This window comes from Paenibacillus sp. 01T47, assembly GCF_056398245.1.
In genome coordinates this window covers 173,014-230,684 of the sequence record NZ_JBFTPA010000009.1, presented here as the reverse complement: position 1 = coordinate 230,684, position 57,671 = coordinate 173,014, and the positions used below count along the sequence as shown (strand labels likewise).

Genomic DNA, 57,671 nt, shown 5'->3' with positions numbered 1-57,671 from the left:
CGAGATGTTAAGACGTTCAGCAAGTTCTTCTACACGCTCGTTGCCTGTTGTAATTAGGCCTTTCATTGTACCGTAGTTACGAAGCTTGCGAGTAAGCATACGTGTATCGATATCGCTGATGCCCGGGATGCCGTATTCTTTAAGAAGTTGTCCTAGTGAATATTGAGCGCGCCAGTTGCTTGGCACTTCTTCATGACGACGAACGACAAAGCCATGAATAAATGGACGCATCGACTCAAAATCATCACGTGTAATGCCGTAGTTGCCGATTAGCGGATAGGTCATCGTTACGATTTGTCCGCAGTAGGACGGATCGGATAAAACTTCTTGATAACCAGTAATTCCAGTATTAAATACAACCTCGCCCATCATTTGTGCTTCTGCACCGAACGAAAGTCCTGTGAACAATGTACCGTCTTCCAATAATAATCTTGCTTGCATCCGTATCACTCCTCAGGTGTTGATTGTCCCCATATATTGGCTTTAGTTAGTAAAAGTTATTTATTCTGACCAAACAACTGCGCCGTCAACGATCGTTGTCACAGGCCAGCCGCTAAGCTTCCAGCCGCCGAATGGCGTGTTGTTGCTTTTGGATGCGAATGTGCTCGGATCAACCGAACGCTCGTTATCCAAATCAACGATTGTAATATCAGCAGGAGCGCCTTGCTCTAAACGCCCCGTTGGAAGCCGGAAAACACGTGCCGGATCCGCAGTCATGCGCTGAAGTAGGAAGCCAAGCGTCCACTTGCCGGTTTGAACAAATTTTGTGTACAAGAGCGGGAAAGCTGTCTCGAAGCCAACGATGCCAAAAGGTGCAAGTTGAACGCCGCGCGCTTTCTCTTCCGCGCTATGCGGTGCATGATCCGTAACGACCATATCGATCGTTCCGTCTTCAATCGCTTCGATAACCGCTTGAACGTCACGCGGCGTACGAAGCGGAGGATTCATTTTCCAATTCGCATCATCAAGGCCCGGAATATCCTCATCAGACAGCAGCAAGTGATGCGGGCAAACCTCAGCAGTAACGCGAACTCCGATTTGCTTAGCTAGGCGAATTAACCGTACCGATTGTTCAGTACTAACGTGGCATACATGATAATGAACGCCCGTCGCTTCCGCCAATAGTACGTCTCTGCCTACATGAATCGCTTCGGATTCATTTGGGATAGCTTTCAAGCCGTGCTTGCGGGAAAACTCGCCTTCCGATGCCCAAGCGCCTTCAACCAATGAATCATCTTCGCAGTGAGCGATGATCGGCATATCCATGGAATGAGCAAGCGCCATCGCGTTTTTCATCATTTGCGCGTTCTGGACACCTACACCATCATCCGTAAAGCCAATTGCACCCGCTTCTTTTAATGAAGCAAAGTCCGTCAACTCACGGCCAAGCTCGTTTTTAGTGATGGATGCGTATGGCAATACTTTGACAACGCCGACTTGAGCCGCCTTGTTCGCAATGTAGCGTACCGTTTCAGCAGTATCCGTTACAGGGCGAGTGTTGGGCATACATGCAATCGTTGTGAATCCGCCTTTTGCAGCAGAGCGTGTGCCTGTTGCGATATCTTCTTTATATTCAAAGCCCGGATCGCGCAAATGAACGTGCATATCGATAAAGCCTGGCGATACCAGCTTGCCCTTTGCATCAACGACTTCTGCGCTTCCTGTATCTACTGATTCGGAACCGTCTATAATAGCTTCGATCTTGTTATTTTCAATCCGAATATGCTTACTTTCTAAGCTGCCCGAAGTTTCATTCCATACGTTACCGTTTATAATCCATAATGACATTGTCGTTTCACCCTCCGGATTTAGATCTATGTTGCTAAAATTAGCTGAGCGCACGCTCTACTACCGCCATGCGGATAGGAACCCCGTTTTCCATTTGCGGGAAAATACGAGATTGTGGATGCTCAACCAGTTCATCGTCTATTTCTACGTTGCGGTTGATTGGAGCAGGATGCATAATGATCGCGTGATTAGCCAGCTTGCTGGCTCTCTCTACCGTCAAGCCGTAATGCTCGCGGTAACTTTCAGCAGAGTTCAGCATTCCGCTTTCATGGCGTTCCAGCTGGACGCGCAGCATCATGACAACATCTGATTTTAATGCTTCATCTATTGAGACATAAGAGACGTCAAGTTCAGAGGCTTGCATATTTGGCGGTGAGCAAAAGTTCACATTAACTCCGAATTTTTGCAAAGCCCATAGATTCGATCTTGCAACGCGGCTATGCAGCACATCTCCAACGATCGAGACCGTCAAGCCTTTGAGTTGTCCAAAATGCTTGCGCATCGTGTACATATCCAGCAGCGCTTGTGTCGGGTGCTCGTTATTGCCATCACCGGCATTGATAAGCGGCACCTTGATCTTCGTTGCTAGTTCTGCAAGAACGCCGATTGGCTTTAAGCGAATGATGCCAACGTCAATTCCCATTGATTCAAGTGTGCGTACAGTATCGTAGATTGACTCGCCCTTTTGTACACTTGAAACCGCAGCGGAGAAATTCAGCACTTCTGTACCTAGTCGTTTCTCTGCTACTTCGAATGAAAAGCGAGTACGCGTGCTGTTCTCGAAAAACATATTGGCTGCAAATCTGCCTTGCATCGTCGTGTGCACTTTGTTTGAATGATTCTCCCAATAAGCAGCACGATCTAGTATCGATTCAATCTCTTCTTGGCTTAAATCTTTTAATCCGAGCAAACTCCGTTGTTTAAGCTGTGTGATGGTCATCCGGCTTGCCCCCTCTGATTAATAATGGTCACTTGGTCGATTTGATCGATTTCGGTAAGAGCCACATCGATTTGCTCTTGCTTAGAGCTTGGGACGTTCTTGCCTACAAAATCTGGTCGAATCGGCAGTTCGCGATGTCCTCTGTCTACAAGGACGGCGAGCTGAATGCTTTGCGGCCTTCCGCAATCCATAAGCGCGTCCATTGCAGCGCGAATCGTGCGGCCCGTGTACAATACGTCATCGAACAAAATAATGCGTTTGTCTTGAACCGTAAAGGGTATGCCGTCGGTATCGCCAATTGCTGCTGCTATTTCCATGTCTGCAGATATGATTGCTTTTCGATCATCACGGTATTGAGTAATATCAAGCTCGCTCACAGGAACAGGCTTTCCTTCAATTTCACCGATGCGCTCTGCAATTCGCCGAGCAAGGTAGATCCCTCTTGTGCGAATGCCTACAATCACACAGTTATCGATTCCCTTGTTCTTCTCCACAATTTCATGAGCAATTCGCGTTAATGCGCGGCGAATCGCCGTTTCATCCATGATGACTAAATGCTCTTCTTCCGTCATTTCCGCTGACTCCTTCCATAACCGTCCAAAACTGCCAGGTTGCGACAAAAAGCTCCTTGCGAATTTCGCAAGGAGCTTGTGATAAGGCTTAAAGAGATAGGTGCAAGCAAGCAGAGCTCTCGTCACAGAAAGCAGTGCATAAAGCTGTCCTATTCCTCTCTTCTATAGACCTGTTATTCACGCTACCTTGCCAGCCTCTCTGGACTGAGTTAAAGGTACTGATGTATATCATAGGAATTATCCCACGTTCGACAAAAGATGTCAAGTAAAAACGATTATTTCCGCTTCAACTTAGTGTGGACCAATCCTGATAAACTATGCAAGGATAGCGATTATTTGTTACAGGCGTAATTTACGAATTCTTTCAACTGCTTTTTGAGTATTCTCAAGGCTTCCGAATGCTGTAAGGCGGAAATAGCCTTGACCGCTTTGACCGAAGCCTACACCTGGCGTTCCAACGATGTTTGCTTCTGTAAGAAGCTTATCGAAGAATGACCATGAATCCATGCCGTTCGGTGTTTTCAGCCAAATATAAGGAGCATTTACTCCGCCAAATACCTCTAGACCGATGGACGCAAGGCCGTCACGGATAATTGCTGCATTTTTCATGTAGTAGTCAACCAAAGATTTGATTTGCGCTTTGCCCTCTTCAGAATAGATAGCAGCTGCTCCACGTTGTGTAACGTATGATACGCCGTTAAACTTCGTCGTATGGCGGCGATTCCACAAATCATTGATCAACACTTCATTTCCTGAAGCGTCAAGACCTTTCAGCTCACGCGGCACAACTGTGTATGCACAGCGAACACCAGTAAAACCTGCTGTTTTGGAGAAGCTGCGGAATTCGATGGCTACTTCACGCGCGCCTTCGATTTCGTAAATGCTGTGCGGAACATCTTCTTCCTGAATAAATGCTTCGTATGCGGAGTCATAAAGAATGATGCAGTTGTTTGCTTTCGCATAGTCAACCCATACTTTAAGCTCTTCTTTCGTAAGCGTCATGCCAGTTGGATTGTTCGGATAGCACAAGTAAATAATGTCTACTTTACGATCAGGAAGGCTAGGCTTGAAATCATTTTCAGCTGTACACTCCAAATACGCAATGTTCTCATAGCGCTTTGTATCTTGATTGTATTTGCCTGAGCGGCCAGCCATGACGTTCGTATCGACGTAGACTGGATAAACCGGATCTTGTACTGCAACGATACTGTTCTCGCTGAAAATTTCTTGTATATTGCCGACATCGCATTTGGAACCATCACTTACAAACACTTCATTTGTTGCAATGTCAATGCCGCGTGCTTTATAGTCATTTTCGATAATTGCATTTATTAGAAAATCGTAGCCCTGCTCAGGTCCGTATCCACGGAATGAACCTGGAGCTGCAAGCTCGTCCACTGCACTGTGCATAGCATTCAGAACCGAATCCGGCAAACCGCGCGTAACATCACCAATTCCTAAGCTGATGATTTCAGCATTTGGATTTTCTTGAATGAATTTAGTACGGCGTTTTGCAATTTCAGAAAACAAGTAGCTGCCTTGCAGCTCCAAGTAATTTTGGTTAATGGAAGTCATTTCACGTCACCTATCCTTATATTCATTTACTTCAGTTGTTATTGATTAGAATAACGTACTTATGTGATTGAAATAATGAATAATGTGGTGAAAAGTTTGCACTATTGCACTATTACCTTGAACGCAAGCTGCTTAATACATATTCGAAGTCTGCCGGCAAAGGCATTTCGAACTCCAGCCGCTCGCCGCTGCGCGGATGTGTAAAGCCAAGCAGCGTAGCATGCAAAGCTTGTCCTTTTAAGGCTACAGTCTTGTTGCGGCCGTAAACCGGATCTCCCGCAAGCGGATGACCGATATATTTCATATGCACACGAATTTGATGGGTACGTCCCGTCTCTAGCTGAAGCTCTACAATCGTGTAATCGCCTAAGCGCTCCAATACGTGAAAATGTGTTACTGCATGTCTGCTATTGTGCTCGGTTACCGTAAACAGCTTCCTGTCATTCAGGTCACGTCCGATAGGCGCATCAATTGTACCTTGGTCATGCGGCAAATTGCCGTGCACAAGTGCGATATATTTCCGCGTTACCGTATGCTCCTTAAGCTGCTCAGCAAGCGAGATATGCGCCAGATCGTTTTTGGCAGCCATCAACAAACCTGTTGTATCCTTATCTATGCGGTGAACAATGCCCGGACGGATCATGCCGTTAATGCCGGACAAGTCCTTGCAGTGATACATCAGCGCATTAACAAGCGTGCCTGAAGAATGACCAGGTGCAGGATGAACGACCATACCGCGCTTTTTATTAATAACAATCAAGTCTGAATCCTCATAGATAACTTCAAGCGGAATGTTCTCAGGGACAATGGCGGCCTCTTCAGGCTCTGGGATAATCAGAACGACACGATTGCCCTCTGCTACCTTCAGATTCGCTTTTGCCACTTTGTCATCGACCTGAACGGCCCCTGCTTTGATCCATTCCTGAACCTGGGTTCGGGATACGCCTTGATCGTCAATACTGTCTGTTACAAACTTGTCTACTCGTTCGCCGGATTGCTCCGCCTCTACGATCCATTCCAACGGTTCTTCATTATACAGGTTGCTGCTCATGATTGTTTTGATCCTTGTCCTCTCCATTTTGCAAACGTTTCTTGTCATCTCTAGCCGATAACAAGGTGTCAATTAGAATTAATGCTACACCACAGACAATCGCTGAATCCGCTACGTTGAATATTGGGAAGCCATAGCTGCCGAAGTTAAACTGCAGAAAGTCAACAACCTCACCATAACGCGCGCGATCGAGAAAGTTGCCAATTGCGCCGCCAAGAACTAGTCCGAGTCCTACTAGCAACCAAGGCTTAGCTGATTTTCTCGATGCCTGTATGTACCAAATGATACCCAAAACAATGATAACGGTAATAATGATAAAAAACAGTCTTTGCTCTTGCAAGATGCCAAATGCAGCACCGCGATTTCGATGCGAAGTGATGAGAAAAAAATTACCGATAATGCTAATTTGATCCCCGATCTCCAATTTTGTCTCAATTAATTTCTTTGTTACAAAATCAAGGACTAACACTAATACCGCTACCCAGTAATAATAAAAACGCATCGAATCACTCCTAATTTTTTGTAAAGCAGCGTTTCCATTCAAAAGCACTTCAGGCTAGATGTGAAAAGCCAGCGCATTTCTGAAAGTTTGCTAATCAATTGTAGCATACGGAGCTAAATAAGAGCCAGCACCCGCCTGCTGTTCTTCCATTGAAGACCATACTGAAAAACCGTATTTCAGCAAAAGCTAATACTGCAATTATGTTCCCTGCTAAGGAGGGTGCTCAAAATGACAAAGCCAAACACTGCTCATATTCAGCTGCTGCAAGCCAGATTGTTGGACGAGCAGCGCGAAATTGAAAGACGTTTCTCAGAAAACGATCATTATGGCTTAGCGAATTCGTTGCGTGACACTACCGGAGAACTATCCACAATCGATAATCATCCAGGTGATGTCGCTACTGAGCTTTATGAACGCGAGAAAGATGTAGCCCTTCATGAACAAGAGGAATTGCATCTGAATCGCATTGAGGCAGCGCTAACCGCGATTGCTGATGGAACATACGGCATTTGTAAAACATGCAATGAACCTATCCCGCTTGAGCGTTTGGATGCCGTACCCGATACGCTTTATTGCATTGAACATGCGCCAAGACAACATTTATCCCTGCGCAGGCCGGTTGAAGAATTATTTCTCGAACCTCCATTTGGTCGAACCAGCATGGATGAGCATGATTCCTACAACGGTTTTGATGGCGAGGATGCTTGGCAAATTGTTGAGCAATGGGGCAATGCGGATTCACCTGCCACATCCGAGAATCGAGATGTTGCCGATTATGAGCATGTAGGCATTGAAGCTTTCGAGAATGACGGCTTCGTTGAATCCATTGAAAGCTTTCTTGCAACCGACATTACAGGGCGTCATGTGTCCGTCATCCGCAACCGAGAGTATAAAAATTACTTGGAGTCAGACGAAGGCGATCATGGATTAGAAGCTGATCTTGAGGATCAACGCTTATAATCAATAAACTTTTCCTTCGAGCTGGATTTGGACAATTCGGACAATGTCTGCAATATAGTCGCCGATTATCGGTAAGTTTAACGCTCCTAATATACGCAGAACATAAAGAATGGTCGCAGCAAAAAAGGTAAAGCCAATCGCGATTCCTACACCTCTGGCTGTACCAGCCAGCAGGTTTTTCCAAATCATTGTCCATGGTCTGTTTAACAGATCAATGTAGTCCGCTATTTGGGTATGTTCCATTTCGGTAGCAATAGTTTGCAGTCGTTTATCAAGCTTGCTTAACGAAGTTTGTAACTCGTTCAAATTTTTCGGCTGTTCCGGGTTATTTGTATTCATACGAGGCATCCCCTTTGTCAAACAATAAAACGAGGCCTGACCTGCCGGACATTGCAAGCATCGCGACCATTCAGTCGTTTGCTGCAGCTGTCGGAAGGCGACGGCCTCGTTTTTTTCGCTTGTTAATTTCCTTTATACTATAACCTTATCCGCGGATGAAAATCCCTATTTCTTTTTCGCCAAGCACAACTTTCTCCATCCCCGGCTCATCACCATAAGTAACGGTTTGAACAAGCACGTTGTCTTGAAGCACTTGTGCGAACGCATCCAGCGCCGCTTTGAGCTCTGCGTCAACATCAAGTACAAGATCGATGCGCTTCTCAATTGGCAGATCGAGCTTTTTGCGTGTATCCTGAACGGCGCGAATCACTTCACGAACCCAGCCCTCTTGCTCAAGCTCAGCTGTGATATCCGTATTCAGCGCTACAGTAACACCGTTGCCAGATGCAGATGCGAAACCTGACTTCGCTTGCTTCTCAACCAACAGCTCATCAACAGTGATCGACAGCTGTTCGCCTTCTGCACTTGTGAAGTGGAAGCTTCCGCCATTTACGATGTTTCGAGTCTGTTCTGCTGATAGTCCTTTTAGCTGACCTTGAATAGGTCCAACGTTTTTACCGTATTTTTTACCGGCAATTTTAAGATTCAGCTTAAGGGTGAAGTCAACAAATCCACTGTCTGAATTTTGTACGGTAATAGCTTTTACATTTATTTCATCCTTCACGATATCCTCGTAGTCTGCTACGTTGAAATCACGATCAAGCGATACGATTAGCTCCGACAAAGGCTGGCGCGTTTTGATTCCCGTTTCGTTCCGAACGTTGCGAGCAAGCTCAACGATTTGTTTTGCACTTTCCATATCGCGCTCCAACGTCTCATCAATAAGTGTTTCATCTGCTTTCGGATAATCAGCCAAATGAACGCTGCCTGCTCCGCCAAGGTTTCCGAATACATCCTCTGCAAGCAAAGGTGCATAAGGAGCGATCAGACGCGAGAGGGTAAGCAATACGCTGCGCAAAGTTTGATAAGCGGCTAATTTATCATCTGTAAGCCCACTTCCCCAGAAACGATCACGTGAACGGCGGATATACCAGTTGCTCAGCTCGTCAACGAAAACCTCAATCGATTTAGCTGGATTTAGGAAATCATTTACTTCAAGACCCTTGTTCACTGTATTAATCAAGCTGTTCAGACGTGAAATGATCCAGCGATCCAGCTTGTTGTCTGATTTGATCTCTTCATGCGCTGTGTAGTCAAAGCCATCGATTGAAGCATATAACGCGAAAAACGCATGTGTATTTACGATGGTATCAATGACTTTCGATTTCGCTTCGCCAACAATGCCGCGTGAGAAGCGTTTGCTGTTCCATGGCGCGCTGTCTGCAAGTAATGCCCAGCGGAATGCGTCCGTTCCATATTCGTTGATGATTTCCCAAGGGTCAATTACATTGCCCTTAGATTTGGACATCTTTTGCCCGTTCTCATCCAAAATATGGCCAGTTGAGATAACCGCTTTATATGGCGCTTTGCCATTATACAGTGTAGAAACTGCAAGCAAGCTGTAGAACCAGCCGCGCGTTTGGTCAATACCCTCACAGATAATGTCTGCTGGATATTGCTCTGCGAATTGCTGCTCATTCTCAAACGGATGATGATGCTGAGCGAACGGCATCGAACCGCTGTCGAACCATACATCGATAACTTCAGGTGTACGCGTCATTTCAGCACCCTCAGCGAAAGGTGATTTCAGTTTAATATCATCCACATACGGTTTATGAAGCTCAATGTCTTCTGGCACATCGCCAATCGCCATCGCACGCAGATCAGCAATACTGCTTGGTGAATACTCTTTGCCTGTTACATCGCAGACCCAAACGTTAAGCGGCGTGCCCCAATAACGGTTGCGGCTGATGTTCCAATCCACCAAATCCTCCAGAAACTTACCAAAGCGTCCTTCACGGATGTGGCCAGGATACCAATCAACGCTGTTGTTGTTGGCGATCAACTGATCCTTAACCGCTGTTGTTTTAATAAACCAGCTTTCCATCGCATAGTAGATGAGCGGCGTTTTGCAGCGCCAGCAGAATGGATAGCTATGCTCGTAGCGCTCCTTCGAGTAAAGAAGACCGCGTTCACTAAGGTTCTTGACGATGTCAATATCAAGCTCAGCGTCTTTCACGAAACGTCCTGCAAAGTCAGTAACCTCTGACGTATAGCGACCAGCCAAATCAACAACACTCAGCATGCTGATTCCGTTGTCGCGTGAAACTCGGTAGTCATCCTCACCATGTGCTGGCGCGATATGAACGATACCCGTACCGCTAGTGTCGCTAACGAAATCGCCTGCAATAACGACGTGGCCTTTTTCTAGGGCAACGTATTGGAATGGCGGCTCGTAGCTAAGACCAACAAGTTCAGCGCCTTTCAATACGGATAGAACTTCATAATCTTCTTTAAGAACGCTCTCCGCTAGATTTTGAGCAACGATATACACTTCACCGTTTTTGGAAGCACGGATATAATCAAGCTCCGGATTTACGGCTAACGCCACATTTGCAGGAAGCGTCCACGGCGTAGTTGTCCAAGCGAGAACGAATTCTCCCGACTCCACTAGCTTAAACTTCGCTGTTGCGCTTAAATCCTTAACATCCTCATAACCTTGAGCAACCTCGTGTGAGCTAAGCGTCGTTTGACAATCCGGACAATAAGGACTTACGCGATGACCGCGGTACAGCAGACCTTTTCCGTGGATTGACGATAAAATATGCCATACACTCTCGATGTACTCGTTTTTAAGCGTGATATATGGATTGTCTAAATCCGTCCAATACGCGATGCCTTCTGTCAGCTCACGCCACTGCTTCTCATATTCAAATACGCTGTCTTTGCATTTTTTCACAAACTTCTCTACACCGTATTCTTCGATTTCCTGCTTGCCGGAGATGCCTAGCTGCTTCTCAACTCCAAGCTCAACCGGTAGACCATGCGTATCCCATCCTGCTTTACGGATAACACGGTATCCTGCCATTGTTTTGTAGCGGCAAATAAAATCTTTAATTACGCGGCCAAGTACATGACCGATATGTGGTGCTCCATTAGCGGTAGGCGGCCCTTCATAAAATACAAAATTCGGCTTGCCTTCCCGGTTTGCTATTGATTTTTTAAACGTTTCATCTGTTTTCCATTGCTCCAGCACTCGCAGCTCACGGGTGCGGGCACGTTCCTTAACGTCTACGCGTTGCATCGCTTCAGCCTCCTAATTTAAACAAAAATAAAGCCTCATCCCTATGAGAAGGGACGAGGCTTAGTCGCGTTACCACCCTTGTTCCGCACTGCTGCTGAAATCCAGCAACAAGTCAATGAGAGCAGACAGCTACGTTCAGCTGTGCTTCATGCGGCACCTTAGTCGCGAACATAATATTCGCGTTCCCTGTAACGGGGGACAGCCGTCAGCACTTACTGCTGCATACGCAGGTTCAGCACCGCTTCTCAGAGAGGATATTCCGCAATAGCTCACACACCGGGCTTTCAGCTGCCGCCGGCTCTCTGAGGAGTGAACTCAAAACGTACTTGTTCTCATCAACGAAGTTTAGATCATCAATTAATTACTATTAGTTATAGCGTAACAACAGGCCAAATGTCAAATGGCATTTCGCCTGTTTATAAAAAAACTAGCCGCGAGTCAATTCATGCTCGGTTTGTCTTACATGCGGCTCCAGCGTATCCCAACCATCTACCGAAAGCAGTTCAAGCTGAGCTTCTACAAGTGTACGGAAACGAGCACGGTATACGGAAGCTTGTTTTTTAAGCTCTTCCACCTCAAGAGAAACCTTGCGAGACTTGGCAAGTGAATCATTGATAATTCGATCAGCGTTTTTCTCTGATTCCTTAATGATCAACTGTGCTTCTTTCTTCGCGTTGTTTCTTACTTCATCGGCTGCTTCTTGTGCAACTATAATCGTTTTGCTAAGCGTTTCTTCGATATTCGTAAAATGATTCAATCTTTCCTGCAAGCCTAATACTTGGTTTTGCATTTCTTTATTTTCACGAATGAGCGATTCATAGTCTTTGATGACCTGATCTAGAAATTCATTAACTTCATCCTCATCGTAGCCACGTAATCTCCGACCAAACTCTTTGTTATGTATGTCCAATGGCGATAACGGCATTGGGGCACCTCCTTATGGTATTTGGAACATTCGTAACCGAAAATACACGATTTGATGAGAATAATTCGACAACTACAGGAAAATTCCTGCAATCATTCAAATAAATTTGCCGATCTTTACTCGAATTCTGCCTTTTTTTGTCACGCCATCCACCTCTAGTACTTTAAATCGGCCAAGTCCTTTGAATGACACAACGTCACCCGCTCGAAGCTGCTCGGATGGGTCTTCTTCCGATTTCCAATTCACCCTGCATCTTCCTGCCCGAATCGGATCAACGATTTTGGATCTGCTTATGCGATAAACATCGCTCGCAATCCCATCCAATCGCATAGAAGCAACTGACAAACTCATTTCCTCCAGCTTAACCAAAGCCGTCTGAAGCTCAGATAGTGGAAGTACGTCTGTCAGCACATTAATCCGATGAACCTGTCTCAGATGGATATTCAAGTAATCCGCAATTTCATCCATAACAATGATATGACAAAAATGCTCATGCACATGTATGTCACCAATTCGGTCACGTTTTATACCAAGTCCAAGCAGTGCTCCTAAAAAATCACCATGATCTAATTCCATCTGGGCTTGTCCCGGTCCATTAACTACAAGAACAGATATGCCAGCATTTTCGTCATCCAAATTTCGATAATCTGGACCTATAATGGCTCGTCTACGCTCAGCTTGATCATAACCGCCGTCAAACCGGACATTAACATCAGGGTTGCGATTTGCCAAAATAGTCAATATTTGTGCTTGTCTTGGGTCTAAAAAATCGGTCCGCTTCAGCTCATGCTGCTGTGCGGACCGCTCTATCCATTCCTCCGCCCGATCTACGAAAGGTTTCTCATCGGGATGGAAATGATCGTATATTCCTTGTTTCATATAAACTCATTCCTTTAATCAAATAAAAAATCCGATTACTGCAATCAGGCCATAAGCTACAAATTGCAAAGCGAACACGGCAAGGATTGGCGAAAGATCCAGCATGCCTCCGATTGGCGGAATAAACTTTCTGAAAATACCTAAGTATGGCTCAACCAGCTTACCTAGAAATACGCCGATAAAGCTTTCACGAGCGTTAGGCAACCAAGATAGCAGCACATAACCAATGATCATAAACGTGTAAATTTTTTGTACCAGCATCACAATACTATAAACTTCATCCATTAACTCAAGGTCACCTCATTTTGTTGTAGTCGTTCTCCTCCGCCAGCATTTCCGTTATAGCACCTTGAATTTCGACTGAATCCGGCGTACAAAGAAAAATATTGGGTCCTAGCTTAGAGATGCTTCCGCCTAAAGCGTACACGGTACCGCTTAGAAAATCAACAATTCGAACAGCAAGATCGCTGCGAACACGTTGAAGATTCACGATTACTGCACGGCGTGAACGCAAATGATCAGCAATTTCTTGCGCTTCATCATAAGACCTTGGCTCGCTAAGTACTACCCGGACATTCTTCTGTGAATGAATGCTGACGACATTATTGCTCTTCGTGTTTTTACGTGCCTCGAAGGGAGAAGTTTCAGCTTCTTGTTCTTCCTGCTGTACAACACGTTCTCTCTCTACAACTTCTTCTTCATCTTGCAAGCCAAGAAAACTCATAAAGCGGTTCATGACGCTCATCCCTATTCCTCCTCTTTCCCTACTAATATCGTACCAAGGCGAATCCATGTCGCTCCTTCTTCGATGGCAACCTCAAAATCATTCGACATGCCCATTGATAACTGGGTGATGGTGTTTGGATGTTCCGAGCGCCGCTCTAATTCATCCCTCAGCTCTCGCAATGCTCTAAAGACGGGTCTCGTTTGCTCTGGTTCGGCTTCATAAGGAGCCATCGTCATCAAACCAATTGGCTTGATCGAATTAAACTTAGCAAGCTGCTCCACAAAGGGAAAGAGCTCGTCTGGATTAATGCCTTGCTTGGAATCTTCCCCAGATACATTTACTTGAATAAAGCAAGGAACGATAATCCCTAGCTGGGAAGCACGCTTATTTATGGCTTCAGCAAGCGATAGCCTGTCCAACGAATGCATGTATGTAAACTTCCCAATGACGTCCTTCACCTTATTCGTTTGCAATGAACCGATAAAATGCCAGATAGGCTGATCCTCTGCTGCTAGATCGTCACTGCCGCTTATCGCTTCCCACTTCGCCTGCGCGTCCTGCCAACGATTTTCACCCAAATGAAGCAAGCCTTGCCCTAGGGCAGCCTTCGTAGTATCTAAAGAAACATATTTCGTAACAGCAATAATTTGAACTTCATCTCTGCTGCGCCCGGCACGCTCGCAGGCTTTCTTAATTCGCTCTTCCACAAGCTCAATTCTATTCTCTAATGTGAATGACATGTTTCACCTCTCCCGAATGCCGATCCAACTGGCCATTCGGCCGGTTAAGCCACCTTCTTTGCGATGAGAAAAAAACAAATCCCGTCTGCATCCAGTGCACCACTCTGTTAATTCGATACGTATCGGCAAAATTCCTGCTTTTATCATAATCTGTCGGTTTATTTCTTTCAAGTCTAAGTTCGCTTTGCCATCCTCGGTTTGCTTAAGCATTGATTCCGCTTCTTCTGGCGTCAAGCTCAGATCAGTCAAAAGCGCCTGTACTTGCTCTATGACTGGACCATCCACCTCATAGCAGCAGCCTCCTATAGAAGGCCCTATCGCTGCCACAAGCGCTTTAGGGTCGGTTCCATATGCTTGCTCCATTGCTCGTACCGTTTCAATAGCGATCTGCTGGACGGTTCCCTTCCAACCGGCATGGGCAAGCGCCACCGCATCATGCTCTGGATCATAGAAATACAAGGGGACACAATCTGCGTAAAAAGAAGTCAGCAGCACCCCAGGGACGTTAGTCATGATAGCATCACAATCCCTCAGCACATCGTCCAGACTATTTCTACCCTTGCCTTTATCTGCTTCAGTCACTTGCCATACCCGGTTCCCATGCACCTGTTCAGCACAAGTCCATGCTTCAAAAGGCCAGCCGATAGCATCGGTCAGCAATCGCCTATTTGATATAACCGCGGCATCTTGATCCTTGACGTGCAAGCCCATGTTTAACGATGAAAAGTGTCCTTCGCTAACCCCGCCTTGACGTCCTGTAAACCCCGCGTTCAAACGATCATAACGTGATTCCCATTCAGACAATAAAAAAAGCGAAGGTCCCTTCGCTGATTGATTATGTTTAAAAGCTTCCATTTGTTCACCTCTATTAAAGGTTTGCGAAGCAAACCTACTTCGTAAGCATAAGCTTAGGTTTGTAGAGCAAACCTACTTCGTAAGCATTTGCTAAGGTTTGCAAAGCAAATCTGCTTTGCTGGTATAGTCACAGTTTAGCGTTTTATGAGCGAGCGTGCAAATCTTCTTCCTCGGAACGAAGCTGTTTCGTGTCATCCATTCGAACGAGCACAACATCTGCCCCAATTTTCACAATATTGCGCCATGGAATAACGACTTCCGTGCCGCCACCGCCAAACATCCCCAAAAACTTAGTATACTGCGGCACCACAATAGAATCGATCCGACCTTGCCGCAGATCAAGCTCCAAATCCGTTATTTGACCCAGCTTTTTTCCGTCCACAATATTAATAACGTCCTTTGTCTGAAAATCAGATATTTTCATTTCCGCTCACCACTTTTCAAGTAGAGTGATCACCCGTTTGTCTCTCCTATAACTATATGTGGAAATCGCCCAAAATGTCCTTCTTATCAAGAAAAGGAGCCTCTTATTTCAAAATTTGATTTTTATGTACGATAGCGTACAATAAAAGAATATCAGAGGATCGAATAAGGAGCATATCATGCCAAAAATCGTCGCAACGGAACTCGATTGGATCAAGCTTGGGCTGCAAAAATTTGCTGAAGGGGGTGTCGAAGCTCTCGTTATCGAACAGCTCGCTAAGCAGTTAAACAGCAGTAAAACCAGCTTTTATTGGTATTTTAAAAATCGTATTTTGTATGTGGATCGTATTATTCATTACTGGCATGAACAAACAACCACATCAATCATCGCTCATATTCAGCAGTATGATTCATTAGAACCAAAGCAAAAGGTATACCAGCTGCTCAGCGTCATGTTCAGCACGATAGAAGGAAAAGATTTTATTTATCATTTCCGAAAATTAGGAACGACATCGCCTGCGTATGCCGAGCTGCTTCAGCAAATTGAGCAGCAGCGCTTGGATTATATGAGCGGTTTGCTCATAGCGTGCGAATTATTAGAAGTTGAGGCAAAGATTACATCTGAACTCTTATACAGTTATTACTTGGGATGGTACGAACGAAATAAACATCGTACTCTCAATCCGGAAGAAACTAAGAAGCAGATTGACCTGCTCATGCCGTTTATTGAAAAAAATCATACATGACACGGAGGGATATGTGATGCAATCGTTATTAGCAGCGCTCATTAGTGCGGTGTTGTTCGTCATCGGCGTAATACATATATATTGGGTGTTTGGCGGTCGGCATGGAATCTCCATTGCTGTCCCGACAAAAAATTACACATCTCAGCCTCTTTTTAAACCTCGTCCGATTGGAACTGCAGCTGTTGCAGTACTTTTCTTTGCGGGCGCCGCATTCATTCTTATGTTTGCTGATATTATCCCTGTCATCGGACCAGCATCGCTGCCCTCCATTGCAGGCTGGGCACTTGCTATTGTTTTTTTGGCTAGAGCAGTTGGTGAGTTTCGTGCAGTCGGGTTATTCAAAACGATTCGAAACACACATTTTGCACGAATGGATACGTATGTTTACTCACCGCTTTGTCTGATCATCAGTTTCTTATCTTTTTGGTTGATGATCATTGGTTAGTCCCCTTCAATAAATCACATAAACAAAAAAACGGTGCCTCTCGGCACCGTTTTTTTATGTTTTTACATGCTTTTGCATTTGCTGAATAGCCGACTTTTCCAAACGAGATACCTGTGCCTGTGAGATGCCGATTTCATCGGCTACCTCCATTTGCGTCTTGCCTTCGAAAAAGCGCATCGACAAAATCATTTTTTCACGGTCGTTCAGCTTATGCATAGCTTCCCGAAGCGCGATTTCCTCGATCCACGATACGTCTTTGTTTCGTTCGTCACTAATTTGGTCCATAACATAAATAGGATCGCCGCCGTCATGGTAGATCGGTTCAAACAATGAAACAGGATCTTGAATGGCGTCCAGTGCGAATACGACATCTTCCTTCGGAACATTTAAAGCTTCCGATATTTCAAAAATCGTCGGTTCGCGTGAATTTTTGTTCGTCAAGCTATCCCTAACTTGAAGCGCCTTGTAGGCAATGTCTCGCAAGCTGCGCGATACGCGTATAGGGTTGTTGTCACGCAAGTAACGGCGTATTTCCCCGATAATCATCGGTACGGCATAGGTGGAAAATTTGACATTTTGGCTAAGGTCGAAATTATCTATCGCCTTCATAAGTCCAATGCATCCGACCTGGAATAAGTCGTCTACAAACTCTCCCCTATTGTTAAACCGTTGTATAACGCTAAGCACTAGCCGCAGATTACCGTTAACTAATTTCTCTCTTGCTGCCCACTCATTACGGGTTTGTAATGCCGTAAACAATTCTCTCATTTCGACATTATTAAGGACAGGCAGTTTCGCGGTATCCACTCCACAGATCTCGACTTTATTTCGGGTCAACGTGATTACCTCCCAAGGAGAAACATTAATGTACATTATCTCCTCAGGAGTCCTTTTTATTCCTATTGCGACATCGTTCGACAACTGCAAGCAGGATGCGGGATCTAAACCATTTTGTTAAATTCTTTACGAAGCCTTTTAATAATTCGCTTCTCAAGGCGTGAAATATAGGACTGTGAAATGCCAAGAAGATCAGCAACATCCTTTTGTGTTTTTTCCTCGCCGTCGGCAAGACCGAAGCGAAGCTCCATAATAATCCGTTCACGCTCTGACAATTTATCAAGCGCTTTGTGAAGCAGCTTGCGATCTACCTGCTCTTCAATGTTACGGTAAATCGTATCATTCTCCGTTCCGAGAACATCCGATAGAAGCAGTTCATTTCCATCCCAGTCGATGTTAAGCGGTTCATCAAAGGACACTTCGGTGCGCGTCTTACTATTGCGGCGCAGGTACATCAATATTTCATTTTCAATACAACGCGAGGCGTAGGTGGCCAGCTTAATCTTTTTCTCAGGATCAAACGTGTTAACCGCCTTAATTAGACCGATCGCGCCGATTGATACGAGATCTTCAATATGAATGCCGGTATTCTCAAACTTACGAGCGATGTATACGACTAGCCTTAAATTACGTTCGATTAGCATTGCGCGAATAGCCGTATCGCCGGTAGGCAGTTTTTCCAGCAAATATTCTTCCTCTTCACGTGTTAGGGGAGGCGGTAATGCCTCACTGCCACCAATATAATAAATTTCTTCACTTTTTAATCCGAATAAAAACATGACACGATAATAATATAACTGAAGGATCAGTTTGTACTTGACGAGCATCTGGCCCATCCCTCCTCGTTTGTATGAGCATACGTTCGTTACTGTTGTACCATAGACGGATGGATAATGGCTCGATATGCCCCATCAGACGTTAACTTACCGCCGTCAAGCCCGATAAGCACCTTCCGCGTTTCAAAAACTTGTCCTTCCCTAGTAATTTCAACCGCATCCGGCTTTATCGCTAGCATGAACTGTGACCCTCGATTGACACCTCTGAATGGTACAAGACGAAGTCGATCTTGCCAAACAAAGGTGTGCTCATCCATTCCCGCTACAAGACGATCCACTTGTGCATCTCGTATGCTATTCAACCACGATTCAGGTAAATCATCTTGCCACAAGGATGCCTCCATTACCATGACCGGTGTCCGTGTAAGTGGATCATAAAGCTGATTGCCGGTGTCGATCAGGCCTATGCAGGTTTGTATACGTTCTCCAATCATAATTTTCACTTCTGCCAAATGAGTTTGCACCAGCTCCCTTTCTCTTTTTTGCGTCAATACGGCACGGTATATATACAATCCGATGCATAACGCAGCAATCAAATAAAACAATCCCATCTTAAGCTCCACACGCATGTTTCCGTTTACGAACATCATCGTTTTCCAAACCTCACGGGACCCTTGCATGAACAAATAATAAAGTCCAAGCACAGCTCCAGCAGCCACAAAGTTAACCGCATAAAACGCTGCAACATTCCTCATATAGTGCTGAATCGAGGCAAAGCCAAAAGCAATCCATAAAATCAATAACGACGTAGCAACCTTAACTGCAAATGTGAATAAAAAAGATAATTGTGGAAAAAGCATTAAAACGACATAACAAGCTCCGACAGCAGAAGCCAATAATACTCGCCAAGGCTTCGGTTTAAGATGACGTGCCCAAGCAGTAGTTAATAGAATAGCACCGTCAACGAGCAGCTCTCGCAAAAACATAACATCAACATAAACAGCCACTTCGGTCACCTTCCTGCAACTGGCGGTAAACGGCCTGCAGCCGGCACCCGGGAGAACGATTGACACTAGTATATTAAAATCCTATTTCAAAGTCTGTCTATTCATGACGGCATGACGTATCTTTTTTTGTCGAGTAGGAGTATAAAAAACGGCAAGTCTTTTATGTTTATTTTTGCAGAGGCTTATATCTTTAGCTCCTCCTATTTTGCTAACAGTTCATTAACCTAGGGCTGCTCCTGTGAGGGATCACTCCTAGGTCAGGCTGAATCTACCTTTTTGTTTCTTTTTGAGGTTCCCGCCATTAATTGTCATTGCTAAAATAATTTTCGACTAATTAATCTGGCCGTTTTTTAAAAAAATACAAAAAAAATTGGAATGGATACTTGTTCCACATTGGCAATTAGATTATCATTCTAAATAGATAGAAGCAGTGAAGCACACCGCTTACTCGGGAGATCTCTCCCGCAGTATGCGGTTTTTTTTATTTTCCGGAGGAGGATGATAAATTTGTCGTTTCAATCGGTATATGATTGTTGGCTGGAACTTCATCTAAAAAAGAGTAATGGAGAAAATAGACGGAGGCTGGAGCAAGGACATGGACATGCTGAAAAATTATTTTTAGAAAAGGTATGGTATCCTGCCTTCCATCAACTTGATGGACTTATTCCAGAGTTTGAGATTGCTGATTTTCGAGATGGTACTCGTTTTTTAGACTTTGCATATTTAAAATCCAGCTTGCGGCTAGCGATCGAAATCGATGGATTTCGCACTCATTCCTCAGAAACCACTCGCTGGCAGTTTTCAGATTCATTAATGCGTCAAAACCACCTTGTGCTCGACGGTTGGAAAATATTGCGTTTTTCCTATGATGACCTAAAAGAAAAACCGCGAATGTGCCAACAGCTTCTCCAGCAATTTATGGGTAGGAGCTTAATTGGCAATAAACAAGATACAAGCGCTGATGCATTCTTGCAGTTGGAAGTATTACGTTATGCTTCTCAACTACAGCATCCTATCCGGCCCACTGACGTAATCGATCTTCTAAAAATCAAAAAACGCGAAGCTCAAAAACTGCTTCACCGTATGGTTCTCAATCAAGCCTTGTTGCCCGCAGGAAATGGCACCCAGAGAATTCGATGCTACAAAGTAAACCAAGAGCAGCTGCATACTCTATTATTCACCTCACTTTAACAGGCACATTAGAGGGTTGTAAGCATTTATAAAATGTAGCTTCTCAACCTTGCTCATTCGCAAATAGTAGGCTGTAAGAACGTATAGGCGCTTATTGGCAGCAAACTAAGGCTTCTTTCATGCTGTAAGAACCTATGTGTTCTTACAGCGGCTTATCTCCCCTTGCTCATTCACCAAGCATTGTTTGTAAGAACATTTATGTGCTTATTGGCAGCTAACCATGGTTTCTTTCATGCTGTAAGAACCTATACGTGCTTACAGAGGCTTATCTACCTTGCTCATTCGCAAATAGTAGGCTGTAAGAACATATAGGTGCTTATTGGCAGCTAAACATGGTTTCTTTCATGCTGTAAGAACTTATATGTGCTTACAGAGGCTTATCTACCTTGCTCACTCGCAAATTGTAGGCTGTAAGAACGTATAGGTGCTTATTGGCAGCTAACCATGGTTTCTTTCATGCTGTAAGAAACTATACGTGCTTACAGAGGCTTATCTACCTTGCTCATTCGCAAGTAGTAGGCTGTAAGAACGTATAGGCGCTTATTGGCAGCTAACCATGGTTTCTTTCATGCTGTAAGAACATATAGGTTCTTACAGCGCCTTATTTACCTTGCTCATTCGCAAATAGTAGGCTGTAAGAACATATAGGTGCTTATTGGCAGCTAACCATGGTTTCTTTCATGCTGTAAGAACCTATATGTTATTACAGCGACTTCTCTAGCTTGCTCATTCGCCAAGCATTGGTTGTAAGAACATATAGGTGCTTATTGGCAGCTAATCATGGTTACTTTCATGCTGTAAATGTATATGCGTGCTTACAGCTGCTTCTCCCCTTTTCTCGATCAACTTACAATCAAACAAATAAAAAAAGCCTCACCATAATGGCGAGGCTTAGTACAAAAAGTTTTAGCGATCGTTGCGAGGGCGATTGCGCAAAAATGCTGGAATTTCAAGCTGATCGCTTGAAGTGTTGTTAGCTCCAAAAGGCTTAACTGCATTGGAGCTGCCCTGTTGCCTTGTATCAACCGCTTCTGGCTGCTGTTGTGGAACACGACGCGCAGCTGGTGACTTGTGCTCGAAGCCCGTTGCTATAACGGTTACTTTAATTTCGTCCTTCAGATCTTCATCGATGATCGCACCAAAGATCATGTTCACATCTGGATCAGATGCTGAAATGACGATTTCAGCTGCTTCATTCACTTCATAGAGTGAGAGGTTGCTGCCGCCAGTAATGTTCATAATTACACCGCGAGCGCCGTCAATTGATGTTTCAAGCAGCGGGCTCATAATCGCTTTTCTCGCCGCTTCAGCAGCACGGTTCTCGCCAGTAGCAATACCGATACCCATCAAAGCGGAGCCGCGTTCAGTCATAATCGTTTTTACGTCTGCAAAGTCAAGGTTGATTAGGCCCGGTACTTGAATAAGGTCCGAGATGCCTTGAACGGCTTGACGGAGCACGTTATCCGCTTCACGGAAAGCTTCCAGCATTGGTGTCTTTTTGTCTACAATCTCAAGCAAACGGTCATTAGGAATGACGATAAGCGTATCTACTTTTTCTTTGAGCGCTTCAATCCCAAGCTCAGCTTGTCCAGCACGCTTGCGTCCTTCAAAGGTAAAAGGCCGAGTAACAACCCCTACAGTGAGTGCGCCGCATTCGCGAGCGATTTCGGCAATAACCGGAGCTGCTCCCGTTCCCGTACCGCCGCCCATTCCTGCTGTCACGAATACCATGTCCGAGCCTTTAAGCTGGTTCATAATAATTTCGCGAGATTCCTCTGCAGCCTTGCTGCCTACATCAGGATTGGCACCCGCACCAAGTCCACGCGTCAGCTTATCGCCGATTTGCAGCTTATGCTCGGATTTAGCCAAATGCAGCGCCTGAGCGTCGGTGTTTACCGTAATAAACTCCACGCCTTTAACACCATTTTCTATCATTCGGTTAACGGCATTGCTACCGCCACCGCCAACACCTATTACTTTTATTTGAGCAAGCTGCTCAAGCTCAAAGTCGAATTCCAACATCTTTCATTTTCCCCCAGTCAAGCGTAAACTGCTGATAACATCTATGAGACGGCACAGCAACGTTTCGCAGTAAAATATAAGTATCGTATATAAGGTGAAACTTATATTATCTTAAATCCTCAAATAAATTCATTAAACATACTTTTAATCCGCTCGAACATACCGGGTTTAGTAGAAGGTGTTGGACTTGCTTTGCGGCTTGCCGTTTTCTTCACTGCTCCAGTTCCGCGAGCTCCCATATATTTTGACACATACTGAATCATGCCAACGCCGCTGCTATACGCCGGGTCTCTTACACCAATATAATCAGGAAGTGCAATTCGGACGGAAGACTCAAGCTCTGCCTGGGCCAAAGCGAGTGTTCCTGGCATCGATACAGTGCCACCGGTCAACACATAACCGTTAACCTTGTCTCCATAACCAAGTCGACGTACCTCTTGACGAACTAAATGGAAAATCTCTTGCATGCGAGGCTCAATAATACTAGCAAGATCAACCTGTGAAAACTCTTTTTCCACATTGCTGCCCATTCGTGCTACTTTAAACTTCACATCTTCAGCTGCATCCAATACATTAGAACAGCCATATTTAAGTTTGATTTTCTCAGCTTGCTCACTTTGTGTGCGCAAGCCATAAGCTATATCATTTGTTACATATTCGCCACCAATTGGAAGCGTTGACGTAGCAGCTAAGCCGCCTTGATCATAAATGGCAATCGTACATGATCCTGCCCCTATGTCAGTAAGAACAGTCCCTATCGATTTCTCATCTTTGGTGAGCGAAACCACGCCTGAAGCGAGTGATAACAAAATGACACCAGAAATACGAAGGCCTGCTTTCTCTACACAACGCATAAGGTTATGTATAGCAGTCTTCGTCCCCGTGACGATCGTCGCCTCAACCTCAAGGCGAACGCCAATCATACCTCGCGGATCGGAAATACCTTCCAAGCCGTCTACTAGATACTGCTTTGGAACCAAGTTAATGATTTCACGCTCTGGAGGGAGCGCCACTACTTTAGCAGCTTGTAATACTCGTTCAATATCTTCTTCACCAATTTCACGGTCCTCATTGGATACTGCAACGACGCCTCTATTGGTTTGCAAAGCAATATGATTGCCTTGAATACCAACATATACGTCTGATATTTGAATGCCTACCATGCGCTCCGCATGCTCTACGGCATTACGGATCGATTGCACAGTCTGGTCAATATCTACTATTGCTCCTTTGCGAATACCCTCTGAGTCGGCTGATCCAACTCCAATAATATTAATGGCTCCATTATTCACTTCACCAATAATAGCACGAACTTTGGATGTACCGATGTCCAAACTGACGATGATGTCGTTGCTGCTCATCTTGCGGCACCTCCGTTTCAAATAATTAATTATTTTACCACATGTTAAGGTCTTCCTACATATTCAACGCTTTTATTATTTTCCCTCTTTTTTCAACAAATTTTTCGATGTTTCTCGCTTTGTGTCGAGCACCGCCCCTTGCGATTCTCTATATTTCCTATGTTTATCCAGCTTCATCGAGTATTAATGCATAAATAAAATTCTACCATTCTTTCAGACTATTGAGTAGTATAATTTTACTCAGAATCTATATTTTCTGGACTCTCACTTACGAAAGGCACATATGTATCCGCCAGAAGCATCGTGATCTTACCTGGCTCTTGGGTCTCGATTACTGCATTCAACGCTTCAATCTTCTCTGGAAGAACCGACACCGCTGTTACCACTTCAAATTTTGTGCGAGTGTACATCAGAATTCGATCGGGATAAGCGGTTGACGGAAATGGTAAAATCTCAGACAGGTCGGAGAGCTGCTTCGTCGATATTTTTGCAAGCTGCTTCGTGAGCTGTGCTTTTACGGGATCTCCATCTGCCCAGCCTGACAATACAGGCTTGTCCACAAGCTGCATTTCATCGCTGTCAGCCTCAACTGTCGTTCCATTTGTCAATAACGCTGTCATTTCCCCTTGCTTGGAAAGCTCGAATGCAACAACAGGAAACTCCTCTACATGAATCTTCACCACACCTGGAAATACCTTCGTAACCTTAGCCCCTTTAATTTGTGGCAATGTGACAATTCTATCTTCTATAGTAGAAGACGAAGTTCGAAAAAAAGCATCGCCAACCAAAATAGCAGCTGCCTTGCCTATTTCTTCTCTCGTTACGAATCTAGTTCCTTCAATTTGGATTTCTGATATTTTGCTAATAGAGGAATTAAAAAATAATACAGCCAAAAGCGCCACAAACAATAATATAAGTATGGTCAACAGCTTCCGACTGCCCATTCTTTTTTTTGGTGGTTCCTTAAGTACTGGCATCTGTGCACTCATAACTTGTCCCTTCTTTCCCCAAAAAACATCCGGTTAACCTCTCCGCGTCAGCCTTCGCTTAGCATCAAAAGGGTACCGGCTGTTTCTATCTTGCAGCTCATGCGCATAGTATTAGTTATTAGGCACTGGCGAATAACGCGAAATCCGCGCACCCAGCCTAGACAGCATCGTTTCGATTTTTTCGTAGCCTCGATCGATGTGATGAATTTGCTCAACGACCGTCCTTCCTTGCGCTGCTAAACCAGCTATGACAAGGGCGGCACCCGCTCTCAAATCCGTTGCTTCCACCGTCGCTCCATAAAGCCTTGGCACGCCGCGAATGAATGCCGCATTCATGTCTACGCGAATGTCTGCACCCATACGTGACAGTTCATCCACATGCTTTAATCTGCCTTCAAAAATCGTTTCTTTCAATACGCTCACACCATCTGCAAGCGTAAGCAGCACCATAACCTGAGACTGCAAATCGGTAGGAAAAGCCGGGTATGGAGAGGTTACGATTCTTTCAACCGCTCTAGGCCTTGTTGCACTGCCAACTTTAATTATATCATCGTCGACAACAATTTGAACACCTGCCCGGCGCAGAACATGAATCAAGGAAGATAAATGGGCTGGCTGCGTATTTTGGAGCGTGACTTGACCGCGTGTTGCAGCGGCGGCTACCATGATGGTCCCTGCTACAATACGATCCGGAATCACTTTATAACGACAAGGTGTTAGCGACTGTACCCCATCTATCGTTATCGTGTCGGTTCCGGCTCCCATTATTTTAGCGCCCATTGCATTTAAAAAGCCTTGCAAGTCTTGAATTTCCGGTTCCCTTGCAGCATTGCTTATTGTGGTTCGGCCTTCTGCCAAAGCAGCGGCCATCATAATATTTTCTGTTGCGCCGACACTTGGAAAGCTTAAGTGAATATCCGCTCCCCTTAGTTTCTCGGCACGGCATATGATCCGGTTACCCAATTCTTCTATTTCTGCACCCAGAGCCTGAAGACCTTCTAAATGAAGATCAATTTTCCGCTCACCGATTGCACATCCACCTGGTTGATAAACCTGAGTTTCCCCAAATCTAGCAAGCAAAGGCCCCATTAAAAAAATAGAAGATCGCATCTGTCTCATTAACGATTCCGGCACGTGGGATGTATGTGCAGTCTCAGTGTCCAGCACCACAGTTCCTCCCGTATGCTCGGCGCGGCATCCTAATTCGCGCAAAATGTTCAGCATGACATCGATATCTAGCAAATCAGGCACATGATCTATCGTTGTTGTGCCTTCGGCCAATAGACTGGCAGCCAGAATCGGCAAAGCGGCATTTTTCGCTCCTTGGATAACTATGGTTCCTGAGAGAGGTTTCCCACCTTCAATCACCAATTTGTCCAATGTATCACCTCCGAATTACCGCTCACCCACCACCAATACTTCCGGCACCAACAGGATGCCATAGCGGTCCTGAACAGTGCTTTTTATATGAGTCATGAGGGCGAGAACGTCTTCAGCTGTTGCTTGCCCGGTATTCACAATAAAATTGGCGTGCTGCTTCGATACTTGCGCTCCTCCGAGGCTTTCACCCTTTAATCCAGCCTCTTGAATAAGTCTAGCGGCATAATCATTGGGCGGATTGCGAAATACGCTGCCTGCACAGGCAAGCTGCAAAGGCTGCGTTCTCAATCTTCTCTCTTTGTAGGAGGCCATCCTAGCGAGTACTTCCTGCCTATCCCCTTCTGCCAGCTCAAAGGCGGCTTCAATGACAATGCCCTTTTGCTCGTGAAGCATGGAATGGCGGTAAGCGAAGTTCATAGCCTCACGATCGTAGCGAACCAATTCTCCTGTTTCCAGTACAATATCAGCTGACTTAAAAATACGTGACACATCTGATCCATGCGCGCCAGCATTCATATAAACGGCTCCGCCTACCGTACCTGGGATTCCCCCCGCGAATTCAAGTCCGGTCAGACCTTTTTTCCCAGCCATGACTGATAGCTTAATGAAAGAATATGAAGCACCGGCTATTGCTGTCGATCCTTCAAAACGCAAGTAATCGAGCCCTCTGTGCGGTTTTATTACAACGCCGCGAATCCCTTTATCACTTACCAGCATGTTCGAGCCTCTGCCTAAATTAGTCCAGGGTATTTGATGTTTGTGCACCAAACGTACCGCCGATACCAATTCATCTTTGCTACTAGGGAGGATTAGAATATCAGCGAGACCGCCGATTTTCCAGGTTGTATAGTTCGATAGCGGTTCGTTGTACAAAACTTCGCCAAGATTAGCTTGTTCCAATTCCGCTTTAAAAGCTTCCATTCGTTGAACCTCCCTAAGGTTTTGCGTAGCAAAACCTACTTCGTAAGCAAATGCTTAGGTTTTGCGTAGCAAAACCTACTTCGTAAGCAATCGCTTCGGTTTTGCGCAGCAAAACCTACTTCGTAAGCAATCGCTTCAGTTTTGCGCAGCAAAACCTACTCCTTAAGCACATGCCTAGCTGTGTAAGAAGAAAAAGAAATTCCCCTTCAGCAGTCTGAATCGCTGCTGCCGGTTTTTCTGTTGTAATCACCGCTCCTTTCGGGTGACGGTCACGAATATAGTGTATCTTATGCCCATATAGGCTCTTGTGTGACAATGGCCTATATCGAGCCAACTGGCTCACTGATTGGTCTGTGCAGCAGACCAGAACTCAAAGCTGGTTGCCGCTTTAGCGAATTGACTGTTTCTTTCAAATAAAAGTGTATTCAATATCTCATCATATTAAATGAGCAAACTTTCCTGTAAACAACAATATCCGGCTTGGATAGTTGCAGCTGCTGTTATGCAACCTGCAGCTATCCAAGCCGGACGTTTATTGTTTTTTTCTACTAAGCCTCTGCTGGTTAATGCCCTAGGCATGAAGCCTCACCTCGAATAACGAGATATATTCAACAAAATCCCTAGTGCAGTTAAGAGAAGCGTTAGGGATGAACCCCCATAGCTAACAAGCGGTAGCGTAATTCCCGTAACGGGCATCATGCCAATGACGACACCAATATTAATCAATACTTGTACACCGATAATGCCTGTGATGCCGACTGCCAGCAAGCTCCCGAATGTATCCGTAGCTGCAATAGCAGCGCGTATCCCCCGCCAGATGACAACTAGAAATAATAGTATAAGAGTAACTCCGCCGATGAAGCCAAGTTCTTCAGCTAAAATCGAGAATATAAAATCGGTTTGCGGCTCAGGCAAATAACTGAACTTCTGTCGGCTCATACCTAGACCGAGCCCAACGAGTCCACCTGGTCCGATCGCATATAAGGATTGAATAATTTGATAGCCGCCTCCGAGCGGGTCTGCCCATGGATCAAGAAAATTCGTTATTCGCTTTAATCGGTATGGCGCAGCGATGATAAGGCCAACAAAACCTGCGACACCGATGAGCGCCAAACCGCCTAAATGAGATAATCTAGCGCCAGCAGTAAAAATTAAAATTAAAGAGGCGCCAACCATCACCGCTCCTGTACCTAGATCAGGCTGCAGCATAATGAGTCCGAAGGCTAGTCCAACAAGCCCTAGCGGCGGCATAAGCCCTTTTGTGAACTGCGTAATCGTTTGCTGCTTCTCAGAGAGCCATTTGGCTAAAAATAATATCATCGCCAGCTTCATAAATTCAGAAGGCTGAATACCGAAGGAGCTAATGCCAAGCCAGCTGCGTGCGCCGCCGCGAACGACGCCGACACCAGGGATCAGCACGAGCAGAAGAAGGCCGAAGCAAACCAATAAAGCCATTGGCGCCCACTTTTTCCAAACCGTATAATGCGTATTCATTGTAAACAACAACGCGCCTATACCGAGTCCAGCAAATAGCACCTGACGCTTTACATAGTAAAAACGATCACCGAATTCATGAAAAGCAAGCACTGCGCTAGCGCTGTACACCATAATCAACCCGATAGCGAGAATGAGCCCAATTGCAGTCAGCATCCAAATATCCGGGGCAGAACGCGCTTTGGCCATAGCGAACACACCTCTTAGCATGGGAAAGTAGGGACATGCCCCCTACTTACAAGGTATGCGCCGAATCTTTAAAAATGCGCCCTCTTTGCTCATACGATGTAAACATATCCCAGCTTGCGCATGCAGGCGACAATAAAACGATATCACCTGGCTCTGCGATCGCTGCTGCTTGTTTCACCGCTTGCTGAAGGACGGACTCGGCGTCCTCACTAGGTTCGACGATTTCCACCTTAGCTAAACCTGCCAGCTCTGCTACACGGGAGAGCTTTTCTCTCGTTTCTCCTAAAGCAACAAGCCCCTTTAAGCGATCGCGGAATAAAGGAACAAGCTCCATATAGTCAGAGCCGCGGTCAAGTCCTCCAGCCACTAGAACGATCGGTGCGGATAACGAGCGAACGGACATCATCGTTGCAACCGGGTTTGTCGCTTTCGAATCATTATAATATTTGACACCATTCACTTCACGGACGAACTCCAGGCGGTGCTCCACGCCTCTAAACAACTGCAGCGGTTCTACAAGACGCTCTGGTGCAACTCCAGCAGCCAAACACGCCGCAATGGCAGCAAGCGCGTTAGCGGCGTTGTGGCGGCCTGGTATGCCTAGCTCTGAAACGGGTAAAATGTTAATTTCCGAGTCCTCAGACTGGCGGAATACAATTTGTCTATCCACAGCGGCTTCATCATTTTGTGCGTCACCGTTGTCCCGCTCATATGGCGGATCAATGTAAATGCCCGCATCCAGTCGCTCATATATAGAGAAAGGCAGCAGCTGTGCGATAAGAAACTCCGAAAGCGCGCGGCATTCCGGGTCATCCCAGTTGACGACAGCAACATCATCTTCCGTTTGGTTATCAAAAAGTTTTGCTTTTGAATTGACGTAGTCATCCATATCGCCGTGATAATCCAAATGCGTCTCTGCAATGTTAAGCAATAGCGCAATATGCGGACGGAACTCGCTTGTTCCTTTCAATTGAAAGCTGCTTAGCTCAGCAACGATCCATTGATCGGGCGTCGCTTCCAAGGCTGCTTCGCATAGAGGACGACCGATATTGCCTGCCACGATGGGATTCAATCCAGCTGCGCTTAATATTTCGCCGATCCAAGTCGTCGTTGTTGTTTTGCCGTTTGAGCCTGTAATGCCTATTATCGGTGCAGGAGAAAGCCAATAAGCAGCTTCTACCTCCGTAATGACCTCAACGCCAAGCTCCTCCGCCCTCTGCACTGGAGGTGACGTATATGGGATACCAGGGTTTTTGATAAGAAGCGCTGTTTCTTCTGTAATTAAGTCATCTGGATGATAACCGCATAGCACAGAAATGCCCAAAGCAGTCAATTCGTCCGCTTCGGGGCATAATTCACGTTCCTTCATGTCGTTCACTACAACTTCTGCGCCTAATTGATGAAATACTTTTGCGACGCTTACCCCGCTTCTAGCCAAGCCTAAGACGACAACTCGGCGGCCTTCATAAGATGCCGGATGATTCATAACTGACAGTCCCTTCTATGTATGCATAAAGCGGCTCTTAATCAAATAAAAGCCGCTTTTTCGTAAGCTTTATCTCTATAGTATAACAAATAGTAAACCAATTGCTGCAAACACGATGCCTACAAACCAAAACACAGTAACAACCTTCCATTCGGACCAACCAACGAGCTCGAAATGATGGTGAATGGGACTCATTTTGAAAATACGCTTCCCTCTAAGCTTGAAGGAGCCTACCTGTAATATAACAGAAAGCATCTCAAGTACAAAAACACCGCCGATTACGATAAGGAGCAGCTCTGTTTTGGTCAAAATAGCGACTGCTGCAATACCGCCTCCTATGCCTAGCGAGCCCATATCTCCCATAAACACTTTTGCTGGATGTGCGTTGAATACTAGAAAACCTAAAACAGCGCCTACCATAGCTGCCGAGAATACTGCTGATTCATGGGCTGACGTTTGTAGAGCAACTACAGTAAAGGCACCAAATGCGATGGCACTCGTCCCAGCCAGCAGACCGTCAAGACCATCGGTGAAATTAACTGAATTGCTTGCTGCAAAAAGAATGATGACGACAAGCGGATAATAAAACCATCCTAAATCAATTCCCCAGCCTGTACCAGGCACGGATATTTCGGTGCTGTGCCCCATATTATAGAGCATTGCACACACGATTATAGAAAATAGAAGTTGACCAAAAAGCTTTTGTCTTGCTGTTAGTCCCAAAGAACGTTTAAATACAATTTTGATGTAATCATCCAAAAAGCCGACAAGACCAAATCCAAGCGATGCGGTCAGCAGCACCCAAAATTCAGCCGTTTTATCAGAAAACTTCAGGAACGCGATCATTAGAGCAACCATAATGATAATGCCGCCCATCGTTGGCGTGCCGCTTTTTTTCAAATGGCTTTGCGGACCTTCCATACGAATCTGCTGCCCAAACTTTAAGCGGCGGAGCACTGGAATGAACAATGGTCCGAGTAGAACCGCTAGCAGGAATGAAGCGCCAATCGAAAATAAAATGACCATCATATCCATTTCCTCACCCCACTTCCAATGCTTGGACAATCTGTTCCATCTGCATGCCGCGTGAACCTTTTATGAGCACGATGTCCTTTGGCTGCATTTGCTCCCTCAGCCACAGCGTCAGCTCATTTTTATCTTCGAAATGTTTAATCACATCATTCGCGCCTGCGTTAGGAAATTGCGACTTCACGCCCTCAGCAATATGTTTTGCCAATGGTCCGAAGGTAAGAACCGCATCCGCCTTGCTTGGCGTTATATATGCACCTACTTCAAAATGAAGCGTCTGCTCCTCTGGCCCGAGCTCTAGCATATCGCCTAGCACGATCCATTTGCGGCTATAGCCGTCCAGTTGCTCTACCAGATCAATCGCCGCACGAACGGCAGTCGGATTGGCATTATAAGCATCGTTCAATAACATAGTGCCATTAAACGCGCGAACAGGCTGAATGCGCATGCCTGTCAGCTTAAGATGGCTTAGACCTTCAACAATTTTTGCAGCTGGAACTCCGAAGAAGCGGCCAATCGCTATTGCAGCGAGCGCATTGCTGACATTATGCTGCCCTGGAACAGGAATTCGAACAGTTCCGAGGCCACTGGCAGTTCCATTATAAATAGCAGTAAAGGTCGTCGCTTCCGATTCAATGCTGATGTCAGATGCTGACCATTCATTTTGCTTCGATAACCCAAATGTACGGCGTACGATGCCTGCTGGAAGTATTGAACGCTCAAGCTCTGCATCAAGAAGTGGCTCATCGCCATTGTAGAGCAGCAAACCATCCTCGCTAAGCCCTAGTGCTATTTCAAGCTTTGCCTTCGCAATACCGGCTCTTGAGCCAAGCTGGAGCATATGTGCGTCGCCGATATTTGTAATAATTGCGGCATCAGGCTGTGCGATCTTCGTCAGCAGTTCGATTTCGCCGAAGCCGCTCATTCCCATCTCGAGCACGGCTACTTCCGTGTCCTCTTCAAGCCTCAGCACCGTCAAAGGCAGGCCGATGTGATTGTTCAAATTGCCTTCAGTCTTATGCACTTTATAAGTAGTGCCAAGAATAGCAGCTGCCATATCCTTTGTCGTTGTTTTGCCATTGCTGCCTGTAATGCCAACAACACGAGTGACAAGTTCACTGCGATAAGCTGTTGCAAGGCGCTGCAATGCAACCAGCGTATCCCCAACAATTAGAAGCGGCACTCCCTCAAGAGATGCTGGAACCTCGCGGCCTTTCTGCCAAAGCGCAGCAACCGCTCCATTTGCAATAGCTTGCTCCAAATAGGCATGCCCGTCAAAATGCTCGCCTACGATCGGAACGAACAACTGGCCCGCAGCAGCCTGCCGCGAGTCAGTTGTTACTCCTGTTATGTTAAGCTCTGCATGATTTCCATTCCATCTAGCGCCGCTCATTTCGGCAATTTGTTTAATAGTACGTTTAATCACTGTATGATTCCCCTTATCGCTGCTTTCGCTACTTTTCGATCGTCAAATGGATATTTGACTCCGTTAATATCTTGGTAGGTTTCATGACCTTTCCCCGCAATCAATACTACATCGCCGAGGCTTGCCATTTCAACCGCTTTTTCAATTGCTTCCTTGCGATCAACGATTAATTTATAAAATGAAGGATCAATTCTGCTGCTTATTAATCCAGCTTCAATATCCTTTAATATGGACTCAGGCGGCTCCGAACGTGGGTTATCCGATGTTATGATAGCGTAATCCGCGTATTTAACTGCAATTTTCCCCATTAGCGGCCGCTTGGAGCGATCACGGTCACCGCCGCAGCCAAATACACATATAATTCGATTTTCTGCAAATTGTTGAATAGCTCTGAGTACATTTTCAAGCCCATCCGGCGTGTGGGCATAATCTACAATTACCGCAAAATCCTGTCCCGCATTAACCGCTTCAACCCGTCCAGGTACGCCGGGAATTTTGCTTAAACTGTGTGCAATCGCCTCTAGCTCCACGCCTTCAAGAAGTACAGCGCTTATAGCGGCAAGCGCGTTGTATACGTTGAACTTCCCAGCCATTTGCAATGTTATGTCTTGCTCGCCTCTGAATGTGTCAACATGAAAGGTCGTACCCTGTGCAGTTATTCGAATATTCGTTGCCCGAACGTCTGCCTCTTTATCAATAGCATAAGTGATAACCTCTGCCGCTGTGAGCTCGGCATATTCTGCGGATAAAGCATCGTCTGCATTAAGAACCGCATAAGATCTTTCGTTTTCCGCAGATGCATACACATTGCCAAGCCGCGAGAAGAACAATCCCTTTACCGCAGCGTATCGACTCATCGTTTCATGATAATCCAAGTGGTCCTGCGTCAAATTAGTAAATACTGCCGTTCGGAATCTGCAGCCCTTCACCCGGCCTTGCTCGAGAGCATGGGAGGACACTTCAATTGCACAATATTGCGTGCCCTCATCACGCATCTCCCCGAGATAGCTTTGAAGCTGCAGCGTTTGAGGCGTCGTACTGGTCATAGGGAACGATTTTCCCGCATAACGACGTTCAATCGTACCGATCACACCGGTAGGCTTACTCTGGTCATTTAGGATTTGCTCAATTAAATAAGTTGTTGTCGTCTTCCCATTCGTTCCCGTTACACCGATAAGCTTCAAGGTTTGACTAGGCTGTCTATAATAATAATTAGCAATTACAGCCATGGCAAGGCGGCAATCTCTTACAATAATTTGCGGCACCAACAGGTCCAGCTTTCGTTCCGCTATTAGTGCTGCTGCTCCGGCGGCAACCGCCTCAGAAGCAAACGCGTGACCATCAACGGTGTGGCCTCTTAAGCAAATAAACAATTGCCCTTCAATTACGCTTCGTGAATCCGTCTCAATGCCAGTCAGTTCCGTTTCCCCATCGCCTATTAGCCGTGAGGCTATAAGCAATTCCGCAACATCCTTTAATCGCATCTGCCAGCTCCTCCCTTAAGCGCCGGCGGACAAACTTCCCCGCCTGCTGCACCCTCGTTAACTACCATTATAGTCAATGCGAGTGGGATATATTATCTTCTTCTCCCAAATAGATCCGAATCGTTGATCCGCGATCTACACGGGTTCCAGCGGCTGGAGCTTGGCGTATGACCGTTTTCCCAGAACCTGCGGAAGTCAGATTGAAATTCATATTCATATCCTCATACAAATCCGATACCGTTTTGCCAATCAAGTTCGGAACTGTAACGATAGGTGTTTCTCCATACTTATAAATACGGTCGATCTGCTTCTCACGAGCCGGAACTTCCAGAATGGTGAGCGCATCCTCCAGCATATTGCGAACAATCGGCGCTGCAACGACTCCGCCGAACTGAATCCCTTGCGGATTATCAACCGCAACATAAATGACGATCTTCGGATCATCTGCTGGGGCAAAGCCAACAAAAGATACAATATGCTCATTAGGGGAATAACGTCCGTTAATAACCTTTTGAGCAGTACCCGTCTTGCCGCCTACGCGATACCCGTCAATAAAGGCATTGCGGCCTGTTCCTTTGGCTACGACGCTCTCAAGCGCTTCACGCACCTGCTTGGACGTTTCCTCCGAAATAACCTTCCTAACCGCAACCGATTCTACCGTTTCTACGGTCGCTCCCGTCTCCGGGTTTATCCATGCTTTTGCTACATGGGGTTTATACAGCGTTCCGCCGTTAATTGCTGCGGAAACAGCCGTTATTTGCTGAATTGGTGTAACGGAGACTCCTTGACCAAAAGCCGTAGTGGCAAGTTCCACCGGACCGACCTGACTAAGCTTGAATAAGATCCCATTTTCTTCGCCGCCAATATCGATGCCCGTCTTCGTCCCGAAGCCAAAGTTCTTAATGTAATCAAATAGTTTGTCCTTGCCCAGCCTCTGACCAAGCGTTACAAACCCGGGGTTACAGGAGTTTTCAACCACCTCAAGGAAAGTCTGACTGCCATGTCCGCCCTTTTTCCAGCAGCGAAGTCTAGCACCGCCCACCTCAATAGCGCCTGGATCAAAAAAACGTTCGTTTTTCAAATCAACCTTTTTTTCCTCAAGGGCTGCAGCAAGCGTAATTATTTTAAAGGTAGAGCCTGGTTCGTATGTCATCCAAATAGGAAGATTTCGATTATAAACCTCAGTTGGAACCTCTCGATACTTGTCTGGCTCGTAAGTAGGTCTGCTCGCCATACCTAAAATTTCACCGTTATTCGGATCCATCGCAATCGCGATTATACCATTAGGCTGTAAATTCGTCATCGCTTGATCAAGCTCACGTTCCATAACCGTCTGAATTTGCTTATCGATCGTAAGCTGCATCGTAAGCCCGTCCTTAGGTTCCACGTAGGTGTCCGAAGAATTCGGCATTTGTCTGCCCGCTGCATCTGACAAGAAGGATACGCTGCCTCCGATACCACTTAACTCTGTATTATATTTTGCTTCTACACCGGTTAAGCCTTGATTGTCGATCCCCGTAAAACCTAGCACATGCGCCGCTAAACTGCCGAAGGGATAAAATCGTTTGTTGTCTTCAGCTACAACGATGCCATCAAGACCCAGCTCTCGTATTTGTTCAGCTTTATCAATTGTAATTTTTCGCCCGCCTGGGCCAAGCTTAACGATCAGCGCTCGTGTTTTAATTTTTTTATAGAGCGTTTCTTGCGACATGTCGAGCAAAGGGGCAAGCGCTGCTGCTGCAGCCTGTTGATCCTTGATTTGGACAGGAATCGCATATACGGTAGGTGAGCTTACGTTGTAGGCGAGCTGAATACCGTTGCGATCAACGATTTCGCCTCGCTTGGCTACGTATGGGATGTTGCGCCTCCATGAATCCTCTGCTTTATCCGCCAGCTGCTCACCTTGCCATAGTTGTACAAAGCTAAGTCTCACACATAATGCTAGGAATGACACCCCAGCAAGTATGAGCACGATAAATAAACGTCGTCTAACCGTTACATTAGATACCTTCATCGCTTGTTCCCCCTCCGCTTGACCGTTTCGAAAGGAGCGCTCAATTGCGCTCATTCCCAGATTATTCGGGACAAGCGGATGATAGAACAAGCTTTAAGCAACATCATATTAGATCCCTTAATAATTCGATATATGGATCACTCAGGAGCAGCGTTACCATTACTGCTTGTATTGGAATTAGCAGCCTGATCTCCATTTGAAGTTGTCTGACCCTCGGAGGTTCCACCGTTGGTGCCAGCTTCATCTTCTTTTCCAGCCTCACTACCCTTATCGCCGCCTTCTGTCGCATCAGGGTTTGTTTCCGCATTGCCAGATTGGCCTTCTTTTCCTGTCGGAGGAGCAAGTACAACTTTGAGCACTCTTACTTTATTCAAAGTCTCTTCCTTCTGAGACACAACAAACCCTTGCCCCTCCGGAATGAGCCGAATGCCGATAAGAGAGGTTAATTCAAGAGCATCCCGCAGCGAAACCCCAGTCAGATCAGGGATAGCCAGCTTTTCACGCTGCTCCGTTATTAAATATATTCGCTGTGTCGGGTGTACGGCTGAACCGGGAGCAGGTATTTGCTGAAGCACGGTTTTACCATTTCCGATCAAATCAAATGTCATGGCCTTCGCTGTTAATTCTGCTTTCGCTTGTTGAACTTTAAACTCTGTTAAATCTGGAACCGTTATTGTCGCTTCCTTCTTCGAGTTTGCAGAACCAGCCGGATAGTTAGGCGCTACTCCCATTTTACGCAAGCTTTTGAGAACGATTTGTTTAAAAGCTGGAGCAGCGATCTTTCCCCCGGAAGCAAAAGTAGTATTTGGCTCATCTACGACGACATAAACGACGATTTTCGGATTATCAACCGGCGCATAGCCAATAAATGAAACAACATATTTGGAATCAGAATAGCCGCTTTTTCCATTTACCGTAGTAACCTTTTGAGCGGTTCCTGTTTTACCTGCTACTCGGTAACCCTCGATATAAGCGTTTTTACCGGAACCCTTATCCTGATCCGATACAACCTGCTCCAAATACTCACCGACTTTTTTAGAGGTTTCCTCTGAGATCACTTGGCGAACCATCTTCGGTTCGAAAGTCGTCGTCGTTTTGGTCGATGGATCTGTCATGCTTTTTACGATTTGTGGTTGAAACAGCTTTCCGCCGTTAGCTACTGCCGCGACAGCTGCAACCTGTTGTATAGGCGTAACCGTAACTACCCCTTGTCCAAAAGTAGCATTCGCAATCTCACTCGGGTATTTAAAGTTAATCGTACCGCTTAGCTCATTCCCAAGCTTAATGCCTGTTTTTTGCCCAAATCCAAAATTCGTGTAATATTCTCTCAGCTTCTGTTCCCCTAATCTCTCATAACCAAGCTTGACGAAGGCAACGTTACTTGAATATTTCAAGCCATCCAAAAATGAAATGGTTCCCCATCCCTCGCGCTTAATATCACGGATTGGATTAGGTACACCTTTCAGTTTGATTTGACCTGATTTGTATAATTCATCTGGATTAAACAAACCTTCTTCAACCGCTGAAGCCAGCGTTACAATTTTGAAGGTTGAGCCGGGCTCATATAAAGATTTAATCGCATGATTGTAAGAGTTCGAGTTGTTTTTCCAATATTCATTCGGATTATATTGCGGCATGTTTGCCATCGCCAATATTTCCATCGTATTAGGATCAGCCGCAATCGCTGTAGCGCTCTTAGGAGAATAGGTTTTCATAATTTCCTGAAGCGCTTCCTCCACATAATGCTGAATTTCGTTATCGATCGTCAGCTGTACATATTGACCGTCTTTGGCAGGCTTGTAGTCTACTTCACCCTCCGTAAGCTGAACGCGTTTTCCGTCCTTCTCATACTTGATATAGCCATCCTCACCCGAGAGCTGCTCATTGAATGAAGCTTCAACGCCAGTCATCGCAACTCCCTCTTTATCCAAATAACCGACAAGCTGTGCAGCTAGAGAATTTTTAGGATAATACCGTTTTAAATTTTCTTGCAAATCGATGCCGACGCTATATACCTCCTTTTCTTTGGCTAAATCTTCACGGAACTGTTTAATTTTATCGGCATGTGCTTTGTCAATTTGCCAGCCTCCGCTACGCACCTCCCGATATACAAAGTAATTCCCGTCCTCTTTTTTGGCAGTTACATTTTTTCGAAGCTCTTCCTTAGAAGTGCCAAGGATGTCATGCAAACCATTAATAATTTCTTCTGCAAGTTCCTGATCGTCAATTAGCTTCGGATTTAACGTCACATTATAAGCGATCGTATCCATTGCCAGAACACTCCCGTTACGATCGGCGATCGTGCCACGCTTGGCCAGCATCTTTTCTTCTGTTGACCATCTTTCTTTTGCAAGTCCATACCATTTGGCGCCTTCTACTACTTGCACAATATAAATTCGGCTTATTAAAACAAGAAAAAGGAGGGTCATTACCCCTCCAAACAATAGTGTCCGCAATCTAATTCTTTTTTTCATCATCGCTCACCCTATTCACTCATTGCTGATTTTATCGCGTCGTCACCTGTATTTACGGTAATTCCACTCTCAATAGAGCTAACCATCCCTTGGGTCTCTGCAAGCTTGCGTATACGTTCTGAATCACTGAGCATCTCTACTTGTTTCTTCAAGTCTTCCATCTCTACATTCATCGTCTGGTATTCGCTATTCAACTTTTTAATTTCGAGGCTCATGTCATAGATTTGCGCGTAGCGTAAAATAATGACACCAGCAACTACAACGCACATTAATACAGTAAACATATACAACAACTTCTCCTGAACCGGTAAGGATTTACGAGTTTTAACAAGCCGCTTCGTTTCCTTGATAACCGGTTGCTGATCCTGCTTTCGCTTAGGCTGCAGCGCTAAATTGCCATTCACATACGCCAATTCAAATCCCCCTCTTACAATTTTTCTGCAACTCTAAGCTTGGCCGACCTTGCACGCGGGTTGAGCTCTAGCTCTCTCTCTGAAGGTACGATCGGCTTACGATTGACTAATTTCACTTTCCCAGCATTGCCGCATACACATAACGGAAAATCGGGCGGGCATGTACATTTCTCCACAAACTTTGCAAACAATTGCTTGCATATACGATCTTCAAGCGAATGAAAAGTGATCACCGATGCTCTGCCGCCAGGGGCTAAGCAGCGAATCGTTTGCTCCAAAGCTTCTTCTTCTGCTCCCAGCTCATCGTTAACTGCGATACGTAGCGCTTGGAAGGAGCGTTTGGCGGGATGCCCGCCTGTGCGCCTAGTTGCAGCAGGAATCGATATTTTTATCAATTCAGCTAATTCACCAGTCTTCTCAATGGGCGCCTTTTCTCGTGCCTTCACAATATTTCTAGCGATGGACCGAGCGAACTTCTCTTCACCATAACGATCCAAAATGCGGGATATATCACGTTCGTCCCAAGTATTGACGATTTCATGAGCGGTTAGATCACCCTCGCGATCCATGCGCATGTCGAGCGGAGCATCATGGTTATAGCTGAAGCCGCGCTCAGCTTCGTCTAACTGCGGACTGGATACGCCAAGGTCGAACAATATGCCATCGACTTGCGGAACGCCATCCAGCATAGGAACGTTGCAATTTCTAAGCTCCTGCTCCAAATCGCGGAAGTTGCTTCTTACGAGTGTAACCTTATCTATATAAGGAGCAAGCCTAACACGAGCATTTTCCAGCGCCCAGTCATCCTGATCGAAAGCGATTAACCGTCCTCCTTCGCCTAACCGGGAGGCTATTAATTCGCTGTGACCTGCACCACCAAGCGTACAATCGACGTAGATGCCATCTGGCTTTATAGCCAAACCGTCAACCGCTTCTTCTAAAAGTACTGTAATATGCTGAAACACGCCTAAGCCCTCCATTCTTGTTGTCTATTCTAGAAGTTGAAATCGAAATCAACGAGCTTTTCGGCGATTTCGTTAAAGGTTTGTTCGGATTGTTCGTAATAACCGTCCCAAGTCTGCTTGCTCCAAATTTCCACGCGACTAGAAACGCCGAGCACCATACAATCCTTGTCCAGCTTCGCATATTCACGAAGATGGCTAGGTATATTTACCCTTCCCTGTTTATCCAGCTCACATTCGGTTGCTCCGGAAAAGAAAAACCGGGTAAATGCTCGCGCATCTGATTTCATAAGAGGCAATGTTTTCAGCTTTTGCTCCAAAACGGTCCACTCACTCATGGGATATACGAATAAGCAATTATCTAATCCACGGGTTGCAATAAACGAGGCTCCAAGCGATTCGCGGAATTTCGAAGGTATGATGATTCGGCCTTTCTCATCAATGCTATGTTGATATTCACCCATAAACATGACTTTGAACCACCCCTCCCCCTATTTCCACCACTTTGCACCACTTTTCCCCACCTAGTAACAGTAGTTCGCCACCTAAAATAAAAATCCTGCTCAGTGAGCAGGATTTTCTAAAATATTTCACACTATTAAAGATTATTAATCATTTCAGCGTTGGCGGCTGCTCTTTTTCAGGCTTGGATGGCTTCGGCGCCGTCTCTTTCCTTCTTCGATAGAACCAAATGATTGGGATTGAAATAACAGCCAATATAGCTAATACAGGCAATGCACCTACTAAAATAACTAACAATAGATTGATGGCATCCCAAACTACTTTTGTACTGTTAACTAGCGCGTCCGACATCCTTCCGCCTAAATGTGGTTTTTCCAAACTTTTATTTTTTAGTGTTTGATTCGTTTGGTACATGCGCAGCTCCACCGTCGAGAAAGCTACATTATTATCCAGATAGCGAACTCTTCCTTTGATTCGTTCAATTTCCTCCTGCACCCCTGAGAGCTGCTGTGAAAACTTTAACAGATCATCAGCCTTTGTCGCTTTATCCATCATGGTGAGCAGTCTAGCTTCAACAAGCTGCTTCGCTTTCAGCCTGGATTCAAGATCCACATATTCCTCAGATACGTCCTTGCCGCCGATATTGCGTTCAAATTCATTATGTTTAATTTGCTCAATCCGATCAATGAACGACATAAACCCTGCAGCAGGAACTTTAATCGTATAGCTTGATCCAATTTCTCCCTCGTGCTTCGTATCTTGAAATTGCAAAAGATAACCGCCGCTTTGATGAATGGCATTGCGCAGCGAGGTTGCTGCAGAAGCTAAATCGTCCACCTGCATACTTAAATTAGCAGTATAAATAATTTTCTGGTTGAATCCATCCGTGCCGATGGCCAGCTGAGCATCAATTCCCCCGCCAGATGCTTTGCTCTCGCCCGATCCCTCAGCTGGAGCCTCTTCCGCTTTAGCAGCATTGTCATTCAAGGTATAGCTCATCTCAGTTTCTACGTTTCTAGAAGCTGTTGTTGATAACATCTGTTCAGAAGCCGAGTTTTTAGAGCTGCTCGTATCCCCATCTGAGGAAGCGCATCCAACAAGCAGAACAACTAGAGAAACAATTGAAATAATTGCAAATATCCCTTTTTTATGTCTATACAAGAAAATACCCCCTTGCTTTTATTTACCTCTAGACGCAATTTGGGAATAAAAGGTTACAACATTGTCCATCAAAACCCGAACATCCGCCGGATCTAATCATCGGTGTAAACGAATCAATTGCTTCTTTTATCTCCACATAAAAAAAACCGCGATTGCTCGCGGCTTCTTCAATGCTTTATTCTGTTTCTTTCCAGCTGTCCAAATATGCCGATTGCTCCGCTGTCAGCTGATCAATGCCGAAGCCTAGAGATTGCAGCTTCAGTCTCGCTACCTGCTCATCGAGCTCATAAGGAACATTGACTACTTTGCTGCCAATCGCTTTGTACTGCTCATTTACATATTTTAGTGCAACAGCTTGAAGTGCAAACGTCATATCCATAATTTCTGCAGGATGACCATCGCCAGCAGCCAAATTAACAAGGCGGCCTTCTGCCAGCAAGTAAATGCTGCGTCCATCCTCCAGCTTATATTCTTCAATGTTGCGGCGAACGGTCCTTACGCTTGAAGATAATGCTGCAAGTTCTGGTTTGTTCGCTTCGACGTCAAAGTGACCTGCGTTGGAAATGATCGCCCCGTCCTTCATCACCTTGTAGTGCTCTCCGCGAATAACATCGCGATTCCCGGTAACCGTTACGAAAAACTCGCCAACCTTAGCCGCTTCGATCATCGGCATTACCGCGAAACCGTCCATATAAGCTTCGACCGCTTTAATCGCATCGATCTCAGTTACGACAACATTTGCGCCAAGACCTTTCGCACGCATGGCTACACCTTTTCCGCACCAGCCATAACCGACAACAACGACGGTCTTGCCCGCAACCATCAAATTCGTTGTGCGATTAATACCGTCCCATACGGATTGCCCTGTACCATAGCGGTTATCAAAAAGATGCTTGCAATATGCATCGTTAACAGCGACCATAGGGAATTTCAGTGAACCGTCTTTCTCCATCGCTTTCAATCGAATAATGCCTGTCGTTGTTTCTTCCGCGCCGCCGCGCAGATTCTCGCCAAACTCTGGATGCTCCGAATTTAGAATCGTTGCAAGATCGCCGCCATCATCAATGATAAGATCAGGCTTCCACTCCAGCGCTTTAATATTAAGTGCTTTAAATTCCTCAGCACTTGGATTATATTTGGCAAATACAGTAATGCCATCCTCAACGAGAGCGGCACAAACATCATCTTGTGTTGATAGCGGGTTGCTGCCTGTTATAGTAACATCAGCACCGCCCGCTTTAACTACCTTAGCCAAATAAGCGGTTTTCGCTTCCAAATGAAGAGCGATTGTAACTTTCAGTCCTTTAAAAGGCTGTTCCTTCTCAAATTGCTCGCGAATCGTATTCAATACCGGCATATGCGCAGCTACCCAATCAATTTTCAAACGGCCTTCAGGTGCCAATGATAGATCGGCTACGATGCTTTTATTTGCTGTACTCATTCCATTTGCCTCCTCATATTTCATAAATAAACGATTTCATGTCCACCAGTACGGCTAAATGGCGCTTCAAGCAGCTTATCAAGCCAAATCAGGCTGTAACGATTCCAATAGGCTGCCATATTAAGCACTCGCTCTTGCGGCTTGTTCTGCGGGTTAATCGACAGATGGATACGATCAAGCTGGCGTGTGGATGCTTCAAATTGTTTGTTGAAGGCATCTACCGTTTTTGAGCCCATATAGTTGATTTGCTCTACTATTTTTTGCAAATTCGTATCCCCAAGCTTAGAGAGCGACGGTTGTACGGAAGTTGCAAGCTCAAGAAGCGGTTTATATAGCTGCTCAAACGTATCTCTTGCTTCGGCAAATTGCTGTTCAATGGACAAGCCATCTTGTGCCTTCAGCCATTTCCCTTTGCTCTCTTCGAAATGTTCCATAACATCCTCAAAGGAAAGCTCATACTTATCCATGTGCTTGGCAACTGTTCCTTCAATTAAAGTATAAGACATACGCGGCACGATAATGGGCATTTCCATATTCAGCGTTCGGAATGCTTCTCCAGTTAAAGCCCAATAGGCAATTTCCCCAGGACCAAGCACAGTCGCAAGAACAGGGAATAAATAATCCTGCATAAGCGGCCGTGTCAGAACATTATTGCTAAGCTGCTGCGGCTGCTCGTCAGCGATCCGAAGGAGCTGTTCCTCCGTTAGCGAAACTTGCTCTTTACGATCTTGGAATTTTCCATCCTTCTTGTGAAGAAGCGTTCTTTCTTCGCCGTTATCCGAGTTGAAGAGAAAAAGATTCGAGCTGCCAGCCGTTACATCCGCCTGAAGGCTGTAACCAAGCTCTCTCACCTTATCTGCAGCAGCAGCATAAGCATGCTCTAATTCATCGTTCTTCTCAATCAGCTTCCTGAACATAGGCGCTTCTATACGACGAATATCCTCATGATCGCCATCCATTAATACTAAGCCGTGATTCCCGAATAAATGACTCAAAATCATTGCAAAAAAATCAGATAATGATTTCGCTTGTTTCGACATTTGGCGCAGTTCCTCTAGCATCACAGGTTTGAACTCCGAATGCGGAAGCGATTGTTCAAGCTCAGCAAGCAGCTCTTCCCATGTTTCTGCTGCAATCATCGTGCGGCTTACAGCTGTACGCGCACCTTCAGGACGCACAACGGACAACTTGCGAAGCTCCTGCTCCGTTGTAATAACGTAGGCATGGTTTGCTTCATCCCAGTCATGATCTTCACCGGCTACCCAAAATACAGGAACAACCGTCCGCCCCAGCTGCTCACTTGCAGCTTTGGCCGCACCTATGATGGATACCGCTTTATGTATGACAAGCAGCGGACCCGTCCATAAACCAGCTTGCTGACCTCCAACCACGACCGGAGCCCCCTCTGCCATCGCAGAAATGGAAGCAAAAACTTCTGGATCAGCGTTAATCGCTTCATTGTAAGCACGAAGCGCGCGAGCTACTTGAGCTGCATCAGCTCTAACCTCTCCGCTTTGCTCCAAACGATTAAAGCGTTTAACCCAATCTTGATCAACTCCCGCATGATAGCCATATAAAGCTTCAATCCGGTCATCGTTTTGATGTATATAAGCCTCTGTCAAAGGCTGTGCAATAGGCAATGCATAAGTATCTGTTCTCATAGCGCAGCCCGTAACCTCCCGCTTAATAGTCGTTAGTACGACTTCATATTTTAAAACTGAACATTTTAATTGTACACAATGGTGAAGCCGTCCGTCAAAACAAAAACACCTCTGCTCGGGAGAGGCGTTTAGCAATTTATTATTTGAGTTAAGCAGTCAGAAACATTTTGCCGATGCCGATGCACATAAAAACGATGTACAGCACGCTCATGGTAAAAAAACTTAGCCGCCATATCGTCCGAAATATCTTTTTGGCATCCACTGCGCCGCGCTTGCGAAATTGGGCGTTTCCAAGCAAACCTCCGCCTAGCAGCATGAATAGCAATATGCCGTAAATCCCGAATCTGCTGTTAAACAGCTCATCAAACAATACAGCAACACAGCCAATTAATAAGGCTGTCGTAACATCCATTGCCAATCGGAACGCTTTTTTTCGATCCTGAATATATGCTCCATATCCAAACAAAATGATGGTGAAGGGTATGATTGGAATTACAGCCAAATAAGCGTATGCATGTTTGATGCTTTCCCAAATCATTTCCATCGGCCTTCACTCCTTCATAGTCGACTTAAGATTTAGTGCTTTAATCATCGTAACTATTGCTTGGTTTAACGGCGCTTGCAGCCCATTCTTCTCAGCCAGCTGCACGACTCCGCCATTAATGGCATCGATTTCTGTTGCTCTGCCAGCTCTTACGTCACTAAGCATAGAAGAAATATTGCTGCTGGTTTGCCTGCAAACCTTTAAAATGAGCTCCCACCCATTCTCCGGCAAGCTCATTCCAGCTTTTATTAACACCAAAACGGTTTCCTCATATAGCGCTTGCATAAGCTTCACGCCGACAGGATGGAGCGGCAGCTGTCCATTCTCCACATCCAATATTGCCGTTAATGGATTAATGACTGCATTAATAAGCAGCTTATTAAAAATTCGATTCTCCAAGTCTTTCGACAGAAAAGAGGTAAATCCTGCCGTTTCCAGCAAAGAAATCAACATTTTTTGCGAGTTATCGAGAGAATCATCTTGATTGCGCTCATTTTCTCTCCATTCACCAAGCCAAAGCTGCCCCTTCCCCGTATGCTCAACCGAACGAACATCGAGTCGTTTCGCCCCCTCTGTGGTCACCGCTGCAAATAGCGGATAGGTAGGAAGTTTGCTTTTAATTCGCTCTAAATGTCCAATTCCATTTTGCATACATACGACTGCCACACGCTCTCCAGCATAGCTGGCAAGAAGCGAAGCAAGCATATTTAGAAAAACTTCATCCAAATCCGATTGTTTAACGCTCAGCAGCACCCAGCGATAGTCGGCATTCTGTGTTGTGACGTCATAACGTTCTCTATGTTCTGAAACAGACCCGCTCCATATACTTTTGATACGAATCGATTTCTCATTTGCTCCATCTAGCTCCTTAAGCCTAATGCCTTGATTAGCAAGCACATCAGCCTGTTCCTCACTGCGCGTCCAAATCGTAACATCCGCCCCTGCTTCTGCTAGCTTCGCTCCATAGAGCAGTCCTAACGAGCCCCCACCTACTACATCTATCTGCACCTTATACTCCTTCCGACCAGCTGCTGCTCATCAATAATATTAGCAAACATCGTATCAAATTTTCCGAAAATATTGCAACTGATACAAGTTTAGCCGACTAGACTCTTCTATAAAAAAAGCGCAAAAGAAAAAGAAGCCGGCCATATAATGGCCAGCTCCTCTTATTTACGCATTATAACCTATTCAATCCGTTCCAAATTGCCGTTAGCATCCATCTTGAATCTCGGCTTAGCTTCATCGTCATTCGTTAAAACGGTAAGCCTTCTTGCACGATCCATAATTTGAATAAGTGTCTTGTAATCGTCGTTCACAGCACGGTAATCCGTTTGAACATTGTTAACCTCTTTGGACAATCTCTCATTCTGATCACGCAAACGGTATAGCTCTTCCTCTTTGTCTTTCAGTTCCTTCTCATACCATTTGAGTTGGCGGGTTAAATCCTGATAGGTCGTCTTCCATCCACGGAGAAAACGAATAACAGCATCTACCGATAAACTTTCCTCGATTGCACCACTCTCTTGCTTGAATCCACGTTCTTCCGTTTCAAAAACGGCAATCGATGAAACATGCGGCGTTGCGATAATCGTTTGTTTTTTTAAATAATTACGCTTCTGGCGCTGCTGCTTAGCGATTTGTATTGCATCCTCATACCTTTTGCGAACGCAACTGTTCCAGCGGAATCCGCATGCTGCGGATGTACGCCCAATTCGTTCGCCCACTTCTTCAAATGCTGCAAGCTGAGTACTACCTTCGCGAATATGGCGTAGTGTAACCTCGGCGAGAATTAAATCATCGTCCGGACTCCACGCATCTTGTCTAACTGCTGTCATGCAACAAAAACCTCCTAACGTAAAGGCGCTTACTTTATCTCTATGCCCTTGGTAGAGTTCATAGAATCTATTGGATACTAATTTGTATAACCAAATTTTCAATTACTCATACATGTTAGCTCTTATATTTGAGCAAACTATATCTAAGTCAACAGGAGTTAATTAGATGCAAACAAAAAATTTGCGATTTCTTCACGTATTTTGGTTTACACTTATTACACCAAACGTTATAATGATCATTAGAAAATCGGGTCGCAGCGAAAGGGGGATGTTATCATGGCACGTATGTATCGGGTACTTGGCTTTTGGACCCTGGTAATCGGACTTATGGCTTTCGCAGGCCATATGACGGAATTTGCGCTATTGTTTTTTGCACAAGCCGTTGCTTTCGTATTTCTAGGCTACTTGAATTTCTCCGAAAGAACTTACATTGTAATGTTCTGGGGATATATGATCATTTCATTCGTGGGTTTCACGTATTGGTCGGTCTTCAAGATGGACTTGCCGTTCTAACAAAGGCGTCAGCGAAATACGCTAAGGCAAGCTTTAATCAAAGCCATGAAAGAACAGCCATTATCCTAAATGATAATGGTTCGTTATGCGCTTAAGGTAAGAACAAACAAGAGTACATATGAGTTCTTTTCCTTAAACAAAAAAGTGTCAGCCCCTTTAGGGCTGACACTTTTTTTGTATATCATTCATCCTTTTTCCAAAACCATCACCTTAAACGCCTCACTCATCTGATCGCTTAGCAGCAGCTGCCTAATCGCTCTATTCCTTCGCGCCTCTTTGCTGAAAGGATCTGTGCTGTTGTGATTTTGAAGCATATCCATTACGCCGTGCTCAATCAAAAATTGTTTTTGTGTCATATAGCCTGCTACTTGAAATCCGCTTTCTTCAGCGGAATGATGTATAAAGGTAAAGGGGACATGTGAAGTGATATCCTGCTCTCCGATTCGACTATACGGATTGGTGTTCGTCTGATGCCGCGAATAACACATAAGTGTACCAAGCATCCGGTGCTCCGCCGCATATTCCTCCGCTTTATGCCCATAATCAATAATGACGAAACGTCCCCTAGTCATCACGGCTCCAAGCTTATTAAGGAAATCGACTGCACCAGCATGCACCTCCGTTTGCTGCCCTTCAAGCAATTGAATATGATCCCGATTAAGCCAATTTGTAATCCGATTATCGGTAAGCGGCATTTGAACCTCAACGAAACCACGCTCATCATCATAAGCAACGCCTAACTCCATCAGCTCTCCATTCACTAGCTGCACACGGTGTACAGGAAAAGCATCAAACAGCTCGTTTGCGAGCACAATCGCTGGCTGCTTAAGCCAGGTCTCCCCCCAAGCATCATCTGAAGATGAAAGCAGCGGTTCTTCACCCGATAAGCTTAAATCTGCAAAGGCTTTCCGCGCTGCTTCAGCATGCGCAGGATGATCCTCAATTAGAATTGGCTGCATTTTACTTTTCCAATCCAAGTCTCGCTCACAACCTGCAGCCGCAATTTGAGCAGACAATCGCCCCGTACCTGCTCCCCACTCGATCAGTTTAAGAGGTTTATCCACTAATGCCGCATAGTCCAGCGCATATTTCGCTAGAACTTCAGCAAGCACCTGCCCAATGCCTGAGCTCGTATAAAAATCACCCTCCTTGCCCACTCTAATTGGCCCTGAACGGTAATAACCATATTGCGGATCATATAGACATGCCTGCATATATTGAAAAAAAGAGATGCATTTGACTGAACTCCAGCCTCCATCCTCATCTACAAACTTGCCATACGTTTTTGCACCCGCTATTTTTTCCGCAATTGAGGCTGCGAGCTCGTTTTCCATCATCATAAGGTTCATCCTTTTCCAATTGTAAGATATAATAGAATGGATTGCCGCATAAAATGAATGCTGAGGAGGGACGATGCCGTTGACATTGCCAGCCAGGCGCAATCGATTTTCTATCGCAGCCACTTCGATGCTACTCATTTTCTTGTTCCTGTTTCGGCTTCCCGCTTGGGCTGAGCCTCTGCCGGCTGATGAGGCGGATATGCATGCACTGCTTGAGAAAAGCTTGTCTGTCGTGGAAATCGATAAAGAAATCATCCGCATACAAGAACAGAAGCAGCAGCTCATGCTGACGATGACGGACACGGAGAAGCAGCTGCTCATACAAGAACAGCAAATAGCGGACAAGCAAGCAGAAGCAGGAAATGTGCTGCGCGCTTACTATATGGGAGAACGAGATTTTTTGCTTAGCGCTCTTTTATCGTTCGATTCATTATCGGAGTTGTTTCAAATGTTGGATTATGCCGAAATTATACTTACTCATGACAAGCATACCTTGAATACATATGTCGAGCAATACAAGAAAGTTAAAGTGGGTTACGAGAAGCTTGAAGCTAGGCAGAATGAGCTCAATACGATTGAACAACAGCTCAAAACGCAGAGAGAGCGCGTAGTTGCGCTTGAGAAGCAGCTTGACGAGCAGCTAGCTGGCAGATCAGATGCCGATCGCATACGCATTTTGATGAAGGAGCTTACTTCTTACTGGGAAACAGCAGGAATAGCTGAAGTGAAACAATATTTCAGAGCACTCTCGAAGGCTATGCAGAAGCTGCCAAGCTGGGTACAAGAAAATAAGCAGCTGCTCGAAATAAAAGGTTTTCAATACACCATTCGCGTGCCCGAAGATGATTTAAATACATTCCTTCGCGAGCAAAATGATATCTTCAATCATTTCTCTTTTGAATTCATTGATGACAAGGTCATTGCTCAAGGAAAACGCGACAACATGGAAATAAAAATCAGCGGTCACTACACGATCGAAAATGATCCCAAAAACGCCATCCTATTTCATGTCGATGAACTCATATTTAATGGCTTCTCCCTTCCTGACACGACACGCAGTGCGCTCGAGAAGGAATTCGATCTCGGATTTTATCCTGATTTAATTGTTTCGTTTCTTAAAGCGAATGCTGTTGAAATGAAAGACGGAGAACTGACCATCAAGCTCAGCCTAAAGTTATAGCTGCTGTCATCATTCATCTATCAAGCAAAAAAAACAGCCGGCCATCATTGCAAAATGAGGCCGGCTGTTTTTATTTCACTCTAACGCGGCAAGCGACTTCATATATTCAGCCAATTGAAAATTGCCATCGGAAAACATTGCCCATAACTTCTCCCTTTGACGCCATTTCTCAGGCCAAATGGGATCTGAAATCGGGAGATCTTCATCTGCAAGCTTAGTGTTCAGCGCATTTTTCCACCAAGCAGGCGGGATATGAATTTGATCGCTTTGAAGGGTGCTGTTAAACGAATATAATGATGATCTTGCAGGTAAGATGCCAAATCGGTCATAGGTCATCTGTTGATTCATTAATTCGGTCATTTCCCCAATCCAGAGCATCGCTTCCTCTTCTTCATCGCTGTTTGAGGAAATCGCGTAGCTTCGTCCATTCAACCATGGATAATAGACTTGCTCACGATTAATCGTTAATTTCATTCGCAAATCCTCATTTAAACGCTCGTATTGATTCCACGGAATTACAGCTGCAAACAGATTATTATTTTGAAACTCCTCTGCTAATTGATTGATTGCATCCACATCGATTCTGCTCAAATTCACTTCCATTTGTTGAAACCATTCCAACTGCTGAGTCTGCTGCTCACTCAGCGGAAGCAATTTCAATAAGTTGGCTGGTTTCGTTTGAAACGCGGCTAACCAAGTTAGCTGCTGCTGCAAATCGCCTGCACTCCAGTTTACAATACTCGCTTGCGGGTGAAGCTCGATCATTTTTGAAGCGGCGGCCTGAAAGGAAGCAAAGTCAGAAGGAGGCTCCTTAAGACCTGTCTCCTTAAGCAGTGCAGAGTTCCAAACGATGATATACGGGTTTAAGTCCTTTGGTACGCCCCATAAATAACCGTTCCATCTGAGCGAATCGAGCAATCCTGTCATTTGATCGGTGAGCGTGTCACCTGTCATCATGCTGTCTGCAGGCTTTAGAAACCCTCGTACAGCAAATGATCTAACCCATCCATTATCTAACAGCATAATATCTGCGGCTTCTCTCTGCTGGCTCTGAAGCGTCCACAGATCGTATGCTCTTTCCTTATTCGGCTCATTTGAAAGCTCGACTTGAATATGAGGATATTTCATCATAAAATTCCGGTTTAATTCCTGCAGCTGTTGATATTGCATGTTCGGCAAGGAAACGCTTACAGTAATGTCAGACAGCTGATCAACAACTAGAGTACCGGGAGCGGGTTGAACATTTGTTTTCCCGTCAGGTTTTCCAGTGCTTGCAGGGTTTGCATTTCGTGAGAATGGGATAAGTAATAATGCTGCTAACAGTAATGTGCCGAATAAAACCAGCACGTATTTTCTGGGAGTCACAGCCTTCTTCCTTTCATCCTTAAATCTACTAAAAATAGGATAACAATAATTTGTTTTTTTGTCCAAAAAACCTTATATTTTTGCAAATAAAAAAAGCCCCTCTCCAAAGAGGGGCACAATCGTTATAGTAAATCCGCTGCCAATTGGGCTAGCTTGGAGCGTTCGCCTTTCTCAAGCGTCATATGGCCGCTGATGCCTTCTGCTTTGAAGCGTTCCACAATATGGGTCAAACCATTGCTGATCGAATCCAGATAAGGGTGATCTATTTGCTCAGGATCTCCCATAAGAACGATTTTACTTCCTTCACCGACCCTCGAAACAATCGTTTTCACCTCATGTTTCGTAAGGTTCTGTGCTTCATCAATAATAATGAATTGCCCGGGAATAGATCGGCCACGAATGTAAGTTAAAGCCTCGACCTGAATGCTGCCCATTCCCATCAATATTTTATCAATGTCGCCTGATTTCTTCGTATCGAACAAATACTCCAAATTATCATAAATCGGCTGCATCCATGGCCGCAGCTTCTCTTCCTTCTCGCCTGGCAAATATCCGATATCTTTCCCCATAGGTACAACAGGCCTTGCGATTAGCAGCTTCTTGTATTTATGCTCATCCTCCGTCTTCAGAAGACCCGCTGCCAGCGCGAGAAGCGTCTTACCCGTACCAGCCTTGCCGGTAAGTGTCACGAGCGGCACGTCGTCATTTAGAAGCAGCTCAAGCGCCATGCGCTGCTGAGCATTGCGAGCGGTTATTCCCCAAACCGGATCATTGCTTAAAAATAAAGGCTCAAGCCTCGCCCCGTCTTGGCTAACCTTAAGCAGCGCTGACTTCGAGGTTCCCATTTCATCGCGCAAAATCACAAATTCATTCGGATTTAATCGAATATTTAGGTGCATGTTGTTAACTGTAAGGAAGCGATAAGTGTAAAACTCGTCTATGACTGCGGGATGAACATAAAGCGTCATATAGCCCGAATAAAACTCCGACGAAACAACAACCCGATCAGATAAATAATCTTGAGCCTGCAAGCCTAGAACATCAGCTTTGATACGAACGAGTACATCCTTGCTAACTAATACGATACTTTGTTTCTCCGGCTCATTTTCCTGTTCTATATGGTAATTCAGCGCAACCGCCAAAATCCGATTATCGTTGGACATTTCCCCAAACATTTCTTGTACTCGCATGAAGCTGCGGTGATTTAATTCTACCTTGAGCAAGCCGCCGCTAGGCAGTTCAATCCCTTCATGCAAGTGGCCTATTTCTCTCATCTTATCGAGCAGACGCGAGATCGAACGCGCATTTCGCCCTAATTCATCAGCCAACCTCTTCTTTGAATCAATTTCTTCCAACACAACCGCGGGAATTATGACTTCATTATCATCGAAAGCAAAAATCGCTTGCGGATCATGAAGCAGCACATTTGTATCGAGCACGAATATTTTTTTCATGAGAACCCTCCCGGTGTTGGATATTCATTAGAGGCCATACATAGCATATCGCTGCTGCGGGTAAACTATGGCGGACAGGTGACTATCAGCTATTCATCGAGAAAAAGAGGTGTCAAACATGTACAAATGGCTTACTTCTGCGATCATTGTTGCGATTGTTGCGACAGGTTGCAGCACCGTCGCACGTAATGAAACATCACCCTCTCCACGAAATGATGGCCGTGTCCATACGCAGCAAACCGAGCCAAGGAAAAAAGAAATTAAAAACTCAGAACAGGTTGCGGTACATCTGGAGCAGTTGGCCAAAGGAATTGACGGAGTTACGAACGCGCACTGTGTCGTGTTCGGGAATACTGCAATTGTTGGCATCGATGTAGACGCCAAGATGGAGCGTTCTAGAGTCGGTACAATCAAATATGCCGTAGCCGAAGCATTCCGTAAAGATCCATACGGTATAGATGCACTCGTGACTGCAGATATCGATATGTCCCAGAGAATCAATGAAATCGGCGCCGATATTAGACGTGGCAAACCGATATCCGGCTTTGCCGAGGAGATGGCCGATATTATCGGCAGAGTAATTCCACAAATGCCGCGTGATGTCATCCCTCAGGAACTCGAGAAACAAGCTCCAAAAATGAATAAGAAATTGTAAAGGCATCCCTGAAGACACAAAAAGCCTAGTGAGCTATCACTAGGCTTTCTTCACAGCTACGAGAACCTGTACAACAAAGGTGTTCGCAGCAATATTCATATTCGGTTCCTCGCACGCAAGGGTAGTGGACAAGCTTACGACGTCGTCGTTCGCACTAAGCCCACCAGAAAAGTTCAAGGCCAGTCCGTCAGAAACCGCATCAATTCTGTGCATTAGAACGATAGATTGCTTATGCAAAACTTCGATCGGTAGCTCGGATACTAAGGATACGGTATTGGTCATTCGCATGACCTCCTTCTGAACAGATTTCAAAAATGGCCTCTGTAGATTTATTATAGCTATAATATTAGCTATAGTCTACGGTTATTCAGCCATTTTTGCTTGGAGTGCAGCCCGAGCTTCCTTCAGCTTCTCTTCGTCCATATAAACATAAGGACTTCTCCAAGTTCCTTCAAGAGGGATGAATGTAATATCATTGCGGCTTAAACCCAAATAAGTAGTCATCATATTTTTAATTTCTTTGGAAGGCATATCCAGCGTCAAGTTTTTACCGACTGCTTGCATGACGGACCCAATCTTCGTAACGCCGTCAAATGATTTCATCTTGTCCGTTAGTGCTCCGATAACTTGGCTTTGACGAGCATTGCGCTCAAAGTCGCTTGACATGTTTTTCCCATTATTTGATTTGCGGTAACGAACAAAGTCTAGAGCTTTCTCACCGCTTAGCGTTTGAACGCCTGCTTCCAAATCGATATTTGTGCCATCAGCAGAGTCCTTGTATTTCATACGCTTATCTACATCCACTGTCACGCCGCCAAGCGCATCAACAACATCTGCGAATCCTTGGAAATTAATGACTGCAGAGTATTTAATGTCGATGTCGAACAGCTTGCTCATAACATTCCGCACTTCTTGCTTCGCATCCGCATAAGCTGCTTCTTTGCTTAATTTCTTCTTATTGAGCGCATTCATATAGAAATCAGCATAAAAGCTATTGGCTTTGCGAGCTCGGTATCCTTCGATATCAATGTTAGTATCCCGAGGAATGGTAACGATAGTAGCGCTCTTCGAATTCGGATTAAATACAGCGACCATCATAACGTCTGTATTCAAACCTCCTCCATGAGCACGAGCATCGATTCCCATCAGAAGCATGGCAACTGCCTTCTCATTTACAGCTTCTCCAGGCGGTATAACGACCTCTTCATCAACTGGCGATGAAATTTCATCAATGGCTTTATCCGCTTGCAAGACCAAATAAGTTAAACCCGCTGCTACGATCAGAAGTATTGAAAATAGCAATGTAAAAAAGATTTTCATTGCCGAACGTTTTTTTCGCGGCTTCTGCTTTTTTGGTTTTGCCGGTGGACGAGAGCCCGTTCTTGGTGGTAATGCTGTTGATCCTTTACTCATATGATCCACCTTCAAGTTCAGTTGTATTTGGGATTGGATTCAATATCCGTCAAGAGCTGTTCACCCAGCTCACGAGGATAAAGCTGAAGTTTGGTACGGCCATCCTTCTCGTATTTCACATGAACCATCGTATCATCGGTCTTCGTAATTACAAATTCCGTCAACCCATGATCCTCTGTCAATATTTGCTCAAAAAACGTTAGTGTCTCAAATGCTGCATTGTCATCGGGACGAGCATCAGCAACCAGCTTGATTTGAAGCCAGTTGAATAGTGCGTCCTCGAACTTCATTTGCCGGATTCCGCATTTGGAGATTGACTGTCATTTGGTTTGTTGCCCTTCCATTTGTCGTACAATTGACGACCACGGAGCATAAGCATCATAAGAACGGCTACTCCCATACATTGAATGATTGGCAGCTTGTCCACCTGCAAAATCATTAGAACGAAAGAGCCGAAGGCAATCAATGCATACACTAAAATTTCTTTAAATAACGGAAGCTTCTGCTGTGCACGAAATACTTTATTGAATATGTATATCGTAAAACCCAGAATGATTAAATAAGAGACTAGCTTATGATCGCTTAGCCATGCTTGCATATCGTATTCCTCCCTCATTCATTGTAAACGGCTTTCGCCGTGCTTTAGTTGCACAGTACGCATAACACTGTGAAATATAAGTGGGATTATAAGTTAAGCAACTTATAATCCCACTTATATTTTAAAGAAAACGTAAGGCTTTGCAGAGCAAAACCTTACGTTCATTTAGAAAACTAATCTTACACGCTTGCTTGCGCATTTTTACGGTTTTTGTCCGCACGTTCGCGCTCGCTTTTGTTCAAAATTTTCTTGCGAAGACGAATCGTCTTCGGTGTAATTTCACAATACTCATCATCATTCAAGTACTCAAGCGCTTGCTCAAGTGAGAATAGACGCGGGCTCTTCAATGTTACGGTATCGTCTTTACCTGCTGAACGAATGTTGTTCAGTTGTTTTACTTTACAGATGTTTACGATGATGTCGTTCTCGCGAGTGTGCTCGCCAACGATCATACCTTCATAAATTTCTGTACCTGGCTCCAAGAACTGAATACCGCGATCCTCTACGCCCATCATGCCGTAGAATGTTGATACACCATTTTCACTTGCAACAAGAACACCTTGACGACGGCCGCCTACACCAGCGCCAGCTAGAGGTCCATAGCTGTCAAAAGCGTTGTTCATAATGCCGTATCCGCGTGTCAAAGTCAAAAATTGTGTACGGTAGCCAATCAAGCCGCGAGCAGGGATTTTGAATTCTAGACGCACTTGGCCATTGCCGTTGTTGATCATGTTGATCATTTCTGCTTTACGAGTTCCTAGGCTCTCCATTACTGCGCCCATGCTCTCTTCAGGCAAATCAATAAGAAGACGCTCGTAAGGCTCTACTTTCGAACCATCGATTTCCTTAATGATAACTTCAGGTTTGGATACTTGAAGCTCGAAACCTTCACGACGCATGTTCTCGATAAGAATACCAAGGTGAAGCTCACCGCGACCTGAAACGACAAAAGCATCTGGGCTGTCTGTTTCGTCAACGCGAAGGGCTACGTCTGTCTCAAGCTCTTTGAATAGACGCTCACGAAGTTTACGGGAAGTTACCCATTTTCCTTCACGGCCTGCAAACGGGCTGTTATTAACGAGGAAAGTCATTTGAAGTGTTGGCTCATCGATTTTTAGAACCGGCAACGCTTCTGGATTTTGTGGATCTGCAATGGTTTCTCCGATGTTGATTTCACGAATACCAGCAATCGCAACGATATCGCCCGCTCCTGCTTCTTCGATCTCAACACGTTTCAAACCAACGAAACCAAACAGTTTCTCAATTCTTGCTTGCTTAACTCCGCCTTCACGAGTCATAACGGCAACAGTTTGACCTTGTTTAATCATGCCGCGGTTAACACGACCGATGGCAATACGGCCAAGGTATTCGTTGTAATCAAGCAAAGTTACAAGGAATTGCAATGGCTGTTCTGTATCTTCAGTTGGGGACGGGATGTTGCTTACGATTGTTTCGTAAAGTGCTTCCATGTTCTCATCTTGTTTTTCTGGGTCAAGACTTGAAGTACCCATCAATGCAGATGCATAAACTACTGGGAACTCAAGTTGAGCGTCATTTGCACCAAGTTCAATAAACAGGTCAAGAACCTCATCTACAACTTCTTGAGGTCTTGCATTTGGACGGTCAATTTTGTTAACTACAACGATTGGCGTTTGGTTTGACTCAAGCGCTTTGCGCAAAACGAATTTCGTTTGCGGCATACAGCCTTCAAATGCATCAACAACCAAAAGAACGCCGTCAACCATTTTCATGATACGCTCAACTTCGCCGCCGAAGTCAGCATGTCCAGGCGTATCAACAATGTTGATCAAATAGTCTTTGTAATTGATTGCTGTGTTTTTTGCCAAAATCGTAATACCGCGTTCACGCTCAATGTCATT

Annotated in this window: 55 protein-coding genes and 1 other annotated feature (2 of these 56 only partly in view); of the genes, 7 read left to right on the top strand and 48 right to left on the bottom strand. The window is 45.2% G+C overall.

From position 1 onward, the window contains the following. The 7 genes from carA to lspA all read right to left on the bottom strand — a co-directional run. A protein-coding gene (gene carA / locus AC1DOV_RS19570; RefSeq protein WP_339208742.1) for a glutamine-hydrolyzing carbamoyl-phosphate synthase small subunit crosses the window boundary here: on the bottom strand, positions 1–441 show its beginning. Its footprint begins 705 nt before the window's first position; the window shows 441 of its 1,146 coding nt (coding positions 1–441); the start codon lies at positions 439–441; its stop codon lies beyond the left edge, outside the window. Positions 442–501: 60 nt separating this feature from the next. Further along, positions 502–1,788 (bottom strand): dihydroorotase, encoded by a 1,287-nt coding sequence (locus AC1DOV_RS19565; RefSeq protein ID WP_477550804.1) that lies wholly within the window; start codon positions 1,786–1,788, stop codon positions 502–504. 40 nt (positions 1,789–1,828) lie between these two features. Further along, positions 1,829–2,728: an aspartate carbamoyltransferase catalytic subunit gene (locus tag AC1DOV_RS19560; RefSeq protein WP_076268183.1), complete on the bottom strand. Its 900-nt coding sequence runs from the start codon at positions 2,726–2,728 to the stop codon at positions 1,829–1,831. Next, positions 2,725–3,300 (bottom strand): bifunctional pyr operon transcriptional regulator/uracil phosphoribosyltransferase PyrR, encoded by a 576-nt coding sequence (pyrR, locus tag AC1DOV_RS19555; RefSeq protein WP_441909650.1) that lies wholly within the window; start codon positions 3,298–3,300, stop codon positions 2,725–2,727. The genes AC1DOV_RS19560 and pyrR overlap by 4 nt, the downstream gene beginning before the upstream one ends. A 339-nt stretch (positions 3,301–3,639) precedes the next feature. Beyond that, positions 3,640–4,875 carry an LL-diaminopimelate aminotransferase gene (locus AC1DOV_RS19550; protein WP_477550803.1) on the bottom strand — a complete coding sequence of 412 codons (1,236 nt, stop codon included), beginning with the start codon at positions 4,873–4,875 and terminating at the stop codon, positions 3,640–3,642. Between the two features lie 112 nt (positions 4,876–4,987). Next, positions 4,988–5,926, bottom strand: a complete 939-nt coding sequence (locus AC1DOV_RS19545; RefSeq protein ID WP_477510089.1) for an RluA family pseudouridine synthase — start codon at positions 5,924–5,926, stop codon at positions 4,988–4,990. Continuing rightward, positions 5,907–6,428, bottom strand: coding sequence for a signal peptidase II (lspA, locus tag AC1DOV_RS19540; protein WP_441909652.1), 522 nt, complete (start codon positions 6,426–6,428; stop codon positions 5,907–5,909). The genes AC1DOV_RS19545 and lspA overlap by 20 nt, the downstream gene beginning before the upstream one ends. Positions 6,429–6,656: 228 nt before the next feature. Between lspA and AC1DOV_RS19535 the strand changes: the two genes are divergently transcribed. Next, positions 6,657–7,388, top strand: coding sequence for a TraR/DksA C4-type zinc finger protein (locus AC1DOV_RS19535; RefSeq protein WP_477550802.1), 732 nt, complete (start codon positions 6,657–6,659; stop codon positions 7,386–7,388). Here AC1DOV_RS19535 and AC1DOV_RS19530 read toward each other — a convergent pair whose 3' ends face one another. The 9 genes from AC1DOV_RS19530 to AC1DOV_RS19490 form a co-directional block, all read right to left on the bottom strand. After that, positions 7,389–7,727 carry a DUF5665 domain-containing protein gene (locus tag AC1DOV_RS19530; RefSeq protein ID WP_256710892.1) on the bottom strand — a complete coding sequence of 113 codons (339 nt, stop codon included), beginning with the start codon at positions 7,725–7,727 and terminating at the stop codon, positions 7,389–7,391. A 145-nt stretch (positions 7,728–7,872) separates the two neighbouring features. Then, the gene (gene ileS / locus AC1DOV_RS19525) at positions 7,873–10,971 is read right to left on the bottom strand and encodes an isoleucine--tRNA ligase (protein ID WP_477550801.1); all 3,099 of its coding nucleotides are present in this window, start codon (positions 10,969–10,971) and stop codon (positions 7,873–7,875) included. A 46-nt stretch (positions 10,972–11,017) separates the two neighbouring features. Then, positions 11,018–11,319, bottom strand: a binding site (T-box leader). 79 nt (positions 11,320–11,398) lie between these two features. After that, on the bottom strand, positions 11,399–11,896 hold the full coding sequence (locus tag AC1DOV_RS19520; protein ID WP_076268175.1) for a DivIVA domain-containing protein: 498 nt from the start codon (positions 11,894–11,896) through the stop codon (positions 11,399–11,401). A 96-nt stretch (positions 11,897–11,992) separates the two neighbouring features. Next, the gene (locus AC1DOV_RS19515; protein WP_076268174.1) at positions 11,993–12,775 is read right to left on the bottom strand and encodes a YlmH family RNA-binding protein; all 783 of its coding nucleotides are present in this window, start codon (positions 12,773–12,775) and stop codon (positions 11,993–11,995) included. Positions 12,776–12,793: 18 nt separating this feature from the next. Then, positions 12,794–13,060 carry a YggT family protein gene (locus AC1DOV_RS19510; protein WP_054027981.1) on the bottom strand — a complete coding sequence of 89 codons (267 nt, stop codon included), beginning with the start codon at positions 13,058–13,060 and terminating at the stop codon, positions 12,794–12,796. Positions 13,061–13,070: 10 nt separating this feature from the next. Next, positions 13,071–13,520, bottom strand: a complete 450-nt coding sequence (locus tag AC1DOV_RS19505; RefSeq protein ID WP_076268173.1) for a cell division protein SepF — start codon at positions 13,518–13,520, stop codon at positions 13,071–13,073. Positions 13,521–13,522: 2 nt separating this feature from the next. Then, positions 13,523–14,242: a YggS family pyridoxal phosphate-dependent enzyme gene (locus tag AC1DOV_RS19500; protein ID WP_430060840.1), complete on the bottom strand. Its 720-nt coding sequence runs from the start codon at positions 14,240–14,242 to the stop codon at positions 13,523–13,525. A 3-nt stretch (positions 14,243–14,245) separates the two neighbouring features. Next, positions 14,246–15,097: a peptidoglycan editing factor PgeF gene (gene pgeF / locus AC1DOV_RS19495; protein WP_477550800.1), complete on the bottom strand. Its 852-nt coding sequence runs from the start codon at positions 15,095–15,097 to the stop codon at positions 14,246–14,248. Positions 15,098–15,239: 142 nt separating this feature from the next. Beyond that, positions 15,240–15,521, bottom strand: coding sequence for a YlmC/YmxH family sporulation protein (locus AC1DOV_RS19490; protein ID WP_076268170.1), 282 nt, complete (start codon positions 15,519–15,521; stop codon positions 15,240–15,242). A gap of 178 nt (positions 15,522–15,699) precedes the next feature. Between AC1DOV_RS19490 and AC1DOV_RS19485 the strand changes: the two genes are divergently transcribed. Continuing rightward, positions 15,700–16,266, top strand: coding sequence for a TetR/AcrR family transcriptional regulator (locus AC1DOV_RS19485; RefSeq protein WP_477550799.1), 567 nt, complete (start codon positions 15,700–15,702; stop codon positions 16,264–16,266). A gap of 16 nt (positions 16,267–16,282) precedes the next feature. Beyond that, positions 16,283–16,711 (top strand): DUF3995 domain-containing protein, encoded by a 429-nt coding sequence (locus AC1DOV_RS19480; protein WP_477550798.1) that lies wholly within the window; start codon positions 16,283–16,285, stop codon positions 16,709–16,711. A 54-nt stretch (positions 16,712–16,765) separates the two neighbouring features. Here AC1DOV_RS19480 and sigG read toward each other — a convergent pair whose 3' ends face one another. The 3 genes from sigG to spoIIGA all read right to left on the bottom strand — a co-directional run bounded on the left by sigG (position 16,766) and on the right by spoIIGA (position 19,397). Continuing rightward, positions 16,766–17,548, bottom strand: coding sequence for an RNA polymerase sporulation sigma factor SigG (gene sigG / locus AC1DOV_RS19475; protein ID WP_054027974.1), 783 nt, complete (start codon positions 17,546–17,548; stop codon positions 16,766–16,768). A 104-nt stretch (positions 17,549–17,652) separates the two neighbouring features. Further along, positions 17,653–18,375: an RNA polymerase sporulation sigma factor SigE gene (sigE, locus tag AC1DOV_RS19470; protein WP_054027973.1), complete on the bottom strand. Its 723-nt coding sequence runs from the start codon at positions 18,373–18,375 to the stop codon at positions 17,653–17,655. 38 nt (positions 18,376–18,413) lie between these two features. Then, positions 18,414–19,397, bottom strand: coding sequence for a sigma-E processing peptidase SpoIIGA (gene spoIIGA, locus AC1DOV_RS19465; RefSeq protein ID WP_339208726.1), 984 nt, complete (start codon positions 19,395–19,397; stop codon positions 18,414–18,416). 441 nt (positions 19,398–19,838) lie between these two features. On the opposite strand from spoIIGA, the gene AC1DOV_RS19460 reads away from it, so the two are divergent. Further along, positions 19,839–20,522: a DNA-binding response regulator gene (locus AC1DOV_RS19460; protein ID WP_477550797.1), complete on the top strand. Its 684-nt coding sequence runs from the start codon at positions 19,839–19,841 to the stop codon at positions 20,520–20,522. A gap of 906 nt (positions 20,523–21,428) precedes the next feature. Here the strand turns inward: AC1DOV_RS19460 and ftsZ are convergent. The 21 genes from ftsZ to AC1DOV_RS19355 all read right to left on the bottom strand — a co-directional run bounded on the left by ftsZ (position 21,429) and on the right by AC1DOV_RS19355 (position 47,273). Continuing rightward, positions 21,429–22,544, bottom strand: a complete 1,116-nt coding sequence (gene ftsZ / locus AC1DOV_RS19455; RefSeq protein ID WP_441882996.1) for a cell division protein FtsZ — start codon at positions 22,542–22,544, stop codon at positions 21,429–21,431. 119 nt (positions 22,545–22,663) lie between these two features. Then, positions 22,664–23,905: a cell division protein FtsA gene (ftsA, locus tag AC1DOV_RS19450; protein ID WP_339208723.1), complete on the bottom strand. Its 1,242-nt coding sequence runs from the start codon at positions 23,903–23,905 to the stop codon at positions 22,664–22,666. 236 nt (positions 23,906–24,141) lie between these two features. Next, the gene (locus AC1DOV_RS19445) at positions 24,142–24,894 is read right to left on the bottom strand and encodes a cell division protein FtsQ/DivIB (protein WP_339208722.1); all 753 of its coding nucleotides are present in this window, start codon (positions 24,892–24,894) and stop codon (positions 24,142–24,144) included. A 111-nt stretch (positions 24,895–25,005) separates the two neighbouring features. Then, complete coding sequence (gene murA, locus AC1DOV_RS19440; RefSeq protein WP_076268162.1) at positions 25,006–26,274, bottom strand: UDP-N-acetylglucosamine 1-carboxyvinyltransferase; 1,269 nt, start codon at positions 26,272–26,274, stop codon at positions 25,006–25,008. Positions 26,275–26,289: 15 nt separating this feature from the next. Further along, positions 26,290–27,195, bottom strand: a complete 906-nt coding sequence (gene murB, locus AC1DOV_RS19435; RefSeq protein ID WP_477550796.1) for a UDP-N-acetylmuramate dehydrogenase — start codon at positions 27,193–27,195, stop codon at positions 26,290–26,292. A gap of 585 nt (positions 27,196–27,780) precedes the next feature. Beyond that, entirely contained in the window at positions 27,781–28,878 is a 1,098-nt protein-coding gene (spoVE, locus tag AC1DOV_RS19430; protein WP_076268160.1) for a stage V sporulation protein E, read from the bottom strand. 46 nt (positions 28,879–28,924) lie between these two features. Continuing rightward, positions 28,925–30,364: a UDP-N-acetylmuramoyl-L-alanine--D-glutamate ligase gene (gene murD, locus AC1DOV_RS19425; protein WP_477510080.1), complete on the bottom strand. Its 1,440-nt coding sequence runs from the start codon at positions 30,362–30,364 to the stop codon at positions 28,925–28,927. 75 nt (positions 30,365–30,439) lie between these two features. Further along, on the bottom strand, positions 30,440–31,399 hold the full coding sequence (gene mraY, locus AC1DOV_RS19420) for a phospho-N-acetylmuramoyl-pentapeptide-transferase (protein WP_076268158.1): 960 nt from the start codon (positions 31,397–31,399) through the stop codon (positions 30,440–30,442). A 4-nt stretch (positions 31,400–31,403) separates the two neighbouring features. Then, entirely contained in the window at positions 31,404–32,819 is a 1,416-nt protein-coding gene (locus AC1DOV_RS19415; protein WP_477550795.1) for a UDP-N-acetylmuramoyl-tripeptide--D-alanyl-D-alanine ligase, read from the bottom strand. Beyond that, complete coding sequence (locus AC1DOV_RS19410; RefSeq protein WP_477550794.1) at positions 32,816–34,303, bottom strand: UDP-N-acetylmuramoyl-L-alanyl-D-glutamate--2,6-diaminopimelate ligase; 1,488 nt, start codon at positions 34,301–34,303, stop codon at positions 32,816–32,818. Before AC1DOV_RS19410 ends, AC1DOV_RS19415 begins: the two co-directional genes overlap by 4 nt. Positions 34,304–34,376: 73 nt before the next feature. Then, positions 34,377–36,317, bottom strand: a complete 1,941-nt coding sequence (locus AC1DOV_RS19405; RefSeq protein ID WP_339208717.1) for a stage V sporulation protein D — start codon at positions 36,315–36,317, stop codon at positions 34,377–34,379. Between the two features lie 137 nt (positions 36,318–36,454). Then, a complete protein-coding gene (locus AC1DOV_RS19400; protein ID WP_477550793.1) occupies positions 36,455–38,746 on the bottom strand; it encodes a penicillin-binding transpeptidase domain-containing protein in 2,292 nt (763 codons plus the stop codon). Between the two features lie 56 nt (positions 38,747–38,802). Continuing rightward, complete coding sequence (ftsL, locus tag AC1DOV_RS19395) at positions 38,803–39,195, bottom strand: cell division protein FtsL (protein ID WP_256710903.1); 393 nt, start codon at positions 39,193–39,195, stop codon at positions 38,803–38,805. A 23-nt stretch (positions 39,196–39,218) separates the two neighbouring features. Next, on the bottom strand, positions 39,219–40,169 hold the full coding sequence (gene rsmH / locus AC1DOV_RS19390) for a 16S rRNA (cytosine(1402)-N(4))-methyltransferase RsmH (RefSeq protein WP_477550792.1): 951 nt from the start codon (positions 40,167–40,169) through the stop codon (positions 39,219–39,221). 29 nt (positions 40,170–40,198) lie between these two features. Further along, complete coding sequence (gene mraZ, locus AC1DOV_RS19385) at positions 40,199–40,636, bottom strand: division/cell wall cluster transcriptional repressor MraZ (protein WP_076268151.1); 438 nt, start codon at positions 40,634–40,636, stop codon at positions 40,199–40,201. Positions 40,637–40,778: 142 nt separating this feature from the next. Continuing rightward, positions 40,779–41,789, bottom strand: a complete 1,011-nt coding sequence (locus tag AC1DOV_RS19380) for a DUF4349 domain-containing protein (RefSeq protein WP_477550791.1) — start codon at positions 41,787–41,789, stop codon at positions 40,779–40,781. A gap of 175 nt (positions 41,790–41,964) precedes the next feature. Continuing rightward, positions 41,965–43,230: an adenosylhomocysteinase gene (locus AC1DOV_RS19375; protein ID WP_076268149.1), complete on the bottom strand. Its 1,266-nt coding sequence runs from the start codon at positions 43,228–43,230 to the stop codon at positions 41,965–41,967. 20 nt (positions 43,231–43,250) lie between these two features. After that, positions 43,251–44,891, bottom strand: coding sequence for a bacillithiol biosynthesis cysteine-adding enzyme BshC (bshC, locus tag AC1DOV_RS19370; protein WP_477550790.1), 1,641 nt, complete (start codon positions 44,889–44,891; stop codon positions 43,251–43,253). Positions 44,892–45,039: 148 nt separating this feature from the next. Continuing rightward, positions 45,040–45,435, bottom strand: coding sequence for a DUF3397 domain-containing protein (locus AC1DOV_RS19365; protein ID WP_339208710.1), 396 nt, complete (start codon positions 45,433–45,435; stop codon positions 45,040–45,042). Positions 45,436–45,441: 6 nt separating this feature from the next. After that, complete coding sequence (locus AC1DOV_RS19360) at positions 45,442–46,443, bottom strand: ketopantoate reductase family protein (protein ID WP_477550789.1); 1,002 nt, start codon at positions 46,441–46,443, stop codon at positions 45,442–45,444. A 179-nt stretch (positions 46,444–46,622) separates the two neighbouring features. Then, positions 46,623–47,273: an RsfA family transcriptional regulator gene (locus AC1DOV_RS19355; RefSeq protein ID WP_076268145.1), complete on the bottom strand. Its 651-nt coding sequence runs from the start codon at positions 47,271–47,273 to the stop codon at positions 46,623–46,625. A gap of 276 nt (positions 47,274–47,549) precedes the next feature. On the opposite strand from AC1DOV_RS19355, the gene AC1DOV_RS19350 reads away from it, so the two are divergent. Continuing rightward, a complete protein-coding gene (locus AC1DOV_RS19350; protein ID WP_053375484.1) occupies positions 47,550–47,786 on the top strand; it encodes a DUF2626 domain-containing protein in 237 nt (78 codons plus the stop codon). 185 nt (positions 47,787–47,971) lie between these two features. Here the strand turns inward: AC1DOV_RS19350 and AC1DOV_RS19345 are convergent, their stop codons facing one another. After that, positions 47,972–49,126 (bottom strand): class I SAM-dependent methyltransferase, encoded by a 1,155-nt coding sequence (locus AC1DOV_RS19345; protein ID WP_477550788.1) that lies wholly within the window; start codon positions 49,124–49,126, stop codon positions 47,972–47,974. 73 nt (positions 49,127–49,199) lie between these two features. Here AC1DOV_RS19345 and AC1DOV_RS19340 point away from each other — a divergent pair, with 73 nt between their 5' ends. Continuing rightward, complete coding sequence (locus tag AC1DOV_RS19340; RefSeq protein ID WP_477550787.1) at positions 49,200–50,306, top strand: coiled-coil domain-containing protein; 1,107 nt, start codon at positions 49,200–49,202, stop codon at positions 50,304–50,306. A gap of 75 nt (positions 50,307–50,381) precedes the next feature. Here the strand turns inward: AC1DOV_RS19340 and AC1DOV_RS19335 are convergent, their stop codons facing one another. Both AC1DOV_RS19335 and AC1DOV_RS19330 read right to left on the bottom strand, forming a co-directional pair. Further along, positions 50,382–51,671 carry an extracellular solute-binding protein gene (locus AC1DOV_RS19335; RefSeq protein WP_477550786.1) on the bottom strand — a complete coding sequence of 430 codons (1,290 nt, stop codon included), beginning with the start codon at positions 51,669–51,671 and terminating at the stop codon, positions 50,382–50,384. Positions 51,672–51,793: 122 nt separating this feature from the next. Next, entirely contained in the window at positions 51,794–53,125 is a 1,332-nt protein-coding gene (locus AC1DOV_RS19330) for a PhoH family protein (RefSeq protein ID WP_076268141.1), read from the bottom strand. Between the two features lie 118 nt (positions 53,126–53,243). Here AC1DOV_RS19330 and AC1DOV_RS19325 point away from each other — a divergent pair, with 118 nt between their 5' ends. Beyond that, positions 53,244–53,780: a YhcN/YlaJ family sporulation lipoprotein gene (locus AC1DOV_RS19325; protein WP_441882964.1), complete on the top strand. Its 537-nt coding sequence runs from the start codon at positions 53,244–53,246 to the stop codon at positions 53,778–53,780. 39 nt (positions 53,781–53,819) lie between these two features. Here the strand turns inward: AC1DOV_RS19325 and AC1DOV_RS19320 are convergent, their stop codons facing one another. The 5 genes from AC1DOV_RS19320 to typA all read right to left on the bottom strand — a co-directional run. Then, complete coding sequence (locus AC1DOV_RS19320; protein WP_477550785.1) at positions 53,820–54,062, bottom strand: hypothetical protein; 243 nt, start codon at positions 54,060–54,062, stop codon at positions 53,820–53,822. A gap of 81 nt (positions 54,063–54,143) precedes the next feature. Further along, positions 54,144–55,193, bottom strand: coding sequence for an LCP family protein (locus AC1DOV_RS19315; RefSeq protein ID WP_475448788.1), 1,050 nt, complete (start codon positions 55,191–55,193; stop codon positions 54,144–54,146). Positions 55,194–55,210: 17 nt separating this feature from the next. Continuing rightward, a complete protein-coding gene (locus tag AC1DOV_RS19310) occupies positions 55,211–55,483 on the bottom strand; it encodes a hypothetical protein (protein ID WP_430060796.1) in 273 nt (90 codons plus the stop codon). Further along, a complete protein-coding gene (locus tag AC1DOV_RS19305; RefSeq protein WP_076268136.1) occupies positions 55,480–55,791 on the bottom strand; it encodes a YlaH-like family protein in 312 nt (103 codons plus the stop codon). The genes AC1DOV_RS19310 and AC1DOV_RS19305 overlap by 4 nt, the downstream gene beginning before the upstream one ends. 179 nt (positions 55,792–55,970) lie before the next feature. Then, a protein-coding gene (gene typA, locus AC1DOV_RS19300) for a translational GTPase TypA (RefSeq protein ID WP_441882957.1) crosses the window boundary here: on the bottom strand, positions 55,971–57,671 show its 3' portion. 141 nt of this gene lie beyond the right edge of the window; only the last 1,701 of its 1,842 coding nucleotides appear in the window; the start codon falls outside the window, past its right edge; it ends in the stop codon at positions 55,971–55,973.

Excerpts from the sequence above, each read along its gene's own strand:
- mraZ (WP_076268151.1), bottom strand. The coding sequence starts at position 40,636 with ATGTTTATGGGTGAATATCAACATAGCATTGATGAGAAAGGCCGAATC.
- pgeF (WP_477550800.1), bottom strand. The coding sequence starts at position 15,097 with ATGGAAGCTTTTAAACATAATCAATCAGCGAAGGGACCTTCGCTTTTT.
- AC1DOV_RS19565 (WP_477550804.1), bottom strand. The coding sequence starts at position 1,788 with ATGTCATTATGGATTATAAACGGTAACGTATGGAATGAAACTTCGGGC.
- AC1DOV_RS19345 (WP_477550788.1), bottom strand. The coding sequence starts at position 49,126 with ATGATGATGGAAAACGAGCTCGCAGCCTCAATTGCGGAAAAAATAGCG.
- AC1DOV_RS19520 (WP_076268175.1), bottom strand. The coding sequence starts at position 11,896 with ATGCCGTTATCGCCATTGGACATACATAACAAAGAGTTTGGTCGGAGA.
- AC1DOV_RS19355 (WP_076268145.1), bottom strand. The coding sequence starts at position 47,273 with ATGACAGCAGTTAGACAAGATGCGTGGAGTCCGGACGATGATTTAATT.
- AC1DOV_RS19535 (WP_477550802.1), top strand. The coding sequence starts at position 6,657 with ATGACAAAGCCAAACACTGCTCATATTCAGCTGCTGCAAGCCAGATTG.
- bshC (WP_477550790.1), bottom strand. The coding sequence starts at position 44,891 with ATGAGAACAGATACTTATGCATTGCCTATTGCACAGCCTTTGACAGAG.
- AC1DOV_RS19485 (WP_477550799.1), top strand. The coding sequence starts at position 15,700 with ATGCCAAAAATCGTCGCAACGGAACTCGATTGGATCAAGCTTGGGCTG.
- AC1DOV_RS19480 (WP_477550798.1), top strand. The coding sequence starts at position 16,283 with ATGCAATCGTTATTAGCAGCGCTCATTAGTGCGGTGTTGTTCGTCATC.
- ileS (WP_477550801.1), bottom strand. The coding sequence starts at position 10,971 with ATGCAACGCGTAGACGTTAAGGAACGTGCCCGCACCCGTGAGCTGCGA.
- AC1DOV_RS19305 (WP_076268136.1), bottom strand. The coding sequence starts at position 55,791 with ATGCAAGCATGGCTAAGCGATCATAAGCTAGTCTCTTATTTAATCATT.
- sigE (WP_054027973.1), bottom strand. The coding sequence starts at position 18,375 with ATGCTCGTCAAGTACAAACTGATCCTTCAGTTATATTATTATCGTGTC.
- AC1DOV_RS19350 (WP_053375484.1), top strand. The coding sequence starts at position 47,550 with ATGGCACGTATGTATCGGGTACTTGGCTTTTGGACCCTGGTAATCGGA.
- AC1DOV_RS19545 (WP_477510089.1), bottom strand. The coding sequence starts at position 5,926 with ATGAGCAGCAACCTGTATAATGAAGAACCGTTGGAATGGATCGTAGAG.
- AC1DOV_RS19320 (WP_477550785.1), bottom strand. The coding sequence starts at position 54,062 with ATGACCAATACCGTATCCTTAGTATCCGAGCTACCGATCGAAGTTTTG.
- AC1DOV_RS19410 (WP_477550794.1), bottom strand. The coding sequence starts at position 34,303 with ATGCGATTAAAGGATGTTGCGGAATTGCTTATAGCCTCACGGCTAATA.
- AC1DOV_RS19530 (WP_256710892.1), bottom strand. The coding sequence starts at position 7,727 with ATGAATACAAATAACCCGGAACAGCCGAAAAATTTGAACGAGTTACAA.
- AC1DOV_RS19505 (WP_076268173.1), bottom strand. The coding sequence starts at position 13,520 with ATGAGCGTCATGAACCGCTTTATGAGTTTTCTTGGCTTGCAAGATGAA.
- AC1DOV_RS19325 (WP_441882964.1), top strand. The coding sequence starts at position 53,244 with ATGTACAAATGGCTTACTTCTGCGATCATTGTTGCGATTGTTGCGACA.
- ftsA (WP_339208723.1), bottom strand. The coding sequence starts at position 23,905 with ATGAGCAGCAACGACATCATCGTCAGTTTGGACATCGGTACATCCAAA.
- AC1DOV_RS19310 (WP_430060796.1), bottom strand. The coding sequence starts at position 55,483 with ATGAAGTTCGAGGACGCACTATTCAACTGGCTTCAAATCAAGCTGGTT.
- AC1DOV_RS19400 (WP_477550793.1), bottom strand. The coding sequence starts at position 38,746 with ATGACCCTCCTTTTTCTTGTTTTAATAAGCCGAATTTATATTGTGCAA.
- AC1DOV_RS19510 (WP_054027981.1), bottom strand. The coding sequence starts at position 13,060 with ATGGATGAAGTTTATAGTATTGTGATGCTGGTACAAAAAATTTACACG.
- AC1DOV_RS19340 (WP_477550787.1), top strand. The coding sequence starts at position 49,200 with ATGCCGTTGACATTGCCAGCCAGGCGCAATCGATTTTCTATCGCAGCC.
- AC1DOV_RS19375 (WP_076268149.1), bottom strand. The coding sequence starts at position 43,230 with ATGAGTACAGCAAATAAAAGCATCGTAGCCGATCTATCATTGGCACCT.
- mraY (WP_076268158.1), bottom strand. The coding sequence starts at position 31,399 with ATGGATATGATGGTCATTTTATTTTCGATTGGCGCTTCATTCCTGCTA.
- AC1DOV_RS19445 (WP_339208722.1), bottom strand. The coding sequence starts at position 24,894 with ATGAGTGCACAGATGCCAGTACTTAAGGAACCACCAAAAAAAAGAATG.
- AC1DOV_RS19365 (WP_339208710.1), bottom strand. The coding sequence starts at position 45,435 with ATGGAAATGATTTGGGAAAGCATCAAACATGCATACGCTTATTTGGCT.
- AC1DOV_RS19490 (WP_076268170.1), bottom strand. The coding sequence starts at position 15,521 with ATGAAAATATCTGATTTTCAGACAAAGGACGTTATTAATATTGTGGAC.
- ftsZ (WP_441882996.1), bottom strand. The coding sequence starts at position 22,544 with ATGTTGGAATTCGACTTTGAGCTTGAGCAGCTTGCTCAAATAAAAGTA.
- AC1DOV_RS19500 (WP_430060840.1), bottom strand. The coding sequence starts at position 14,242 with ATGTCATTCACATTAGAGAATAGAATTGAGCTTGTGGAAGAGCGAATT.
- spoVE (WP_076268160.1), bottom strand. The coding sequence starts at position 28,878 with ATGGCCAAAGCGCGTTCTGCCCCGGATATTTGGATGCTGACTGCAATT.
- AC1DOV_RS19515 (WP_076268174.1), bottom strand. The coding sequence starts at position 12,775 with ATGAAACAAGGAATATACGATCATTTCCATCCCGATGAGAAACCTTTC.
- AC1DOV_RS19560 (WP_076268183.1), bottom strand. The coding sequence starts at position 2,728 with ATGACCATCACACAGCTTAAACAACGGAGTTTGCTCGGATTAAAAGAT.
- AC1DOV_RS19405 (WP_339208717.1), bottom strand. The coding sequence starts at position 36,317 with ATGAAGGTATCTAATGTAACGGTTAGACGACGTTTATTTATCGTGCTC.
- murB (WP_477550796.1), bottom strand. The coding sequence starts at position 27,195 with ATGGAAGCTTTTAAAGCGGAATTGGAACAAGCTAATCTTGGCGAAGTT.
- murD (WP_477510080.1), bottom strand. The coding sequence starts at position 30,364 with ATGAATCATCCGGCATCTTATGAAGGCCGCCGAGTTGTCGTCTTAGGC.
- AC1DOV_RS19330 (WP_076268141.1), bottom strand. The coding sequence starts at position 53,125 with ATGAAAAAAATATTCGTGCTCGATACAAATGTGCTGCTTCATGATCCG.
- pyrR (WP_441909650.1), bottom strand. The coding sequence starts at position 3,300 with ATGACGGAAGAAGAGCATTTAGTCATCATGGATGAAACGGCGATTCGC.
- AC1DOV_RS19550 (WP_477550803.1), bottom strand. The coding sequence starts at position 4,875 with ATGACTTCCATTAACCAAAATTACTTGGAGCTGCAAGGCAGCTACTTG.
- lspA (WP_441909652.1), bottom strand. The coding sequence starts at position 6,428 with ATGCGTTTTTATTATTACTGGGTAGCGGTATTAGTGTTAGTCCTTGAT.
- AC1DOV_RS19315 (WP_475448788.1), bottom strand. The coding sequence starts at position 55,193 with ATGAGTAAAGGATCAACAGCATTACCACCAAGAACGGGCTCTCGTCCA.